Source organism: Rhodococcus sp. 21391 (assembly GCF_016772255.1).
In the GTDB taxonomy this organism is placed as follows: Bacteria; Actinomycetota; Actinomycetes; order Mycobacteriales; family Mycobacteriaceae; genus Rhodococcus_F; species Rhodococcus_F opacus.
On sequence record NZ_CP063782.1, the window covers coordinates 115,344 to 173,014 of the forward strand.

The window sequence follows — 57,671 nt, forward strand, 5'->3', positions numbered from 1 at the left end:
ATGTCGGCGCCCCGGGTGAGCAGCGCCTGTCCCCGGTTCTCCAACTCCAGGGCCGCCGCATACGACGTCACTTCCTGGTTCCGCTGCAGCGCACGCTTCGACATCCGGACACCGCCTGGCGAATTCGATGCGATCGCCTCGGCCACCGCGACAGCCTCGTCGAACAGGTCCTCGCTCGGCACCACCCGGTTCACCAATCCGATCCGCGCGGCTTCGTCGGCGCCGACGAAACGCGCCGTGTAGGCGATCTCCGCGGCCCGGCCCGGTCCGACGAGCCGGGTGAGCTGCCACGACGTGCCGAGCTCGCCGACAGACAGTCCGACCTTGACGAACGCCGCATTGAACTTCGCGGTGGGCGCCACGAGCCGGATGTCGGCGGCGAGCGCGAGCGCCAGCCCGCCCCCGGACGCGGCACCGTGAATCGCGGCGATCACCGGGAACGGCAGGTGGTGCAGAGCCGCCAGGCCCCCGGTCGCGGTCTCCTGGAACCTGAGGAACTCCCGCACACCCATTTCGGTGATCACGCTGATCTCGTCCAGGTCGAAGCCCGCGCAGAACACGCGATCGCCCGCACCGCGGATGATCAGCGCCCGCGCGTCCGTGTCGCGCAGCGCGTATGCGACGGTGTTGAACTCCTCGAACATCTTCACGACCATCGAGTTCATCCGGTCGGGCCGATTGATCGTGAGGACGACGATCTTGCCCTGCAGCACCTCGAGGGTGAGGGTCTCCAGCTGCGGCGGCACGTAATTGCTCAGCACCGCGGTATTCTCGCGCGTTTCGGTCTGCGTCATCTGGATCACCGTCCCGTGAACGTAGGGCTGCGCTTTTCCTTGAACGCGGCCAGGGCTTCGGGCATGTCGTCGCCGCGAGTGAGCAATGCCTGCCCGCGATTCTCGAGTTCGAGCGCGGCGGCGTACGACGACACTTCCATGTTCGCGTGGAGCGCACGCTTGGACAGCTGCACTCCGGCAGGGGAATTCGCACTGATGAGCCGCGCCATCGCGAGCGCCTCGTCGAGCAGCGACTCGGCGGGAACGACCGCGTTCAGCAGTCCGAGGGACTCGGCCTCCACAGCCTCGATGAAGCGGCCGGTGTAGGCGAATTCGGCTGCGCGTGCCGGGCCGACGAGACGGGGCAGGTGCCACGACGCGCCCAGATCGCCTGCGGACAGACCGATCCGCACAAACGCCGCGTTGAACCGTGCCGCCGGCGAACCGATCCGGATGTCGGCGGCGAGGGACAGGGACAGTCCACCGCCCGCGGCTGCGCCGTTGACCGCCGCGATCACCGGGACGCGGATGCTGCGGATCGCCGAGAGGGCGCGCGCCGCCAATTCCTGCTGGTCCAGCATGCCCATCGGTGTCAGCGACGACAAACCTTCGGCGTCGTCGAGGTCGAATCCGCCGCAGAACGCCTTGCCTGCGCCGGTGAGGATCACGACGCGGAGGTCGTGTTCGTGATCCAGTTGCAGCGCAACCCTCTCCAGTTCGATGAACATGGTGTTCGTCATCGAGTTCATTCGTTCGGGGCGATTCAACGTCACGACGGCGATGCCGGGTTCCGGCCGGTCGAGCGTGAACGTTTCCCATGTCGTGGGCTCGGTCACGAGGTCACTCCTTCTCAATTCGACGATCCCAGTGGTCGCCGCAAGTCTTTTCGTTGTGGTCCGGACACCCGTCCGGCCGGGTCAGGTCCCCGCGGCGGCCTCGCGCACCGCACCCGAGCGCAGCCAGTCTGCGGCGCGGCCAGGGTCGATCCCCCAGTCGGTCAGAATCTCGGTGGTGTGTTCGCCCGGCAACGGCGGACGGCGATCTACTGCGGCCGCAGTGCGGCTGAATCGCGGCGCCGGCGCGGGTTGGACGAGACCGTCGACATCGACGAACGCATCACGGGCGACATGGTGCGGGTGCGACGGCGCCTCGTCGACGTCGAGGACGGGCGATATGCAGGGTGTGAGTCCCTCTCCCGCCTCGAGCCAGTCTGCGAGCGTCCGGCCGCGCACGGCGTCCGCGAAGATCTTCTTCATCTGCGGCCACTGCGATCGGTCGTTCTGCTCCGGGAGGTCGTCCGGGAGATCCAGCAGCGCAACGAGGTCGGCGTAGAAATGCGGTTCCATCGCGCCGACGGCCAACCACTTCCCGTCCGCGGTCTCGTAGGCGTCGTAGTAGGGCGCACCGCTGTCGACGATGTTCGTGCCGCGTTCGGGGTTCCACGTTCCGGTCTGCGCAAACCCGAAGAAGGGCGTCGCGAGGAGTGCGGCCCCCTCGACCATCGAGGCGTCGACCACCTGCCCGAGTCCCGACCGCTGCCGTTCGAACAGCGCCGACAGCAACCCGAACGCGAGGAGCATTCCCCCGCCACCGAAGTCGCCGATCAGACTGAGCGGCGGTGTGGGCGGCTGGCCCTGCCGTCCGATCAACGACAGGGCACCACTGAGCGCGACGTAATTGATGTCGTGGCCGACGTGCTGAGCGAGCGGTCCGTCCTGACCGAAACCGGTCATACGTCCGTAGATCAGCCCGGGATTACGTGCGGCGCAGTCGTCCGGCCCGATGCCGAGTCGCTCAGCGACCCCGGGTCGGAAGCCCTCGATCAAGATGTCGGCGTCCGCTACGAGAGAGAGCACCACCGCGGCGCCGTCCGGATGCTTGAGGTCGACGGCGAGCGAGCGACGTCCGCGGTGCAGCAATTCCGTGCGGAAGTCGGCATTCGGCCCCACCAGTCCCGAACCCGTGGCGCGATCCACGCGAATCACGTCGGCGCCCAGATCGGCAAGGAGCATGGCGCAGAACGGACCCGGCCCGATCGAACCGATTTCGATCACCTTCAAGCCCGACAGCGGCCCGGTGAACGAGCGTTTCGAGTCGTCCCGCACCATCTACCCACCTCCTGTAGATCTTTGGTCTGATAATAATACCTTGGAATCGTTCAGGGAGGAATCCCCCCGCCGTCGCGGCCCGGCGTGTGCACTGACCACCATCACGACCGAGAGCAGTACGACCGTTCCGCCGATGACGAGGACGGGTGTGACTGGCTCGGACAGGACGACCGACCCGAGTGCCACGGCCACCACCGGATTCACATACGTATGGGTGGCCACCAGCGGCAGCGGTGCGTGGTGCAACAGCCACGCGTACGCGGTGAATCCGACGATCGAGCCGAAGACCACGAGGTAACCGAACGCGCCCCACGCGCGCAGTCCGATCTCGCCGTGCAGTCGTTCCCCTGTCGCAACCGACGCGAGCGTCATGGCCGCGCCGGCCGCCAGAAGCTGGTACGTCGCACTGACATACACGTCGTGAGGCAGCCAGATTCGGGGCTTGATCCACGACCCGACCGACCAGGACACACTGGACAATACGATGACCGCCACGCCGACGAGCGGGAGTCCCGCGTGCTCACCGCCGTGCGGCAGCACCAGGACTGCGAGACCGATCAGCCCCACACCGACGCCGGCCAATTCGAGAACCCGTGGACGGTCACCGGACAGCGTGCGGTAGATGCAGATCCACAGCGGCACCATGGCCACGAGGAGCGCCGTCACCCCGGAGGGCACGCCGTGCAGCTGGCCGACCGAGGTCAGGCCGTTCCCGCAGGCGAGCAGCAGCACACCCAGGAACGACGCGCCTGCCGTTTCCCGCCAGGTGAGGTGCAGCCGCCGCCAGCCGCCGCGAAAGGCCAGGAAGGCGGCCATCAACAGAGCGGCGAGGAGGAAGCGTGCACCCATCGAGCCGAGCGGAGGGACCTCGTCGATCACCAGACGGATCGCGAGATAGATCGATCCCCAGATCACATAGACGAGGAACAAGGCAAACGCGATCGCACCCCGCCCGGCACGCGCCGGCGTCATGACGCTCAGGAGAATCGCGGAGCGCGCTTCTCGAGGAAGGCGGTGATGCCCTCCTTCGCCTCTCCGTTCTCGAACAGGTCCTGCTCCTGCGCGACCTCGAACCGGAAGCCCTCCTCGAGCGGGGTGTCGAACGACGCGTCGACCGTGCGGATGACGGCGCGCTGCGCGGGCAGCGACATCGTGCACAGCTCGGCCGCGAGCGCCTGCGCGGCATCCGTGGCGGTGCCCGCGTCGACGAGCCGGTCGATCAGGCCGATCGCATGCGCCTCGGCGGCGAGGACCTGACGGGCGCTCAGCATGATGTCCAATGCGCGGCCACGGCCCACGAGACGCGGAAGGCGCTGCGTCCCACCGGCTCCGGGGATGAGGCCGAGCTTGACTTCGGGCAGCCCGAACTTCGCGTCCGCCCCGCCGACCCGGAGGGTGCAGGCCATGGCCAGTTCGAGGCCGCCGCCGAGCGCGAGGCCGTCCACCGCAGCGATCGAGATGCGGTCCGCAGACGCGAGTCGGTCGAGCGCCCCACGGAGTCGATCCCCGTATGCGGTGAACGACTCCGCGTCCACGGACGACATGTGCTTGATGTCCGCGCCGGCCGCGAAGAAGCCCGGAATGTCCGAGCGAACGACGACCACCTTCACCGACCCGTCGGCGTCGGCTGCGTCGAGCGCCGCATTCAGGCCGTCGATGATCGGCAACCCGAGCGCATTCGCCGGCCTGCGTTGCAGCGTGATCGTCATGACGCCGGCGTCGACGTCGCTCCACGCGACTGCGGGCGTTGCGGTTTCCGACATGCACACCATCCTTCTCGGTCCAGTCCCATGTGAGCGGCAATGTGCACGCGGGCACACCGTGCCACTCACCTGAGGTATTGCGCCAATCATACTAATTGTTGGACCGAAATGGAAGATCAGGGGCGACGCGGGAACTTCTCGAACTCGGGGCGCCGCTTCGCCTTGTACGCCTCGCGACCCTCCTTCGCCTCCTCCGTCGAGTAGAACAGCAGATTTGCGTCGTGAGCGAGCTGCTGAATGCCGGCCATCCCGTCCTCGGCGGCGTTGAAGCTCGCCTTCATGAGCCGCAGCGCGAACGGCGACAGCTGGAGCATCTCGCGGCACCACTGCACGGTTTCCCGCTCCAGGTCGGCGAGCGGGACAACGGTGTTGACCAGCCCCATCTCCCGCGCCTGCTGTGCGTCGTACTGACGGCACAGGAACCAGATCTCCTTGGCCTTCTTCACCCCGACGAGTTCGGCGAGCAGCCCCGCACCGTAGCCACCGTCGAACGACCCGACCTTCGGTCCGACCTGACCGAACCGGGCGTTGTCCGCGGCGATGGACAGGTCGCAGACCAGGTGCAGAATGTGGCCGCCGCCGATCGCGTAGCCGGCGACCATGGCCACCACCGGCTTCGGCAGGCGCCGGATCTGAATCTGCAGGTCGGTGACGTGGAAACGGCCGACACTGCCCGACTTCCCCGGTTCGGTGAGGTAGCCGGTATCCCCGCGCACCCGCTGATCGCCACCCGAGCAGAACGCGTCGGGGCCCTCGCCGGTCAGCACGATGACGCCGACCGAGGAGTCCTCGCGGGCATCGACCAGGGCCTCGGAGATTTCCATCAGCGTCTGCGGACGGAACGCGTTGTGCACCTCCGGCCGGCAGATCGTGATCTTCGCGATCCCGTCGCCGCTGTGCTCGTATCGGATGTCCTCGAACTCCCCCACTGCCGTCCAGGACACGAAATCCGTTGAATCACCGTTGTTCGTCATGATTCGATCATAGGCACATGTGCAAACGATCGTTATCAAGAGAGCCCGCGAAACAGCGAAAGGTGCGGCCCGGAATCCGGGCCGCACCTTCGGAATCGCCGCCGATCAGGACATCGTCAGGCCACCGCTGACGGACAGGGTCTGTCCGGTGACGAATTCTGCTGCATCGGACGCGAAGTACGCGACCGCGGCGCCGATGTCCTCGGCCTGCCCGAGCCGCTTCATCGGCACGGCACGGGTCATGCCGCCGATCACCTTGTCGGCGTCCTGGCCGGAGGTGTCCGCGAACTTGCGCAGCGCGGGGGTGTCGGTCGGGCCGGGGCACACCGTGTTCGCGGTGACACCCTTGGTCGCGACCTCACGGGCGAGGGTCTTGGTGAAGGCGATGATGCCGCCCTTGGCACCCGAGTAGACGGCCTCGAGCGACGAGCCGACGCGGCCGGCGTCCGAACCGATGTTGATGACCCGGCCGAAGCCGCGCTCGACCATGCCCGGGACGGTCGCCTGGATGACCCGCAGCTGGCCCTTGAAGTTGATGTCGAGGATCCGGTCCCAGAACGCCTCGTCGGTCTTCAGGAACGGCATGAAGTCGTCCCAGCCGGCGTTGTTGACGACGATCTCGACCGGGCCGAACTGCTCGGCGACCTGCTTCACCGCGGCCTGCACGGACGCGGTGTCGGTGACGTCGACGGGCACGGCGATCGCCTGGCCGCCGGCGTCGCGGATACCGGCGGCGGTCTCCTCGGCGACCTCTAGGTTGAGGTCGGCCACCGCGACGCGGAAGCCCGCTGCCCCGAGGGCGTCGGAGATGCCCTTGCCGATGCCCTGTGCACCGCCGGTTACGAATGCGACTCGATTACTCATGTTCTACTCCGTCTTGTGGTGTTCGTGGTGGAAAGCGGTCAGCGCGGGCTCGCGGCCCATTCGATGGGGCCCGCGACGATCGAGTGACTGGTGAGCTTGCGGCCGAGCACTGTCTGAGCTTCGCGCGCGGCCTCGATGACCCGGGGAAGGTCGAGACCCGTCTCGACGCCCATCTCGTGGAACATGCTCACCAGATCCTCGGTGGCGATATTGCCCGTCGAGCCCGCAGGAACGGGGCAGCCGCCCAGCTCACCGAAGCTCGATTCGAAGCTCGCGCAACCTGCTTCGAGTGCAGCGTACGCGTTGGCGAGGCCCTGACCACGCGTGTTGTGGAAGTGCGCGGTCACCTCGACGCCGGGCAGCCGGTCGAGCGCCGCCGCGAAGAATTCCGACGCGTACGCCGGATTGCACATGCCCGTGGTATCGCCGAATCCGATCTCGGTGACGCCGGCCTCGGCGAACCGTTCGGCCAGGTCGAGCACGCGTCCCAGGTCGACCTTGCCCTCGAACGGGCAACCGAACGACGTCGCGATCACCGCGGCGCAGTCGAGTCCCTCGGCGACGATTCGCTTGGCCATGACGTCGTTGTCGGCCATCGTCTCGTCGACCGTGCGGTTGACGTTCTTCTTGTTGTGGGTCTCCGACCCGCTGACGAAGATCGCGACCTCGTGGAACTTGTCGCGCACCTTCAGTGCGTTGTCCAGCCCCTTGCTGTTGGGGACGAGCACCATCAGTTTGGTGTCGTCGGGTACGTCGATGCGACCGAGTACCTCCACCCCGTCCGCCAGTTGGGGGATCACGTCCGGCCGCACGAAACTGGCGACCTCGATCCGGGTGAACCCCGCCCGTCCCAGAGCGTCGATCAACCGCACCTTGTCGTCGGTCGGGATGTGCTCCGGTTCGTTCTGGAAGCCGTCACGCGGTCCGACCTCCCGGATCTGGACCCGCTGCGGACGTGCCATGGCGTTGACTCCTTTCCCCTCACTCCGTTGCGGACGCAAGGTCGTACTCCTCGAGATCGAATTCCAGCCTTTCGCGGTGCTCGGGTGCCGCCACGGCGATCATGCGCCGCGCACGCTCCCCGAGGGAACATCCGCGCAGTGCCGCGGCACCGTGTTCGGTGACCACGAAATCCACGTCGGCGCGGGCGGTGGTGACCGCGCCGTATTCCAAAGCAGTCTTGATCGTCGACTCCCCACGCGAATCCGCGCGCATCGCGATGATCGAGCGGCCGCCGGTCATCGCCGCGGCCCGGGAGAAGTCCACCTGGCCCCCGACGGCACCGGCGTAGGTCGTGTTGCGCAGTTCCGCGCCGACCTGCCCGGTCAGATCCACCTCGATCGCCGAGTTGATCGACACGAACGACCGCAGCTGCGAGAGGACCTGCGGCGCATGGGTGTAGCTCGCCGGACGGAAGGCCACCGGAAGACCCGGAAGCCTGTCGTACAAGACCGCCGTTCCGAGCGCGGCGCCCGTCACGTGCAACCCAGGGTCGATCTCCTTGCGCGCCCCGGTCAGCACGCCCCGGTCGATCAATCGGAGCGCCCCGTCGGAGATCATGCCGGAATGCATCCCGAGGTCCTTGTGACCCTCGAGAGCGGTGAGGACGGCGGACGGCAGCGTCCCGACACCGATCTGGATCGTGTCTCCGTCCGCCACGAGTTCGGCGACGTTCCGCGCGATCGCCAATTCCACCGCGGCCGGCTCACGGTCCGGCGCGTCGAGCAACGGCCGGTCGGTTTCCATCACCGCAGCGAACCGCGACAACGGAATTCGTGGTGCGCCGAGTGTGACGGGCATGCGCCGGTTGATCTCGGCGATGAGAACCGGTGTGTGGTCGAGGGCGTCCGCGATGTAGTCGACACCGACCCCGAGCGAGCAGTTCCCGGCCGAGTCCGGCGGTGACACCTGCACGAACCCGACGTCGCACGGGAGCCGCCGTTCGGCGAACAGCCGCGGCAGCGCCCCATAGTGGCAGGGCACGACCTCGAGACGGGCGAGGCGGCGCAGTTCGCCGAGGCCACCGTAGGAGACGACGGAGAGTTCGTCGGGCAACTCGCTCGTCAACCGGCGATTCCAGGTCAGTCCCACGAACGCCCGGACCGGGCCGATCGACGACACCTGGTCGAGCAGGGCGTGGACGAGCGGAGTGGGTTCCGCACTCGTCTGGCTCCACCAGATTCCGTCCCCGGGCCGGATGTGCGGCGTCAGGTCGATCATCAGTCGATCCGCTGGATCAGGGTCGCCGTTCCCAGGCCGCCGCCGCAGCACATGGTCACCAGACCGATTTCGGCGTCACGTCGCTCGAGTTCCGCCACGATGGTGGCGATGAGCCGGGCACCGGTCGCACCGACGGGGTGACCGAGCGCGATCGCACCGCCGTTGACGTTGACCCGGTCCATGTCAGGCTTCAGTTCCCGATCCCAAGCCAGGACGACCGAGCTGAATGCTTCGTTGACCTCGAAGAGGTCGATGTCGTTCATGCTCATTCCGTTGCGGTCGAGCAACTTCCGGGTGGCCGGGATCGGACCCGTCAGCATGATGATCGGGTCCACCCCGACGGTGGTCTGATCGAGAATGCGGGCCCGGGCCTGCAGTCCGTGCGCGTCGACGGCCTCGCGGGAAGCGAGCAACACGCCGGCCGCCCCGTCCGAGATCGGCGACGAACTGCCCGCCGTGATCCGGCCGTTCTCCCGGAACGCCGTCTTCAGCCCGGCCAGGCTGTCGAGGCTCGTTCCGGGGCGGAGGGTCTGGTCGGTGGACCGGGTCTCGCCCGCGAGGTCGAGGGGGATCATCTCGGCGTCGAAACGGCCCGCCTCGATGGCCTCGGTCGCCAGACGATGGGAGCGGACGGCGAACTCGTCCATCTCCTGCCGGGAGATCTCCCACCGGTCCGCGATGAGTTCGGCACTCTCGCCCTGGTTCACGAAGTCGTACCGGTCGCGCAGCGCTTCCGGCCACGGGTCGCCGTACAGTTCGGAGATCTTGGCCGGTGAGTTCATCGGCACGTGACCCATGTGTTCGACACCGCCGGCCACGACGACGTCGTGGGTGCCGGAACCGACCAGGGCGGCGCCCATCTCGACGGCCGTCTGGGCGGATCCGCAGCGGCGGTCCAGGACGACGGCCGGGACCTCCGGCGGGTAGCCGGCCTGCAACCAGGCGTTGCGGCCGATGTTGCGGGACTGCTCGCCGAACGGTGCGGTGCACCCGATCACGAGGTCCTCGACCATCGCCGGAGCCAGTCCGCTGCGGCGGATCAGTTCCGTGTACACCGCGCCGAGCATGTCGTTGGGATGGGTGTCGCGGAACCAGCCGCGGTCGGGGTGCGACTTGCCCATGGGGGTGCGCGCTGCTTCCGCGATGATCACCTCGCGGGAGGAACGCCGGAAGGGGTTGCGCTTCTCAGCCATCAGATCACCGTCCCGCCGTCGACGGGCAGCACCTGGCCTGTGATGTACGCCGCACCGTCGGACGCGAAGAACACGAAGCTGGACGAGATCTCGTCCGGTTCCGCCCAGCGGCCCAGCGGGATCCGCGCCAGCGTCTTGGCGGCGAGCTTTTCGTTGCTTCGGATGTTCTCCGTCATCTTGGTGGCGGCGAGCGGCGCGAGCGCGTTGACCGTCACCTGCTTCTTGGCGAGTTCACGCGCCAGCGACTTCGTGAGACCGATGATGCCCGCCTTCGCGGCACCGTAGTTGGCCTGCCCGATGGTGCCCACCAGGCCGGCCGCGGAGGTCACGTTGATGATCCGCCCGCTGCCGTCGGTGGGCAGGTACGGGAGGACGGCCTTGCTGCAGACGAAACTGCCGACGAGGTGAATGTCGACGATGCGGCGGAAGTCGTCTTCTTCGAGGTTCGGGAACATTGCGGGCGCGATGGCACCGGCGTTGTTGACCAGGATGTTGAGCGTGCCGTCGTTCAGGGCGGCGGCCTGTTCCGCCGCCGCGGCCGCCGCCTCGCCGTCGCGGACGTCGAGAGCCGCGGATTTCGCCGAACCGCCGGCCGCGGTGATCCCCGCGGCCACGGCCGCAGCGGCGTCGCCGTCGACGTCGGTGACGAGCACGGCCGCACCTGCTCGCGCGTAGGCCTGCGCGACCGAGGCACCGATGCCGCTGCCGGCCCCGGTCACGAGGGCGGATTTGCCGGTGAGTTCGAACATCAGTAGCTCCTGGGAAGGCCGAGGACGTGCTCGCCGAGGTAATTGAGAACCATCTCCTGGCTGAGCGGAGCGATCTTGGTCAGGCGGGCTTCACGGAAGTACCGGGCCACGTGGTACTCCTCCGAGTAGCCCATGCCGCCGTGAGTCTGCAGGGCGCGGTCCGCGGCCTGGAAACCGGCGTCGGCGCAAAGATATTTGGCCATGTTGGCCTCGCGGGCGCAGGGCTTCCCGTTGTCGTAGAGCCACGTCGCCTTGCGCAGGATGAGTTCCGCGGCGTCGAGTCGGGCGAGCGAATCGGCGAGCGGGAACTGCAGTCCCTGATTCATGCCGATCGGGCGGCCGAATACCTCACGTTCGTTGGCGTACTGGACGCCGCGGCGCAGGGCGGCCCGGCCGATGCCGAGGGCCTCCGAGGCGACGAGCATGCGCTCCGGGTTGAGGCCGTCGAGGATGTACCGGAAGCCCTTGCCTTCCTCGCCGACGCGGTCCTCGACGGGGATCTCGAGGTTGTCGATGAACAGTTCGTTCGACGTGACCGCGTTACGCCCCATCTTCTTGATCGGGCGGATGTCGATCTTCGAGCGGTCCAGGTCGGTGAGGAAGAGTGTCAGACCGTCCGTCTTCTTCTTCGCGTCCTCGAACTTCGTGGTGCGGGTGAGAAGCAGGATCTTCTCCGACTCCATCGCCTTCGAGATCCAGACCTTACGGCCGTTGACGATGTACTTGTCGCCCTCGCGTCGCGCGAACGTGGTGATCTTGGTGGTGTCGAGGCCGGCGCCGGGCTCGGTGACACCGAAGCAGACGTGCAGGTCGCCATCCACGATCCGCGGGAGCGTGCGCTGCTTGAGTTCCTCAGAGCCGTGCACGATCACCGGGTGCATCCCGAAGATCGACAGGTGCATCGAACTCGCGCCGTTCATGCCCGCACCGGACGCGGCGACTTCCTCCAGCAGGATCGAGGCCTCGGTGATGCCCATACCGTGCCCGCCGTACGCCTCCGGCGTGGTGATTCCCAGCCAGCCGCCCTTGGCGAACGCGTCGTAGAACTCGGTGGGGAATTCGTGCGCGCCGTCCTTCTCCACCCAGTACTGCTCGTCGAACTTGCCCGCGAGCTCTCGCACCGCATCTCGGATCGTCGCCTGATCCTCGGTCAGATCAAAGTCCACAGCACGTCCCGTCGTCGTTGGTTCCGTTTGGACTTATGTTACAAAAGGACAGACCAAATAGTCAACGGCTGTCAGCCGGTGGCCGGCAGCAGGGGAAGATCGCGCGCAAGGCGCTCGTTCCACACACCCGGTCCGCCGAACAGCTTCTCGTCGAGCTTGGCGCGCTTGTAGTACAGGTGCAGGTCGTGTTCCCACGTGTAGCCGATGGCACCGTGCATCACGAGAGCACTGTCGGCCGCCTGCACCGCACTGCGCGGCACCTGCGCCTTGGCGACCGCGGCATGGATCGCACGGTCGTCGAGGCCGAGATCGACCGACGCCGCGGCGTAGTAGGCGATGGAACGTCCCGCCTCGACGGAGACGAGAATGCCTGCCGCAGCATGCTTCACGGCCTGGAACGACCCAATGGGGACGCCGAACTGGTGGCGCTGCTTGCTGTAATCCACCGCGAGTCGCAGCATGCGGTCCATCGCACCGAGCGAGTCGGCGGCCACGAGCACGGCCGCCCGCAGCCCCGCATCCTCGAGCGCGGCGGACGCGTCGACGTCGAGGCGCTGACCGGCAGCGTTGTCGAACCGGACGTCCGCGGCCGCGCGGGACGGGTCGAGGAGGCGCCGCGGTTCGACGGCGACGCCAGGGTCGTCGACGCGCACGAGATACAGAGCGGCGGTGCCGTCGGGGTCCGCGGCCGGAACGACCAGCAGTTTCGCCCGTTCGGCGCCGAGCACCGTCGCGACACGACCGGTCAGTGCCCCGGCCTCGCCGACGCGTACCGAGTCGGTGAAACCGAACGGACGGGTCGCGTCGACGGCGACCGCGGCGAACCCGCCCCCGGCCAGCACGTCGGTGGCGACGTCGACGGGCAGCAAGGGTGCCGCGAGAACCGACGCGGTCCAGGCACTCGACGGCGCGGCGTACCGGCCCAGCGTCTCGGCAGTCAATGCCAGTTCGAGCAGACCACCACCCTGACCACCAATTTTCTCGTCGAGACCGGCGGAGAACCAGCCCTCCTCGACAAATTTTTGCTCGAATTCGGCAGGATCTCCCGATTCACCCCACTTGCGGACATTCGCTGGAGCGGCGAACCGTCCAAGCCAGCCGTCGAGGGCTTCGGTGAACATTTCCTGCTCTTCTGACAGTTCCCAGCGCATTCAACTGGTCCTCTCGATGAGACGAAGAATAGGCTGCATGACAAGCGCAGCGAGAACCCAATGGTATATTAGGTCTGACCGTTAGACCAGAGAGGGCGGGGAGTCATGCCACCAGCCGTGCCGAACACCACCCGGAACGGACGTTCCTCCATTCAGTTGACACCGATGGAGGTACCGAAGGCGTCGGACGTCCTTGCCAACGAACTGCGCGAGCGCATCCTCAGCGGCGACTTCGTCGAGGGCACACCGCTGCCACCGGAGCGCGAACTCGTCGTCCAGACGAAGATGAGCCGCACCACGGTGCGCGAGGCCCTGCGCATCCTCGAAGTACAGGGACTCGTCCGCATCAAGGCGGGCCGGGCCGGTGGCGCCTTCGTTCAGCGACCGGGTGAACAGTCCATGGCCGACACGGTGGCACTGCTCATCCGTGGCCGTCAGATCCGCCTCGCCGCCCTGCTCGAGACCCGCGAGGCGATCGAACCGTTCTGCGCACAACTCGCCGCCCGCCACCGCACCGACGAGGATCTCGCGCGACTGGACGCCGCCAACGACGACATCGCCGGAGCAGGCGACGAACTCGACGACTTCCTTCAGGCGAACATCGACTGGCACGTCGCCGTCGCGAGCGCCAGCCACAACGAACTGTTGTCGGGTCTCATGATCTCGCTCTCGCGGGCCATCTACGCCGCGACCGAGAACGAAGGCTTCATCGACGACAAGGTCCGAGAGATCACCGTCAAGGCGCACCGCTCGGTGACCAGGGCAATTCGCGAAAAGGACGCCGAGGCCGCAGTACGACGCATGAGCAGGCACGTCCACTCGTACGCCGAGTCGATCAAGGACTTCGAGCAGCGCACCGACATCCCCCTCGACGAATAGCTTGTCCGTTTCCTGCTTCGACGACGAAGGCCCCACACCGTGCGGTGTGGGGCCTTCGTCGTACTCACGACGCTTCGGCGCTCGCTCCGGCCACCACTGCGCGGATCTCGTCGACGGCCTCCGGGTTCTCGGCACCCGACAGGTCCCCGGGATCGATGTCGAGCGCGGCGGCCCGCACGGCTCGGCGCAGGATCTTCGCCGACCGGGTCTTGGGCAGGCGCGACACCCGGTGAACAGCGCTCGGCGCGAACGGTTTCCCGAGTTCCGCGGCAACGCTGGCGACGAGTTCGGCCGAGATGTCGGTCGCGTCGGCGTCCGCGCGGGGAACCCAGAACGCCCAGACCGCCTCGCCCTTCTTCGGGTCGGGGACACCGACCGCCGCCGCCTCCGACACCGCCGGGTGCGCGGTCAATACGGCCTCGACCTCCGCCGGCGCGAGACGCTTTCCTGCCACGTTCATGACGTCGTCCGACCGGCCACGGATGTACCACTGGCCGTCGTCGTCGACGAGGGCGTAGTCGCCGTGCCGCCACATGCCGGGGAACGTGGACCAATACGCCTCCAGGTAGCGTTCCTCGTCCTTCCACACCCCGCGCGTCATCGACGGCCACGGCTGCCTGCACACGAGTTCGCCCTGTTCCCCGCGCAGGGAGCGTCCCGCGTCGTCGACGACGTCGACGTCCATACCCAGGGACGGACCGCCCAGCGAACAGCTGCGGATCGGCTCCACCGGATACGGGGCGAGGAACGAGCCGCCGACCTCGGTGCCGCCGGAGAAGTTGATGATCGGCACCCGGCCGCCGAACACGTCCCGCGCGAGCCATTCGTACGAGTCCGGGTCCCACGGCTCGCCGGTGGACCCGATCGTGTGCACCGAGGACAGGTCGTACCGTGCCGCGACGTCCGTGTCCCGTCCGCGCAGGGTACGGATCAGCGTCGGTGAGACACCGAGCATCGTCACCCGGTGACGCTGCGCGAGCTGCCACAACCTGTCGGTGTCCGGCACGTCCGGCGAACCTTCGTACAGCACGAGGGTTCCGCCGTTGGCGTGGGTGCCGATGATCGACAGCGGGCCCATGATCCAGCCCATGTCGGTGATCCAGCAGAACACGCCGCCGGGCTTCAGGTCGAACGAGTACGCGACCTCGCTGGCCGTCTTCACGAGGAACCCGGCGTGGGTGTGGACCGCACCCTTCGGCTTGCCGGTCGTACCGGACGTGTAGGCCAGCGCGAACGGCTCGCCCGCGTCCATCGCCTCCACCGGGCCCGGGTCGCCGCCGTTGCCGAGGAGCTTGCCCCAGGAGATGTCGCGGTCGGTGGAATCCACCGGGACGCCGACGTTCTCGACCACGACGACCGACTGCACCGTCGGGCACGAGGCCAGCGCCTCGTCGAGGGCCGGTTTCATCGTGACGGACTTGCGTCGGCGAACCGTTCCGTCCGCGACGATCACCACCTTGGCGTCCGCGTCCTGGATGCGGGACGCGATCGCGCTCGGCGCGAACCCGGAGAACAGCGGAACCAGCACCGCACCGAGCCGCGCGATGGCATACACCGACACGACCGCCTCGGGGATCATCGGCAGGTAGAGGGCGACGGCGTCACCCTTGCCGACGCCGAGTTCCCGCAGTCCGGCCGCGGCCCGCTCGACGTCCGTCGCGAGTTCTCGATACGAGAGGCTGCGGACCGTTCCGTCCTCGGCCTCGTGCGCGACCGCCGTCCGGTCGGCGACCGCGGGGTCGGCGAGCCATTGCTCCAGACAAGCGTCGACGACGTTGGACGTGCCTCCGACGAACCACTCCGGGTACTCGATTCCGCGCGAGGTGTCGAGCACCTCGCGATACGGCGACCGGAACGGCAGCCCGAGGTCACGGACCACGGCATCCCAGTACCACCGCACGTCGGCGACGGAGCGGGCGCGGAGTTCACCCAGGCCGGAGAGACCGTGGGCGCGGGCGAGCCGGGTGACGTTGGCGTTCTCGACGTACTCGTCGGTGGGGCGCCAGGTGTAGTCGGACACGGTCAGCTCCTCGGCATTTCGAGCATGCGCTCGGCGACGATGTTGCGCTGGATGAAGGTGGAACCGCCGGCGATAGCGGTGCCGCGGGCCTGATATGCGAGCCGTTGCCACCGCGCCGTCTTTTGCGGCTCGTCATCCAGCGCGAATTGCCCGCCCACCGGCTCCAGGGACAGCCGGAAGTCGGCGAGTTCCTCGACGAGGGGGCAGAAGAACAGCTTGCCGATGGACGTGACCGGCCCCGGTGGACCGTCGTTGGCCGCGAGGGTGATGACACGCTGACCGATGAGGTAGTGCACGAGGGCACGGCCGTAGAGATCGGCAACCTTCTGCCGGATCACCGGGTCCTCGCCGAGCGGGCGACCCGCGTCGTCGGTCATCCCGGCGATGTCGGAGACGATGTCGTCGACGGCACGCTTGGTATTGACGCGGCCCGTCGCGATCGCCACCCGCTCGTAGGCGAGCGTGCCCATCGCGACCTTCCAGCCTCCGTCGACCTCGCCGACGACGAGGTCGTCGGGGATGAACACGTCGTCGAGGAACACCTCGTTGAACTCCGCCTCGCCGAGCATGTGCGCGAGCGGCCGGACGGTGATTCCCTCGCTGTCCATCGGGACGAGGAAGTACGTGATGCCCTTGTGCCGCGGACCGCCACCGGTGCGGGCGAGCAGAATGGCGTGGGCGGCGATGTGCGCGCGGCTGGTCCAGATCTTCTGCCCGTTGACCTTCCAGCCCCCGTCCACCTTGGTGGCCTTGGTGCGGAGGGAGGCGAGGTCGGACCCGGCATCCGGCTCCGAGAACAGCTGGCACCAGATCTCTTCGCCGGTCAGGATCGGGCGAAGGAACCGTTCCTTCTGCGCGGGTGTCCCGAAGTCGATGATGGTCGGGCCGGCGAAATCCTCACCGATGGTGTTGAGGCGCTCGGGTGCGCCCACGCGGTCCATCTCCTCGGTGAAGATGGCCTTGCGGATCGGGTCGGCGGCCTGGCCGCCGTACTCTTTCGGCCACGACATCCCGCCGTAGCCGGCGTCGAAGAGCAGCCGCTGCCATTGCTGCCAGAACGGCACCTTGTCGACCAGATCGACGGGTTCCGGCCACGGCAGCGTCGGGACCTCTTTTTCGGCCCACTCCCGGACTTCTGCACGGAATGTGGCCTCGTCTGGGGAATCAGCGAGCTCCATTGCACCCTCCTCACGAATTTAGGCTCAATGATACTATAGGTCAGTCCAAAAAGGAGGCCCGGATGTCCGACCCACTCCCCGCCGGCGTCGTCGACCGCGTCGAATACGACGTCGAACGCGGCAAGATCCGCGAATTCACGCGCGCCACGTTCACCACCGATCCCGTCCACACGGATCCGGCCGTCGCGCGCGACGCCGGGTTCGCCGACGTGCCGGCCACTCTCACGCACACGGTCGTCGCCGGACACCAGCGCGACCAGCGCGCGTTCGTCGACTCGCTGGGCCTGGCCCTCGCTCGGGTGGTGGTCGGTTCGGTCACGTGGACGTACCTGCGACCGCTCACCGCCGGCGACCACGTGGTCGGCAGCCGCCGCATCGTGGCCGACGAGCAGCGAGAAGGCAAGCGCGGCGGGACGATGCGCGTCGTGACCCTCGAGACCGAGTACGTCGACTCCGACGGCGAACCCGTGGTCCGGCTCGAGGAAGTCCTGATCGAACGAGGAGAGCAGCGATGAGAACACCGGCCAAGGTACGCGTCGGCGACACTCCGGACGTCCGGGTGGTCGGCCCGGTGACCCAGACCGACATCGTCCGGTTCGCCGGGGCAGGAGGCGATTTCAATCCCCTGCACCACGACCCCGGCTTCGTGGCCACGTCGGGCTTTCCAGGCGTCATCGCGATGGGTCAGATGCAGGCCGGGATCCTGGCCGGATGGCTGTCCGACACGTTCGGTGTCGAGCATGTGCGCTCCTTCGGAGTCCGGTTCGTCGCTCCGGTCTTCATCGGCGACACGCTGACCCTGGGCGGCACGGTGGTGTCGATCGACGAGACCGATGGTGAGTCGCTCGCAACGCTCGATCTCGTCGCCTCGGGAGACAAGGGCCCGGTGGTCACCGGATCGGCGAAGGTCGCGGTGGCCTCGACCTGATCACCCTTCTCGAACAATACGGAAGGGGCGAAGCTGAACAGCTTCGCCCCCTTACCTATTCGATCAGCTGACGGCCTGCGCCCGTTCCCGGTCCGCCTCGATCTTCGCCGCAATCTGCGCACGCAGTACGTTCTTCTGGATCTTGCCCGTCGCCGTCGTCGGCAGCGCCTCGACGATCTCCAGCCGCTCCGGAACCTTCTGGATCGCCACCCCCTGCTCGAGCAGGTAGGTCTTGATCTTCTCGAGCGTGATGTCGTCGTACCCGGGCGCGGCGACGAGGTAGAGGCACACCGCCTCCCCGAGGCGCTCGTCCGGCATCGCGACCGCCGCCACAGCGCGGACCGCGGGATGAGCGGCCAGGAGGTCTTCGACCTGACGCACACTGATGTTCATGCCGCCGCGGATCACGATGTCCTTGGTGCGGCCGGTGACCCGTACGTAGCCGTCCTCGTCCATCCGGCCGAGATCCCCGGAGAGGGAGTAGCCGTCGGGAGTGAACAGCTTGGCCGTCTCCTCGGGATTGTGGAGATACCCGAGCATGTGCATCGCGCCCTTGTAGGCGACGTCGCCCTCCTCGCCGCGCGGAACCTCGTTACCGAGTTCGTCGACGATCTTGACCGACTGCAACGGCAGCGGACGGCCGTCCGAGGTGAGCGACCGCTCGGGCTCGTCGTCGACCGTGCACATGGTGGTCGTGACGTTCTCCGAGCGGCCGTACAGGCTGAGCACCTGCAGGCCGGGGAACAGCTCGGCCGCCTTCGTGACGAAGCTGGCGGGGATCGGCGCGCCGGCCGCCACCCACAACCGCATGCTGCCGATGTCGTGCACGGCGGGGTCGTAGGCGTCCATGACCATCTGCAGGAACGTCGTGGCACTCACCGCGACCGTGCAGCCGCGTTCCTTGATCTGCTCCATGCCCCGGACCGGCTCCCACACCTCGATGAGATGCGACGCCGCCCCGTGCATGAGCGGGAGGACGATGCTGGTGACCAGGCCGGTGGTGTGGGTGATCGGCGAGGGGCCGAACTGCACGTCGTCGGGCGTGTACGCGAACCCCTTGGCCAGCAGACGGGATCCGCAGGCGAACGTGTTGAACGTATGGATGCAGCCCTTGGGGCGGGACGTGGTGCCGCTGCTGTAGACGATGACGAACGGCTCGTCCGGACCGACACCGGGCCCGAGTTCGTCGATCGCCTCGTCGGGGCCGATGTCCGCGAACAGCGACTCGAACGACACCGCACGATTCGGGAGTTCGCCGCTCCCGCGGACGACGACGACATCCTCGAGCGATTCGACGGCATCCAGGACGTCGGTGTACATGCCGGCGTAGTCGAACTTCTTGAAATTCTGCGGCGTAATCGCCAGCCGCACACCGGCATTACCGAGGATGTACTCGACGTCGTCGCGGCGGTAGATCGGCATGATCGGCACCAGGACCGCGCCCAGTCGCGACAACGCGACGGCGATGATCGCGAATTCGATCCAGTTCGGAACCTGCACCGACACGCGGTCGCCGGCAGAAATGCCGTGGCGCCGAAGGCCCACCGCAAGACTGAGCGCCTTGTCGCGCAACTGCCGGAAGGTGAGGCCCCCGCTGGTGTCGTCGGTCAGGAAGACACGGTCACCCCGCTCGGCGACCTGAGCCTCGAGCATGTCGAAGAAGGTGTCGCGGTGCCACTGCCCGGTGGCATAGAACTCTCGGATCTGTTCGTCCGAATAGCGATCGGTGACCGATGCGAACGCCATGGGAAGCCTTCCTCTGTGCGCAGATATGGAGAGGGAAATAGAAACTCCGTGTTGGCCCTCACAATATAATGGTTAGACCGAAGTTGCAACGAGTTCCCCGGGCGGAGATCACCGCATGCTCCATACGGGAGAACGCTTTTCGCGAAACGCGGTAACGCCCTCGACGATGTCCTCGGTCGTGAACGCGAGAGCGAGCTGGGACTGCAGCGCCGTGAGGGCATCCGGCAGCGACATGTCTCGGGTGTTGTTGATCGCCTCCTTGCCCAGACGCATGAGCAGCGGCGATTTGCCCGCGAGCCGCCGCGCCCACGCGCGGACCTCTGTCTCGAAGTCGTCGTCCGGGATCACGCGGTTCACCAGCCCCAGTTCGAGCGCGTCCGTGGCCGTGATGAGCTCGCCGTACATCATCAGCTCGTTGGCCTTGAGTCGCCCGACGTTCCGATAGATGAGGGCGGAGATCATGAACGGGAAGACGCCGACGTTGATCTCCGGACACCCGAACCGGACCGACTCCTTGGCGAGCACGAAATCGCACGCCAGCGCGAGACCGAACGCGCCGGCCAGCACGTCGCCGCCCGCTGCACAGATCACCGGCTTCCCGAGACCGCCGATCAGCTGATACAGCCGCGGAAAGCGATCCAGACCGGCGTATTTGACGATCGTGGGTGTCTCGCTCGCGAACGCCTTGAGGTCGCCGCCCGCCGAGAAGATCTTCTCGTGTGAGGACGCGAGCACGACAACCCGTATGTCGTCGTCCCCGCGCGCACGTTCGAGTGCGGCGAGCAGCTCGTCGAGCACGTCGTCGGACAGCGCGTTGCGGGTTTCGGGGCGATCGAGAGTGAGCACGGCGATGTGCTCGTCGACGTCGTATCGCACGGGGTGCGCCATAGGGTCGATCCTTTCAATTTTGGTCTTACCATTCGACCCTAGTAGACGACGGGATCCGGGACAAGATCTTCCGCGGAACACGTGACGTATTTGGACTGACCATATACATTGGGGTGAGGTCGTGGACGGCACGGAAACGTCCCAGGTGACACCTCCTATACTGTGCGTTAGGTCACAGGAATGGGCGACGGTGTCGTCGTCATCCGTGCGGCGGCCGCGGCGCGAGGAGTGGTGAGTGGTCATTTCGACGAGTTCGTTCGAGCTTGCCGAGCAGGCGGTCGCAGAGTTGCGGGAGCTCCTCGGGAGCGAGCCGAACCTGGTCCGGCTGGCGGACGGCGAGCCCGACCTCACGGTGATCCGTGCGTTCGCGGCCCGGAAGCTACGTGAAGGCGTCGCCTCCCCCGAGCACACCCTGCGCCTCGCGGAACTCGTGACGCGACTCGACGCCGCGAGCCGCGACGACATCGCCCGCCGACTGCGCGTCCACACCGCCCAGTTCGAGGCATTGCAGCGGGTCGTGCGTGCGCTCGACACCGGCTCGGACCGCATCGCCGAAGTCGTGACGCAGGAATTGTGCACGAGCCTGGGATACGGCAAGGCCATGTTCTCCGTCGTCCGCGGTTCCACCTGGTCGCCCGTCGCGCTGGCCGTCAACCCCGCACTGACAGAGGACTTCCACGAACTCGCCACGGCAATCGACGGACGCGAGATCTCGCTGCGCGACGCCCCCCGCGAGGCCGAACTGGTCCGGCGCCGTCGGCCTTACGCCGTGGACGGTGTCGACACCTACCGGCATACATACCGCCCACTCATCGATCTGTCGCGGCCCGCGGGATACATCGCGGTTCCCATCGTCGTCGACGCCCGCGCGGTGGCGATGATCCACGTCGACCGCCAGAGCGACAGCCTGTCCGACACCGACGTCCACATCGTCGGAGTACTGGCGGGCGCCTGCGCCTCGTCGAAGGAACGCGCCGACCTGCGTCGGCAGATCCATACCCGCAACGAGCACGTCGACGCCGAGATCCAGCGGCTCACGCAGGCACTGCGGCACCTCGAGCAGCCCCTGACGATGCCGGAACTCGCCACGTGCGACCTCCCCCGCTCCGGCGCGCAGAGCGGGGAGGACACGTCGCAGGCGCCGGCCATTCCTCGCGCGCACACCTTGACCGCTCGCGAGCGCGAGGTGCTCACACTGATGGCGACGGGAGCGACCAACGCGGCCATCTCCCGTCGCCTGTGCATTTCCGACGGCACCGTCAAATCCCACGTCCAGCGGATCTTCAAGAAACTCGGCGTCTCGACGCGAGCCGAGGTGGCGGCGCTGTGCGCCAACGCCAAGACGGTGTCCGGTGGCTGACGCGCCCCACCCCGACGAGAACACCACGGACACCGAACTCGATCGCGCCATCGCGGAAGTCCTGACCGAGATGCGGGTGGCCGACCCGGCACAGTCGACCGAACTCGGGAGACGCCTCGTCGACCTCCTCGACCGCAGAAACGCCGCCGACGCGAACCGGACCGTCGAGATCGGCACGATCGCGGCCGCCATCGATCGCGCCGTCCAAGCACTGGACGACGCCGCCTCGAGTACGGAACTGATGCACCGCGCGTGCGAACGCGTCGCGGAATTGTGCTCTGCGAAAAGGGTTGTGCTGTCCCGCCTCGACGGGGACCGGATCATTCCCGTGGCCTGGTTCAGCGCCGACCCCGGCACCATGCCGTCAGCACCGGCCGAATTCGACATCGTGGACGGTTCGCCGGAAGAACAAGCGCTCGCGACGAACACGGTCAGCGTCGACACCGACGTCCCCGCCGCATTGCAAGAACTGCTGGGCACCAACGGTTTCACCACCGCTCCGGTCGTGGTCGGCGCCTCCGCCGCCGCGCTCGTGCACGTCGACACACCCCTGGACGACACTCGCCGCCGCGCACTGGGGGTGTTCGCCGAAGTGCTCGGCGGGTGCTTCGAACGAGTCGGCCTGGAATCGCGCCGTGAGCGCCAGAACGCGCTCCTGCACGACAGCGCCCGGCGATGGGCCGGCGACACCGACGTCGACACGGCGCCCCCCGGCGACGCGTCCGAACTCGCCCCGGCGCAGGCCGACCGCGACGCCGCCGAGCCGCGCCTGCTCGACCCTCTGACCGACCGCGAATCCGACGTCGTCCGATTGATTCTCACCGGGGCGTCGAACTCGACGATCGCCGAGGAACTGGTCATCACCGTCGACACGGTCAAGTCCCATGTGAAACGCATCCTCCGGAAACTCGGCGCCACCAACCGTGCCGAACTGATCGCGAAGTATCAGCCCGGCACCCGGTGACAGAGCCGGTGGATGCCCCTCAGGCGTCCATGGACGGCACTGTCACGGTGACGGTGTCGACGTCCGGCGTGAGCACGAGCTGGCAGGCGAGACGCGAGCACGGCTGTACACCGTCGAGGAATTCGAGGAGGTCCTGCTCCTCCAGCGTCGGTTCGCCGAACGCCGCGCTGGAATCGTCGTCCAGGTACACGTGGCAAGTGGCGCAGGAGCAGCTACCGCCACATTCGGCGACGATGCCGGGGAGGTTGTTGCGGACCGACCCGTCCATCACGCTCTGGCCGGCGGGAACGTCGACGGACGACGTCGAGCCGTCCGGAAGCTGGTACACGACGGTGGGCATGGTGATCTCCTTCAGGTTGACCGGTGAACATCTGCGCGGCCGTCGCGCCGAAGCGGGAAGGTCCGGCCGCGTTCTCGGTACGAAAATTGTGTCGCCGGTCACTGGCCGGGCACATCACCACTTCGGGTGATTACCCCCCTCCCGTGGGGTGAATCTTGCCTCGCCGACCGCGAGGTGCCCGGCACACATCCCCCGTTAGGTGGACAACTTTCGATCAATGGTGTGATGCCCCTCACTCCTGTGGCTGACAGGCTGGAGTCACTCCAGTCGGCGAGGGCGCCGCGACGTTCGGCGCCGCACCACACTGCACCACGAAGGGGAATCGATGAGCACTACAGAGCAGGTCACGGAACTTATTCCGGACGCTGTCGCCCGTCAGATCGTTCTGCCCGAAGGACACCGGGACAACGACGCGTTGTTCGAGGCCTACCGCTGGCTGCGGGAGAACAACCCGCTCGGGCGCGCCGAGGTGGAGGGGTACGACCCAATCTGGCTGGTGAGCAAGCACGCCGACATCATGGAGATCGAGCGTCAGCCCGACATCTTCACCAATGCAGGCGGGGAGGACAAGGGTTCCGTCAACCCGATCCTGGCGAACCAGGCCGGCGACGCGTTCACCAAGAGCATCAACAACGGCAGCCTCCGCGTCCTCGAGACTCTCACCTACCTCGACCCGCCGGAGCACACCGCGATCAAGGACATCGCGCTGGACTGGTTCCGGCCCACCAACCTCGCCCAGTGGGAAGCCACCATCCGCGACCTCGCGAAGGCTGCCGTCGCCCGGCTTCTGAAGACGGACGGCCGGATCGACTTCGTCAAGGACTTCGCCCTGCACTACCCCCTGCACGTCATCATGAGCCTGTTCGGGGTGCCGGAATCGGACGAGCCCCGCATGATGGCCCTCACGCAGGAGTTCTTCGGGACGGCCGATCCCGATGCCGCGCGGGAGGACGTCGAACCGCTCACCCCGGACGCCGCCGCGAAACAGTGGGTGGCCACGATTCAGGATTTCTACGCCTACTTCGAAAGGCTCCTGCAGGACCGGCGGGCCAACCCCCGCGAAGATCTCGCGACGATCATCTCGGTGGCACGCAACGAGAGTGGCGAGTACTACCCGAACGAGGTGGCCTACGGCTACTTCATCGCCATCGCTACCGCTGGTCACGACACCACCTCGAGTACCCTCGCCGGCGGCATGCTCGAACTCGGCCGGAACCCGGAACTGCTCGCGAAGGCGAAGGCCGATCCGGCGCTCGCGCCGCACATCGTCAACGAATCTCTGCGCTGGGCGTCGCCGGTGAAGCACTTCATGCGTCAGGCGACGCAGGACTACACGCTGCGCGGCCGGAACATCAAGAAGGGCGACCGCTTCATGCTGCTGTACCAGTCGGGCAACCGGGACGCGGACGTCATTCCCAACCCGGACACGTTCGACATCACTCGCCGACCCAACAAGCACATCGCCTTCGGTTACGGGCCTCACATGTGCATCGGGCAGCACTTGGCCAAGATCGAACTGCGCATCATGCTCGAGGAACTGCTCCCCCACATCGAGTCGCTCGAACTTGTGGACGACACGAAGATGATCCAGACCAATTTCGTCGGCGGGCTCAAGAACATGCCCGTCCAGATCGAGTTCACCCGATAGCACCATGGTCACACCACATGCGTCACCCACCGTGGTGATCGTCGGGGCCGGGCATGCCGGCGGCACTCTCGCCGGCATGCTGCGGCAGCAGAAGTTCGACGGTCGCATCGTCCTGTGCGGGGACGAAACCCATCCGCCCTATCACCGCCCGCCGCTGTCGAAGAAGTACGCCGACGACGAGTTCGTGCAGTGGCTCAAACCAGAATCGTTCTACGCCGACAACGAGATCGACACGCTGCTCGGTGATCCGGTCAGCCGCATCGACCGGGACGCGCGAACCGCGACGACCGTGTCCGGAACGGTGCTGGAGTACACGACACTCGTGCTCGCGACAGGCGCCGCGCCGCGGACGCTGTCGCTCCCGGGAAGCGATCTCGAGGGTGTGCTCAGCCTGCGCACCCTCGCCGACGCCACAATGCTCCGCGAGGCAGTGCACACCGGATCGGCGCTTGCGATCATCGGCGGTGGCTACGTGGGACTCGAGGTCGCGGCGTCGGCCCGCGCCCGCGGATGCGACGTCACGGTGATCGAACGGGAGGACCGGGTGCTGGCCCGAGTGGCGAGCCGGGAACTGTCGACGGCGCTCACCGACTTCCATCGGAAGCGGGGAACCCGCATTCTCACCGGGGCCGAGGTCCGGGGAATCAGCGGCTCCGACGGCCGCGTGGCCGGGGTCGAACTCGGTGACGGAACCGAGATCGCCTGCGACCTCGTCCTGGTCGGGGTCGGCGCCATCCCGAATGACGCGCTGGCACGCGAGTCCGGCCTCGAGTGCCTCGCCGGAATCGTCGTCGACGGCTCTGCCCACACGAGCGATCCGCATGTTCTCGCGATCGGGGACGTGACCTATCGACTGCACGACACGCTCGGGAAGATGGTACGGCTGGAGAGCATTCCGAGTGCGGTCGAGCAGGCGAAGCAGGCGGCGGCAGTCATCATGGGCGCCCCGCTCCCACCGCACGAGGTGCCGTGGTTCTGGTCGGATCAGTTCGACCTGAAGATGAAGATGGCGGGCATGATCGGACCGGACACGCAGGCGATCCTGCGCGGCGACGCCTCCGACACTTCGTTCGCACTGTTCCACCTCGACAGTGACGGGATACCGGTGGCCGTCGAGACCGTGAATGCCGCAGGCGAATTCATGGCCGGCAAGAAGTTCATCGGGAATCGCACCAAAGTCGACCGCACTGCCCTCGCCGATCCCGCGACACCGTTGCGGGAAGCCGCTCTCTGAGCATTCGATCCACGCCGGTCTTCCGGGGCCGGCCCCCACAGACACGGAGTCATTGACGATGGAAGCACTCGCAGCAGTCGCGAGAGAACCCCACACGGAGTTCTCGCTCGAAACGATCACCATCGACGGACCGAAGACCGACGAGGTCCTCGTCGAAATCGAGGCGGTCGGCATCTGCCACACCGACCTCGCTGCCCGCGACGGCGCCCTCCCCACCGCGCTGCCCGCGGTCCTCGGCCACGAAGGCTGCGGCTTCGTCCGCGCAGTCGGCGACGGCGTCACGAAGGTCGCCGCCGGCGACCGCGTCGCCATCACCTTCAACAGTTGCGGAACCTGCCCCTCGTGCACCACCGGGGCACCCTCCTACTGCCACCAGTTCATGCACCTCGCCTACGACGGAGTCCGCGAGGACGGCACCGGCCCGCTGTCGACCACCGACGGCGAATCCCTGACCGGCCTGTTCTTCGGGCAGTCCTCGTTCGCTACCTACAGCCTCGCGTTCGAACGGAACGTCGTGAAGGTTCCCGCCGACGTTCCCGCCGAACTCCTGGCTCCGCTCGGCTGCGGAATCCAGACCGGCGCCGGCGCCGTCATGCGCTCCCTCGACTGCAAGCCCGGATCCGCGATCCTCGTCGCCGGCGCCGGATCCGTCGGACTGGCCGCCGTCATGGGCGCCGTCGTCCAGGGCGCCACCACGATCATCGCCGCCGAACCGCACCAGTCGCGGCGCGACCTCGCCCTCGAACTCGGCGCCACCCATGTCATCGACCCCGGTGCCGGTCCGCTGGCCGAGCAGGTCCGCGCGATCATCCCCGCCGGAGTCGACTACGCGATCGACACCTCCGGCATCCCGGCCGTCATCGAATCACTCGTCGGCGCCATGACCTTCCACGGCAAGATCGGCCTCATCGGCGTGCCCGCCGACCCCGCAGCCTCGGTGCCGCTGAACATCATCAACTCCCTCGCCATGGGCCTGACGATCACCGGAATCATCGAGGGCGACAGCGTCCCCGACGAGTTCATTCCCGAACTGGTCGAGCTGTACAAGGCCGGGAAGTTCCCGCTCGACAAACTCGTCACCACCTTCCCCTTCGCGAAGATCAACGACGCGATCGACGCCCAGCACCGCGGCGAAGTCCTCAAACCCGTACTCCTGCACGACTGACGACCCCACCACCGAACCTTTCCGATAAGGACACCCCGATGACGATCGACTACCCCGATCTCTACATCCGCGGCGGATGGGCCCGGCCCGCCGGCGACTCGACGATCCCGGTCATCTCCCCCACCACCGAGCAGCGAATCGGATCGGTTCCCGAGGGCACCGAGATCGACGTCGACGACGCGGTCGACGCTGCCCGCGCCGCGCTTACCGACTGGGCGTCGTGGACCGCGGCTCAGCGCGCTGAAGTGCTGGGCCGCTTCGCCGACGAACTCGAATCCCGCGCCGAAGACACTGCCACCCGGGTGAGCAGCCAGAACGGCATGCCCATCACCCTCGCCCGGCAGTTCGAGGGCGGCTTCCCACCAATCCTGCTGCGCTACTACGCCGACATGGCTTCGAAGCAGGAAGACGAGATCCGGCCCGGCATGCTCGGCGGCTCCACCCTCGTCACCCGCTCCCCGATCGGTGTGGTCGGCGCCATCGTCCCCTGGAACGTGCCGCAGGCCATTACGTTCCTCAAAGTTGCCCCCGCACTCGCCGCCGGATGCACCGTCGTCCTCAAACCCTCCCCCGAGACCGTCCTCGACGCATTTCTGATGGCCGAGGCCGCCATCGCGGCCAGACTGCCCTCAGGCGTGCTGAACATCGTCCCCGGCGGACGCGAACTCGGCGCCTATCTCGTTGCCCACCGGGGCATCGACAAAGTCTCTTTCACCGGCTCCACCGGTGCCGGACGCGCCATCGGCCGCACCTGCGGCGAACTGCTCCGCCCCGTCACCCTCGAGCTCGGCGGAAAGTCCGCCGCCGTCGTCCTCGACGACGCCGACCTGACCGCGAACCTCGACTCCTTCTACGCAGCAACACTTCTCAACAACGGGCAGATCTGCTGGCTCGGCACCCGCGTCCTCGCACCCCGATCCCGTTACACCGAGATCGTCGACACCATCACCGACCTCGCCAGGGGTTTGTCCGTCGGCGACCCGCTGTCCGACACCACCCAGATGGGACCGCTGGTGTCCGCCCGGCAACGGCACCGCGTCGAAAGCTACATCGACAAGGGCCGCTCCGACGGCGGCCGCGTCACCACCGGTGGACGCAGGCCCGACAAACTCGACCACGGCTGGTTCGTCGAACCCACCGTCTTCGCCGACGTCGAAACCGGCCACACCATCGCCCAAGAAGAAATCTTCGGACCCGTTCTGTCGGTCATCCCCTACACCGACGAAGCCGAAGCCCTCACGATCGCCAACCACTCCGACTACGGACTCGGCGGCTCCATCTGGACCGCCGACCCCGAACGCGGCGCCCAGTTCGCCCGCAATATCGCCAGCGGGACCATCGGCATCAACGGCTACGCCAACGACCCCACCGCCCCCTTCGGTGGCATCAAGAACAGCGGCCTCGGCCGCGAACTCGGACCCGAGGGCCTCGCGAGCTATCAGCAGCTCAAGAGCATCTACCTCGACGTGCGATGACCCAGTGGATGCGGTCGTGCCATGCGTCGCACGACCGCATCCAGGCACACGGACAGAAAGAACGGTGACGTCGTGACGAAGGACGAACTCGCCATGCTCGACTTCGCGGTCAAGTGGGCGCCCTTCGGAGGCGGAGACGAACTCATCCTCCCCGAGTTCGGGATCTTCCCCACCATTTTCTACCGCCGGTTGCGGCGTCTCCTCACCCGCCAGACCGACATCAACGACAGCGTCCGGCGTCGATTGGACGATCTGTGCATGACGAAATTGGAAACTACTGCGCGGCCGCGCAAGACGTACTCGCGAGTTCGCAGCAGCACGCTTTGACGCCCTCGCGCCGTGGAGTCGCCCTACGACTTCTCGGCCCGCCACGGGTACATGTTCCACTCGACGTTCGCCACCGAGGATGGGTAGAAAGGAATGACAGCGCTCGTCAAGAAGCGCTCGCCCGACCTCGAGCACCGCTGGAAATTCATAATCGACTGTCGAATTCAGTACCGCAAGCATGCGATCTGAGGAGAGAGCTGACCGTGGGCTCAACGGTCTCCCCGCGCTGCAGCACACTGCCCGATACTGGTTGCCGCCTCCAGCGTGGCTGCCGCGATTTCAGAGGATCGGCCTTCGATTCGCCGACTTGGTCCTCCTACGGCCAAGCATGCGATGACGTCGTGGCCGACAACGATTCGTGCAGCGACGGCGCTGAGATCCGGAAAGGTATCGCCGTGATTGAAGGCGAGGCCGGTCCTTCGTGCCTCCACGATTTCAGCGCGCAACTTCTCGCGCTTGTCGGGCTTTATATGCTCCGCAATGTACTGGTCGAGCTGCTCCCGATCGAGTTGGGTGAGGTAGAGCTTCTCGATCGACGACGGGTGATCACTCGGGGGGCGGAACCGTGGCGGCGAGTATCGAACAGGTTGATGCGACTCCAGGCTGTGCAAGTATATGAGTGTCTCGCCAACCACACGGCCCAGCATCACGGTTTCGTCGAACTGCAGCAGGAGATTGTCCATGAAGGGCTGTGCGATCGGCACAACAGAGGGGTAGTCGACGCCCGCTAACGCGCCGACGGACGGGCCGGCTCGGTAGCGCATTCCTTCGTAAGTGAGGTAGCCGCGCGAGACCAGGGCCTTCAGCAGTGGGTGCACGGATGACTTGGCAGCCTCGAGCTGGTCGGCGATCTCTCCCAATGCCACGCCTTCCTCGGATGCTACTGCGATCTCCAACGCGTGCAGCGCACGTAAGACTGCGCGGTGCCCCTCACTCCCGGCCATACCAAAACTTTCTCGAGCTGTGTTTGCTGGTGGAGGAAAGTCTATCGTTCCTCACACGGAGCGTCCGGTTCCTGCGAGAGCTGTAGCGCCGGAGGTTTCCGCGACGATTCTCCGCTCGAGAAGATCCTCGATCATCGCCGCAGAGCGGCCGAGCTCGCCGAGTAGTTGCCGGGAGTGCTCACCTAGTGCGGGCACCGGGCGTACTGGGTAGTCCTTTCCGCGTTCGTTTATTACTTGGCGCAGTGTGCGCACCGGTCCTACGGGGGTGGGGGTCTCGACCCATCGGTCACGTTGGACGAGTTGCGGGTGTTCGGCGACGACTGGGAGAGTGTTGATACGGGCGCACGCGATCCCGATGTCGTCGAGCAACGTGGTGAGCTCGGCGGCGGTGAACTCCCGGCAGGCCGTCGCGACCAGAGTGTCGACTTCGTCGCGGCGCCGCGCGCGGGCCACATTGGTGGCGTACCTCGGGTCGGTAACCAGCTCTGGCCGGGCTATTACCTTCTCGGCGAGGCGTGCCCATTCGCGGTCGTTCTGGATGCCGATGACAACGGGTGTGTCTCGGGTGGCGTACTCACCGTAAGGCACGAGGGACGGGTGGCCGAGGCCGATCCGTTCAGCTGGGCTGCCGTGGTGCTGAGCGTAGTAGATGTGGTTAGCGATGAAGTCGGTCATTGCGTCGATCATCGCAACATCGATCACGGTTCCCCGTCCGGTGCGCTCGCGTTGGAACAGCGCCATCATCGCTGCCGAGGTCATGTACATCCCGCTGGCGACATCTGCGGCCGAGAAGCCCGGTTTGACCATCACCTCCTTGTTGCCGGTGACGGCCACTGCACCGGATTCTGCCTGCACCAGTGCGTCGTAGGCGCGTTTGCCGGCGTAGGGTCCTGGTGTTCCGTATCCGGAGTTGGAGATGACGATCAGGCGCGGGTTGCGCCGGGTCAGATGGTCGGCGCCCAGCCCGATTCGATCGACTGCCCCAGGACTCAGGTTCTGCATGAACACGTCGGCGGAATCAAGTAAATCGAGGACTATCTGCTGGCCCTCAGGAGTTTTGAGGTCGACGGCAAGTGATTCCTTACCGCGGCCGGTCCAGAGGAAGACGCTCGATAGCTCGCCCTCCACCGCGACGTCGTATCCTCGCGCGAAGTCGCCGCCGTCGATTCGCTCGATTTTGACCACTCGCGCTCCGAGGTCGGCGAGCTGCCGAGTAGCGATGGGGACGGCGACCGCGTGTTCGAGTGCGACGACAGTGATACCGGACAGGGGCAGGTCCTCATTCTGCGATTGGACGGCGGAAGTCGTTGTGGTGTGGTTGTTATCAATCATTGATGGGACTCCTCGCGCAGTCGTTCGGTGATCGGTCGGTGGCGGCGACTACGCACGGAGCGCAGGGCCATGATGGTCATGAACGCGGCGGCGAGGGTGAGAATGGTCCCGGAGATGGGACGGGTAACGAACACTGCGACGTTGCCACCGCTGATCAGCAGCGATTGTCGAAGGGCCGGTTCGAGCATCGATCCAAGCACGAATGCGAGGACGAGCGGCCCGGGCTCGAAACCGAATTTGCGCATCCCGTAGCCGATGACGCCGAAGGCAAGCACTACCCACAAATCGAAGATGCTGTTATTGATACTGAAGACACCGAGCATGGTGACCACGACAGCGAGGGCGGCGAGGATCGCGACCCGCACATCCAGGATCCGGATGAACACCCGGACCAACGGCAAGTTCAGGATCAGCAGAATGACGTTGCCGAGAAGCATCGAGGCAATCACGCCCCAGAAGATCTCGGGGTTCTCGTGCATCAGTTGGGGGCCGGGGGTAATGCCCTGAATAAGCAGTGCACCGAGGATGAGGGCAAGGACGGGATTGGGGGGCAAGCCGAGAGTGAGCAAGGGCAGGAACGACGACTGGGAGCCGGCGTTGTTCGCGGTTTCCGGGCCGGCGACGCCCTCGATGGCGCCGTAACCGAAGCGCTCCGGGTTCTTCGATCGCCGCTTCTCGGTCGCGTACGACGCGAGTGAGGCGACCATACCGCCGCCGCCCGGCAAGAGCCCGAGGAAGAACCCGATCATGCTGCCGCGCGCGATAGCTCCGCGGGACTGACGCAGTTCGGTCCGGGACGGGAGCACATGACCGACGCGCGCGACGTTGCCGTTGGATTGGCGAGATTGCTCGAGGGTGTGGAACAACTCTCCGAGGCCGAATAGTCCCATAGCGACAGCGACGAAATCGAAACCGTTGAGTAACTCGATGCTGCCGAACGTGAATCGGGCGCTACCCTCGATCGAGTCCTGCCCCACCGTAGCCAACAGGAGCCCGCAGGCAGCCATCAGTAGGGCCGCGGCGAATCGTCGCGATGCCAGATACGCCGCTAACACGATCCCCAGCAGGGCGACGACGGCGAATTCCGGCGGCCCGAACTTCAATGCGACCGAAGCCAGGACGGGTGCGAGCAGAACTAGACCGACAACGGCGACAAGACCGCCGACGAAGGACCCGATCGCCGCGATGCCGAGGGCAGGGCCAGCCCTGCCCTGGCGGGCCATCTGGTAGCCGTCGAAGGTTGTCACCACGGACGCCGCTTCACCGGGGAGGTGGAGCAGCACGGAGGTGATGGTGCCGCCGTACATGGATCCGTAATAGATTCCTGCCAAGAGGATGACAGCTGTTGCAGGTTCGAGGCCGTAGGTCAGGGGCAGCAGGAGTGCGATGGTTGCGGTGGGGCCCAAACCAGGGATCACACCGATGACCATTCCGACCAGTACACCGAGCAATACGAACAACAGATTTGTTGGGGTCAGCGTGGTCTCGACGCCGGTGAGAATACCGGAGAAATCCATGAGACTTCACCTTCCGGGGGCCAGCGGCCCGATCGGGAACGGTACGCCGAGAAATTCGACGAAGACAATTTGCAGCCCTACGACGCCGAGTGCCGCGGTGATCATGGCGAGTCGCCAGGACTCCCCGAAGAGACGGAGCCATACGACCAATAGAACGAAGGCAGGTACGGGCATACCCGCGAGAGGAAACATCGCTACGAAGAACGCGACTGCGGTGATAGCGACAGCCACCCGCGCAACGTCGCTGACCGCGGCGGGTTCACTGCGGTCAACCCCCGTGGCGAACAGCCAAACGCTCATGATCGTCACTGCGACGGAGGTAATGAGCGGCCAAGCTCCGGGCCCCGGCTCGGTGAGCTCGCCTAGCCCGAGACGCACCGACTCAGCTGCGGCCAGCACGCTGAGAATGATCAGTATTGCGGGAGCAATTCGATGGTTTTCGACGACAGTTGCGGTCGCCGCTCCTTCCTCGATTTCCAACTTATCGCTCATTTCTCGACCGCCTCGCGCCACTGGACTGCGGAAGAGCTGATCTCGGCGCGGACGGCTTCGGGACCAGCGTCGTCGTCACGCACGAACTCTGCTCCCAGCACTTCGGCAGTCTTCGGGTCCTTCAGGCACGAGTCCATGGCCTTCGCGAGGGTGTCCCGTACACCGCTATCGAGGCCGGCGGGAGCAAGCAGCGCGACGTTCACCGTGGAATCAGGCAAGTCGGGGTATCCCAGTTCCGTGAATGTCGGTATCTCGGGCAGAAAGTCGAGTCGTGCGTCTGCGCCGGTCGCCAGAGCTCGTAAAGCTCCCGACGTGATCTGCGCGAGCAGTGCCGGCGAGGTACTCAGGTAAGCGCTGTCAACGTTGCCCCCGAGCACCGCGGCCGCCGACTGGTCGTTACTGACAAACGGAACATTGGTGAAACCGGGCCCGCCCGCGTCGGTGATTCCGTTCATGGCGAGCGCAAAGACACCCTTCGACCCTGGCATTGCGACCGAGAATGAACCACCCTTCTGCCCGGCAGCATCCAACGCTTCCTGCCCGCTGCGATACGGGCTGTCACCCTTCACCACAAGAACAGACGGGGCGAGGGTGATCCCGGAGATCGGGTCGAAGCTGGATCCGTCGTACCGCGCGCCATCAGTAACCAGAGGGACGAGCGCCGCCGTCGAAAGGGAAACCACCGAGAGGGTGTAGCCGTCCGGCTCCGCGCTGGCGACTCTGGTCATACCAATCGCCCCGCCGCCACCGTCCTGGTTCTCGACGATGAACGTTCCACCAAGCTCATTTTCAATGCACTTCGCCGCTACCCGCGCGGTGGTGTCCGAAATACCGCCGGCAGCGAACGGCGTGATGATCCGCACGATCCCGGATGGGTAGTACTCAGTGCTTGACTTCGGCATCTCTGCACATCCGGCTGCCACAATTCCGGCGACGGCAAGCAGCACGGCAATTCGGGGAGTCCCGACCATCGACATCACATTCCTATATACGAATGATTCATCCTTATACCGGAATGAACGGTAGGACAGCCGGACGCGTGATGTCAATCACACCGCAGCACTGTTCGTTCAGGCGTACGACGGGTCGATAGCCGGGATCGGGGCCGTCAACCGCTGCCGTCGACCGCCGCTCCAAGCCCACAACCAGCACGTATGCGGTCAAGTCACCGCGGCACCACACCGCCGCAATTGCGGTGGACGTCGCGAGTTCTAGGCGGAAAAACAATGTCCCGCACGGGGAGGAGATCACCTAGCCCGGAGATACTCGCGAATGCAAGTGCTCTCAACGAGCCGGCGGTTTGCGGTGCGGGCGCCAGAGCGACCAGACGACGGATGCGCCACCTGTGTTCGACTTCCGGGAGTGTCCATTCCGTGGTGATCAGCACACTCCGGTCGTATTCTTCCGGTAGTGGTTCCCAATGAGTAGCGGCGCGTCAGTGGAGTCAGGCTTCGGAGATGGCGAATGTAGACCCGGCGGGACCTGAACGCAACGTCGTCTCCCCTGTCGCCTCCGAACTCGAGAACAGAACGATGGGTTTCATGACGCCCACGAGGTGGGACGCGGCGGCTTCGGCTCGGTGTACCGGTGCGTACAGACTGCGTTGGATCGCGTGGTCGCCATCAAGGTTCTCGACGGCCTCGACCGTGATGACCGCGAACGCTTCGTCCGAGGACAACGAGCGATGGGACGCCTGTCCGGGCATCCGAATATCGTCCAGATCTTGCAGGTGGGCGTGCTAGCCGGGGGGCATCCGTACATCGTGATGCCATATCACGGTCGGGACTCTCTCGAAATGGGGTTCGGCACCACGGGCCCTTGCCGTGGCCCGACGCCTTCCTGTTCGGAGTCAAGGGTGGAGGTTCCCCCTCGAGTGTGGACATCGTGGACACTGGGTCGTGAAGGTCCCAGAGGAAGAGATGTCACTGATGGCGATGAAGGCGTACTCGGCGGAGTTCAAGGCCGATGCCGTCGCGCTGTACCTGTCCGATCCGAACAACACGCTCGAGGGCATAGGCCGGGATCTGGGAGTCAGCCGCGAGACCCTGCGCAACTGGGTACGGGCCGAACTCAAACGCACCGGTACCTCCACGGCCGAACTCCGGGCTGGGTCGGCGCGGCCGGCATCGCCGGGCGCGGTATCGTCCGAGTCCGTGTTGGAGGAAGAGAACAGGCAGCTCAAGGCCCAGATCCGGAAGCTCGAGACCGAGCGGGAGATCCTGCGCAGGGCAGCAAAATATTTCGCGGGCGAGACGTGCGCCACGAGGCGCTGGGTTGGTCGAGAGGTGGTGAGAGACCGCCTCCCTCGGGTCGTCGCAGCGGCCTGAGTGAAGCTGGGGGCAGCCCTTGCCGGGGAACGACGGTCAAGGGTGGCAAGCGGCCCCGACGAAGGTGAGTCGTACTGGAACTACCAGACGGTGCGGGCTCGCTGAGCAAGGTCAGAAGGTACAGCGTGAGCGAACCAGTGGTGGACGCTCCGTAAACGCGAAGCCGGCTCAAACCTGGTGGATATCGGGCCGGTATGCAGCGCACGGAACCTGGGGGCTGTTCGGCCCGGGTTTCGACTCCGAATCTGTGTGTCTCGAGCGGTGAGGAGGCCGCGCCGAATGTCTGCGGCGTAGGCGCGGCGATGCTGCCGGAGTACAGCTGGGTGCCTCCCTGACCGATCGATCACCTGGTGAACGTGGGAACCGCCTTGTGTGTGCGGCCATCTCACCCGGCAGCCAGCCGGGCGTGGGTGGAAGGTTCGTGTCCGGCCGAGCACTGCGAGGTGGGGCGGAGGCCCCGTAGTAGTCGCGGGAGTGACGACCCGTCTGTGGAGGTCGCGAGAGGCGATCGCAGGGCGAAGGGGGCCAGCAAGACATGCAGTGGAAGGACTGGAAGGTCAGGAGGGAAGGTCGCCGGTGAACACCGACGAACTCGAGCACGCCCTGTATCAGGCGGAGCGACGGGTACTGAAGATCCAGACGAAGCTGCACCGTTGGGCTCGCGATGATCCTCATCGCAGGTTCGACGATCTGTTCAACCTCGTGTCCGATCCCGCGTTCTTGTTGGTGGCGTGGGATCGGGTGAGCGGGAACAAGGGTGCCGGAACCGCCGGGGTGGACGGGCGTACCGCCCGATCCATCGAGGCGGTCGACGGGGTCGAGGATTTCCTTGACGAGTTGCGGTGCAGCATCAAGGACCGCAGCTTCCGCCCGCTGCCGGTCCGCGAGCGGATGATTCCGAAGCCGGGGACGCATAAGCGTCGCCGACTGGGTATTCCGAGCGTGGCGGACAGGGTGGTCCAGGCATCGTTGAAGCTGGTGTTGGAGCCGATCTTCGAGGCGGATTTCCTGCCGTGTTCCTACGGTTTCCGCCCGAAGCGCCGGGCACACGATGCGGTGGCTGAGGTGCGCCATTTTACGACGAGACCACGATGCTATGACTGGATCGTCGAGGGTGACATCAAGGCCTGTTTCGATGAGATCGACCACACGGCCCTGCTGGGGCGGGTGCGTCGTCGAATCGGGGACAACCGTGTCCTGGCCCTGGTGAAGGCATTCCTCAAGGCGGGCATCCTCACCGAGGATCGCCGGTTGGAGGACACCGCCGCCGGAACCCCGCAGGGTGGATTATGCGCAGCTGAACATAATCCACCCTATGAGCAGTGCTGGGTTATGCGTAGCGCCCGGCGGTCGGCGCTGGCGGGGACGGTGTCGACGGTCGAACGCTGCGCATAATCCCGGGGATTCTGGTCACACGGCTCGGCACGGTGCCGGGCCTTCGTGATTGGAGGTCGCTGTCATGGTGACTGTGTCCGAACTGGTGTCCGCGTTGGATGCCGAGTTGGTGCGTCTGGGCGATAAGCCCTCGACGATGGTGTGGTACCGGGGCTGCTGGCGTCGCCTGGAGAGGTTCTTCGCATCCCGTGGGGTCCAGGAGTTCTCGGTGAATCTGGCGATGGAATGGGTCGACCAGGCCTGCGGCGGTTTCTTCGCCAAGGAGCAGGCCGGCACGCTCAAACCGACCGATGTGTATCTGTTCCGCGTCGCGCAGATGCTCGACGACTTCGCGGTTCATGGGGCGGTGCTGCGCCGCTACTCCCGCACCGTGGACAGGCTGACGACCGATCAGGCCGGCATCGTGGCCAGGTTCCGGGCGTGGCTGCGGGCCGCCGGCTGCGCCGCATCGACGGTGCGGACCTATGACACGGTGTCAGGTGCTCCGCCCCGGGTTTGATGGAGACATCCAAGACCCGGGAGGATGATCCACATGGTCGCACCACGGAAGTACCCCGACGAGCTGCGCGAACGCGCCACCCGGATGGCCATCGACGCCCGCAAAGACCCCGAGACCAGGGCCGGCGCCTACAAGCGCGTCGCTGACCAACTCGGCGTTCATCCCGAGGCGCTGCGGACGTGGGTCAAACGCGCCGAGATCGACGAGGGCCTGCGTCCGGGGACCACGAGTGACGATGCATCCCGCCTCGCTGAACTCGAACGCGAAGTCAAAGAGTTACGCCGAGCGAATACGATCCTCAAGCAGGCTTCGGCTTTCTTCGCGGCGGAGCTGGACCGCCCACACAGGTGAAGGTCGAGTTCATCGACCAGTTCAAAGGTGACCACGGCGTCCAGCCGATCTGCGACACGTTGAAAGATACCGATGCCGCGATCGCGCCGAGCACCTACTACGCCGCCAAGACGCGGCCGGAATCGGCCCGTTCGAACCGTGATCGGGAGTTGACCGAACAGATCACCACCATACACGACGACAATTACAGCGTCTACGGCGTCAGAAAGGTCTATGCCGAAATGCACCGCCAAGGCACACCGGTGGCCCGGTGCACGGTGGCACGACTGATGAAGGAAGCAGGTTTGAAAGGTATTGTGCGGAGCAAGAGTCCACGCACCACACGACCGGCAGCGGAGACCGAGCGTCCCGCCGATCTGGTCGAGCGCCGCTTCGTCGCCGACGCTCCGAACCAGCTGTGGGTTGCCGACATCACCTACTGTCGAACGTTCTCCGGCTGGGTCTACGCGGCGTTCGTGATCGACGTCTTCTCCCGGATGGTCGTTGGCTGGCAGGTCGCGACCTCGCTGTATACCGATCTCGCGCTCGACGCACTGGAAATGGCGATCTGGCGGCGAACCCGTGCGGGAGCTGACCTATCGGGTCTGATTCACCACTCCGACCGCGGAGTGCAATATCGAGCGATCCGCTACACCGACCGCCTCGACGAGGCAGATGCGGTGGCTTCCGTTGGGTCACGGGGTGATTCGTACGACAACGCCCTCGCCGAGGCGTACAACAGCCTGTTCAAAGCCGAGCTGATCCGGAACAAGGGCCCCTGGTACGGCATCAACGACGTCGAGATCGCCGTCGCCGAATACGTCGACTGGTTCAACGAGCGCAGGTTGCACGGCGAACTCGGGCAGGTCCCACCCGCCGAGTTCGAGATGATGCATGCCTCGAACCTTGAACAGATCCCACTACTGGAAACCAGATAACCGACTCTCCACAAAACCCGGAGCTTGACAGTTCCGCACGATCTACGCCTGCGGCCTGCGCTGTTCCGAGGCCCGCCTGCTCCGTGTCGGCGACGTCGACCTCGACACCGGTGTGCTGCAAATCCGCGACGCGAAAGACGGGAAAGACCGGCAGGTACCCGTCTCCGGGGCGCTGCACACCCGTCTCGCCGACTACCACGCCCAGGTCGCCGGGCGACCGGACCGGGGGGAATGGTTCTTCCCCGGCAGGCCCACCCAGCCCCTGACCCTCGGTAACGTCGAGCGCAACTTCCGCCGGTTCTTGTGGCAGGCCCGCATCTCCCACGGCGGACGCGGCCACGGCCCCAGGGTGCATGACCTACGACATACGTTCGCGGTCAACAACTTACGGCGGTGGTTCGCGCAGGGGCGCGACGTCGGCGCGTTGCTGCCGGTGCTGCAAACCTACATGGGTCATTCCTCCGTGGCCGACACCGACTACTACCTGCGCCTGACCGCCGAGTCCTATCCGGACATCACCGCCCGGGTGCAGCAGGCCATCGGCGATATCGTCCCTCCCGTGACGGCAGGGCCGCGTCATGGCCACTGACTTCGCGGTGTTCCTGCGCCGGTTCCTGACCGCCCACCTGGCCGGGCTGCGCGGCTGCTCGCCCCACACGATCGCCTCCTACCGAGACGCGTTCAAACTGCTGATCTGCTACTTCCGCGACGAGCGGTCCATCCCGCCGGACAAGCTCACCCTCGAACTGATCGACGCCGCCGCCATCGCCGAGTTCCTCACCTGGCTGCGCACCAGCCGACACAACACCGCCTCGACAAGCAACCAGCGCCTGGCTGCGATCGACTCGTTTTTCACCTGGATGCAATCGGAGGACCCGGCCCGCATGGCGTGCTGCCAGGACATCCTGGCGATTCCCGCCATGAAACACGAACGCCCGGGTTTGGCTCACCTGAGCGTCGAACAGACCCGCCAGCTGCTCGCCCTCCCCGACCGGTCCACCCGCACCGGCAGACGAGACGCGACCTTGCTGGCCACCCTGTATGACACCGCCGCCCGGGTCCAAGAACTCGCCGACCTCACCGTGCGCGACATCCGTGTCGATCACCCCGCCATGGCCGCCCTGACCGGAAAGGGCCGCAAAACCCGCCACGTCCCGCTGGACGCCAACACGACGGCGCTGCTGAGCGCCTACCTGACCGAGCGGCAGCTCGATCGCCCCGGCCGGGACGAGCATCCGGTGTTCTTCAACCAACACCGCCACAAACTCAGTCGCGGCGGAATCGCCTGGATCATCGGCAAATACCAAGCCCGGGCAACCGATGCGGCGCTCGCCAACGCCCACCTCAGTCCACACATCCTGCGCCACAGCCGAGCCATGCACCTCTACGACGCAGGTGTTCCGCTGCCCTACATCCGTGACATCCTCGGCCACGTCGACCTATCCATCACCGAGATCTACGCGCGCGCCTCCACCGAGGCCAAACGCAAAGCCCTCGAAGCCGTCTACCCCGACGTCGTCACCGCCGACCTGACCGAATGGAACCAAGACCCCGATCTGCTCCGTTGGCTCGCCAACCTATAACCGCCCAGGATTATGCGCAGCGTTCGACCGTCGACACCGTCCCCGCCAGCGCCGACCGCCGGGCGCTACGCATAACCAAGCACTGCTCATAGGGTGGAGTCCTCTCGCCGTTGCTGGCGAACGTGGCACTGTCGGTGCTGGACGAGTACATCGCCCAGGCTCCCGGCGGATGGCGCACCAGTAACTTGGAGCGGGCCAAACGGCGTCGTCGCGGCCTGCCGAACTTTCGGCTTGTCCGGTACGCGGACGACTGGTGCCTGATGGTCAAGGGCACCAGGGCCGACGCCGAGGCCCTCCGGGAGGAGGTCGCCGCCGTGCTGGCGACGATCGGGTTGCGTCTGTCACCGGACAAGACCCTGATCACCCACATCGACGAGGGGCTGGACTTCCTCGGGTGGCGCATCCAGCGGCACCGCAAACGCGGAACCAGCCAGCACTTCATCTACAACTATCCGTCGAAGAAGGCAGTGCTGGCCGTCAAACGGAAGGTGAAGATGCTGTGCCGACAGGTCGTAACCAATCAGCCGCTCGATGATCTGCTGCGTCGGGTGAATCCGTCGCTGCGGGGATGGTGCGGCTACTTCCGGGCGGGGGTGTCCTCCGCGGTCTTTTCCTACCTCAGTCACTATGTGTGGCAGACGGTGTGGCGATGGCTACGGCGAAAACACCCCCGGTCGACCTGGAAGACGCTCCGCCGCCGCTACTGCGGCGGCGGATGGTGGCCCGCCAGTGAGCATCGGGAGCTGATCGATCTCGAGAAGATCGGCACGACCCGCTACCGCTACCGCGGTACGGTCATCCCCTCACCCTGGCCGGACACCAACGAGGAACACACCGCGGCCTGAACGGGTCTTGTGGAGAGCCCGGTGCATTGAAAGGTGCACGCCGGGTTCGGGAAGCGGTCCGGGGAGACGGAGTCGCCGCGAGGCGGCCACCGCGCCCCGGGCCGACTTTCACGAATTGGTGAGCCGCTTCCAGTTCGTTGACCGCAAACTCCGTCGATGTGCGAGGCCTGCGCGAACGCCACCGCCCGGCCAAACGCGATCATCGACCATCCGCCCAGCGAGGAAATCCCGTGGGTTGGGTCGATCTGCCGGAGTCCACCCACCTCCTGGGCTGCGCGAGGCTCGTCGGTCACAAAACTGGGAGGCAAAGCGCTCACGTAAACCTTGCAGCGGTGCCAGACGATATCGCCGTGAGTACAGAGTCCGAATACACCAAGTCTGTACGTTCGGCGCATCGACTCGCTCTTTGAGTTCGGTAGCGTCGCACCGCCTCATCGAGGCGGTGACTGTAGTGCGCGGCTACGAGTCCGAAGGCCGCATGTATGTGCTGGGCTGATGGGCCGCCGATCGGCGCCCACAGTACGGCGAAGTCGAGGATGTCGTGATCGGCGGCGGCTCCGTCGGCAGCCCAGGGGCGCCCAGCCGTGCTCGCGTGGCGCGGTGGTTTCAGGAGTGCCTTGTTGTTGCTCATGCCAACGTGTCTCACTAGGTGGTTTGTTGTTGGTCGCTTTCCTGGACAGCCTCCATACGCCTACGCGACGCGATCGAAGATTCCCTTGATCCGACGTCGCATCATTATGGAAACGAGTTGGCTGACTAATTCTCTTTCATCAGGCGCCAATTCACGAGTTCGCCGCGCCGCGCCGATGATCTCGATGCAACGAACGTGGAGACGCTCGGACGACATCCCGAACTCCACCCACGTTCTGTCTGCCGGCGGCCACCCATATGGCGCCCACATGACGACGAACTGTGCGATTTGCCGATCAGTCCTGTCCATGACTTCTCCTCCACGGAATTGCCGCCACGATCCGTGACGGTAAACAGTTTCGGTGCAATCAGGGCGAATCACTTGTCTGATATTGGGACACGGGACTCACCGGTGGATGATGCACTGCTAGAGCCACCTGCGGGACATCCGGTTTGCCACCGTCATGTGTGGAAGCTCGAGCTGCGGACAGTACAACCGGGAAAGATTTCGGGCGTCAGCCCTGCAGGCGGTGGTGTCCGAATGCGCTACATCACAGTACGTCGATCGGCTGGATGCTGGTGACCACAGAGCAGAGTCCCGTCATACGGATACGTCGATCAGGAGAAATCATGGGCAACCCACGCGCAACCGTCGAATTCGGGGCATTCCTCGCTCCGTGGCACAAGATCGAGACGGATGCGAACACCGCGATCCACCAGGACCTGCAGCTCGTCGAGCACATGGACAAGCTCGGCTTCGCCGAGTTCTGGATCGGTGAGCATCACTCCGGCGGTGTGGAGATCGTGTCCTCACCGGAGATGTTCCTCGCTGCCGCCGCTCAGCGGACGTCACGGATCAAACTGGGCCTCGGGGTGGTCTCGCTGCCCTATCACCACCCCTTCATGATTGCTGACCGGCTGGTGTTGCTCGACCACCTCAGCCGCGGACGCGTGATCTTCGGCGCGGGCCCCGGTCAGCTCGCAGACGACGCCCACATGATCGGCATCGACCCGGTAGAGAGCCGGCGGAAGATGGAGCAGGCTTTCGACGTGATTCACCGTCTCCTCGACGGCGAGACGGTCACGGAGGAGACGGATTGGTACAAGATCCAGGACGCCTACCTGCACGTTGCGCCGTACTCGACCATCGAGAAGGCTGTCACCGCCACGGTGTCGCCGACCGGCCCGAAGCTCGCGGGAAAGTACGGGGCAGGAATCCTCTCGCTCGCGGCCACCAACCCGATGGGCGTCGAGTTGCTCGCAGGCCACTGGGACATCGCCGAGCAGATCGCAGCCGAGAACGGACGCACCGTGTCTCGTGACCAGTGGCGTCTCACCGGTCTGATGCATGTGGCGGAGACCGAGGAACAGGCGCGGGCGGACTGCCGGCACGGGCTGTTGGATTTGATGAACTATCTCTCGCACGTTACCCCGGGCTTCGATCCCGCTCCGGACGTCGACACGCTGATCGACGGTGTCAATGAGAGCGGCCTCGCTGTCATCGGTACTCCGGAGATGGCGATCGCACAGATCGAGCGGTTGCAGGAGAAGTCCGGCGGATTCGGAAAGTTCCTCGTTCTGCACGGTGAGTGGGCTCCGCAGCCGGCCGCGCTGCGGAGCTTCGAGCTGATCGCCGAGCGGGTCGCGCCGGAGTTCCGTGGCGCGCGCACTTCGCGTCAGCGGGGCTACAACCAGGTGGTCAACAGCAACCGTGCCGGTGCCGATGCCACCGCCGCCGGCCAGGCGGCCGCTCAGAAGCAGTTCGAGGCGGAGCGTGCCGTGAGCGTGGGCTGATTTGCATTGCAGCGGGGCGGGGTTCGGTGATCGATGCCGAACCCCGTCCCGCTGTTGTGTATGGGCGGGACGTTGGCTCGGCAGAGGTGTAGCGAAGTAGGACATCGTGTGACCCGCGGCACACCTACCGTTCGTAGCGATCAAGACGTCGGCATCGAAAGGATCGTGGATATGGGAACTCTCGAGGGGAAGGTCGCGCTGGTTACCGGCGGCGCACGCGGCCAGGGGCTGGCACACGCACACGCACTCGCGAACGAGGGCGCGGACATCGTCCTGCTCGATATTTGCGAGCAAATCGATTCGGTCCAGTACGGGCTGTCGACCGAGGAGGATCTCACGCTCGCGGCGAAGTCCGTTGGTTCGCTGGGTGTGCGGGTCGCCACGCACAGGACGGATGCGCGTTCGTCATCCGCACTCGATGTTGCGGTGGCGGAGACCGTTGCCGCGTTCGGGAGCATCGACATCGTGGTGATCAATCACGGCATCTGGACCCGCGGAGCGTTGTGGGATCTGACCGACGAGGACTGGCTCGATACCATCGACGTCAACCTCAATGGAGTGTGGCGGACCCTGAGAGCGGTAGCACCGCAATTGATCACGCAGCGATCGGGATCGGTGATCATCACCGCATCGGTCAACGGGGTGGAGGCGCAGGCCGGCGCCGCTCACTACACCGCGGCCAAGCACGGTGCGCTCGGTCTGATGAAAGCGGCCGCATTGGAGTTCGCTCCCTACGGCGTCAGGGTCAACGCGATCCTGCCCGGATTTGTCGACACTGCGATGACGAACTGGCAGGGCTGCTATGACATGACCGGCGGAAAGCCGGGCTCCACCCGCGCCGACCACGAGGCCGCGGCGCGCCATTGGCACGCGATCGGAGGTCTGATCGAGCCCGACGAGATCAGCGGAGCTGTGGTGTACCTCGCTTCCGACGCCGCGCGCCGAGTCACCGGAGTCGAGCTCCCAGTCGACGGCGGCCACCTGGTCCTGTCCACCTTCAACCCGAACCCGAGCTGATCACCATGGCTGCGGGCAAGAGCCTTCGGCGGTTGCTGGTCTCGGCTCTGAGCGCCAGCACGCTCGAATGGTATGACTTCTTCATCTACGGGACCGCGGCGGCGCTGGTCTTCAACAAGGTATTTTTCCCCGAGGTCAGCCCGATCGTCGGTACGATCGCGGCGTTTGCAACCTTTGGTGTCGGGTTCCTGTTCCGGCCCCTCGGTGGCATCATCTTCGGTCACTACGGCGACCGCCTCGGACGCAAGGCCATGCTGGTCGTCGCGATGCTGGTGATGGGCGTGGCCACTTTCCTGATCGGACTGATTCCGAGCTACGCGCAGATCGGAATCGCCGCTCCGGTGATTCTGCTGATGCTGCGCGCAGTGCAAGGGATCGCAGTCGGCGGACAGTACGGCGGGGCCATGCTGATCGTGACCGAGAACGCCCCACCGCATAGGCGTGGTTTCTTCGGCAGCTTCGCGCAGGTGGGTCCGTCGCTCGCGGTGATCCTATCCAATCTCGTGTTTCTGGTCGTCGTCGCATCGATGAGCACGGAGGCACTCCAATCCTGGGGCTGGCGCATCCCTTTCTTGCTGAGTGCGATTGTGGTTGCCCTTGGTCTCTACATCCAGATCACCATCGAGGACTCCGACGAGTTCAAGCAGTTGCAGGCGCGGGCGGCCGAGCAGAAGTCCGCCGATGTTCCGGTGCGGCCGCGGTCACCGATCGTCACTGCGCTGCGTGAGCACCCCCGCGAGGTCCTGCAGGCAGCGGGGATGATCCTGGTCGTTCAGGTGTACTACTACATCGTGACGGTTTTCCTCGTCTCGTTCGCCACAGCAGAGGGTGTGTCGAAGTCGACGGCACTGTGGGTGGTTCTCCTCTCCAGCGCAGTCACCGTCGCCTCGATTCCGCTGTTCGCCTTGGTGTCGGACAAGGTTGGGCGCAAACGAGTCCTGCTGATCGCGGCAGTCGCGACCACCGCGTCGGCGTTCCCGTTCGTGTTGCTCCTCGGCACCGGCAGCATTGTGTTGATGCTGTTCGCGGCACTGCTCCCTGGAATCACACTGGGCGCACTCTACGGCCCGATGGCCGCCTTCTACTACGAGATGTTCCCCGCCGAGGTGCGGTACTCGGGCGCGTCCCTCGGTTACCAACTCGGCGCAGTCCTGGGCGGCGGGTTCGCTCCACTGATCGCAACGAGCCTGTTCGCCTGGACCGGCACCGTGCTTTCGGTCGGCGCCTACGTGACCGTTGCCGGTGTCCTGAGTATCTGGGCGATCGCTTCCGCCCGCGAAACCTACCGGCCGGCAGCCACCAGCCGGTCGGAGGAGACGGTGGACGTGTCGTCGATCTGATCGTGATCCGGCCGCGGTCGATTCACGATTGCGCACGTCGCTGCCGGAGGGGAGCTTCGGGGTCACTGAGTGGTGTGGCCCCGAAGCTCCTCGTTCACCAGATCGAGCTGATGTCGGTCAGGACCACGGCGGCCTGGCCGGCTCTGTTGGGTGTTCGGGACAGGCGCGGTGCGGCACCGGGCTGCAGAACGCCGTCGCGAGGACCGATCGCCTGCCGGTGGGCCACCTGAGGCTGACCGGACACTTCGTCGAATGACAGCACCGGGGTCACGCAGGCGTCGATCGAGTCGAAGACTGTCTCCCACTCGGCGCGGCTCCGGGTCGCGAACGCTGTTGCGAACAGCTCACGCAGCTCCGGCCATCGGGACCGGTCGTCGCGATCGGGTGCTTCCTCGATGGCGAGACCGTCGAGGAGCGCCTGATAGAACTGCGGCTCGATCGCTCCCACAGCCATGTAGCCGCCGTCGGCTGTCCGGTAGCAGTCGTAATACGGTGCACCCCCGTCGAGCACGTTGGCACCTCGCTCATCGGTCCAGTCGCCGGCGGCTCGCATCGCCCAGACCGAGTGGGCCAGGGTCAGGGTTCCGTCGAGCATCGCCGCGTCGACCACCTGGCCTCGTCCGGACCGTGCCCGCTCGACGAGCGCGGCCAGCAGCCCCGCGATCAGGAACATCGAGCCGCCACCGAAATCGCCGATGAGATTCAGTGGCGGTAACGGAGGACCTTCAGCCGGTCCGATCGCGTTCAGTACGCCCGTGGCAGCGATGAAGTTGATGTCATGGCCGGGTTTTGCGGCCCACGGGCCGTCCTGACCCCACCCGGTCATTCGCCCGTAGATCAAGCCGGGATTGACGTTTGCAAAGGTGTCCGGGCCCAGGCCGAGCCGCTCTGCGACTCCCGGCCTGAATCCTTCGATCAGGATGTCGGCCTTCAGCGCGAGCGCCCGGACGTCGTCGAGGTCGTCCGGGTCCTTCAGGTTCGCGGTGATGATTCGACGTCCGCGCAGCGTGGGGTCCGGGGCCGGGGTACTGGAGGGGTCGGGGCGTTGAACCCGGACGACGTCGGCGCCGAGGTCGGCGAGCATGAGTGCTGCATGTGGGGCGGGCCCCACGCCGGCGAGTTCGAGGACTCGGATTCCGGCGAGGGGCCCATGGTGCGTGTCGGTCACTTGATCAGGCATCCCGCGTCGACGGGCAGGGTGGCGCCGGTGATGTACCGTGCCTCGTCCGAGACCAGGAACAACAGCGCATTGCTGACATCCCGCGGCTCCACCCACGGAATCGGCAGGGCGTTCGTCGACGCCGACGCGGGCTCGAAGTCCTCCCGGGTCGGAGCCTCGAGGTCCGGGCGGAAGATTCGGTACGTGCCCTCGTTCTGGATCATCGGGGTATCCACCTGAGTGGGGTGGATGGAGTTCACTCGGATGCCGTGCGGAGCGAGTTCGTTCGCGAGGCTGCGCATCAGCCCGACGACACCGTGCTTGGCGGAGACGTAGTGGGCAATGCGGGCGTAACCCTTCAGCCCCGCAGCCGAGCTGGTGAGGACGATCGCGCCGCCCCGGCCGCCTTCGATCAGATGCGGGATGCCTGCCTTGGCCGTATGCCAGACACCGGTGAGGTTGATGTCGAGCATCTGCTGCCACGTCGTTTCGGGAATCTCGTGCGCCAGGTGTGGGTTGCTCGCGATGCCCGCGTTGGCGGAGACGATGTCGAGTCGACCGAGTTCGGCGACAGCCCCGTTCACCCCGTTCGTCAGGGCCTCGGCGTCGCGGACGTCGACCTCGAACGTGATGACGCGGCGACCGAGTTTTTCGACGAAACGGGCGGTCTCGGCGAGTTCGTCGGCCGTGCCGGCTTCGTACCCGATGTCGATGATCTCCCGCGGGACATCGACCGCGATGATGTCCGCTCCTTCCTCGGCGAGGCGAATCGCGTGCTCTCGCCCCTGGCCTCGTGCCGCTCCCGTGATCAGGGCGACCTTGCCTTCAATTCGACCCACAACTACTCCTCTACTTGTACAGATGTTGTGTCGTACGACACATTCTCTGTGCTGAGATGGGGCCGGGGTTGTCGCGTTTCGCGACAGTGCCCGGCGGGTGTATTCGATTGCGACATCCTCGGGCCGCGAACGGGGGTGTACTTCTACACCACAGGCTGATTTCGGCGACTTGCGTGCCGGTCGGCTTCCGGACCTTTACTTCTGACGAAGGATGCACGTGAACCTTTCCAACGTCCTCGTCCGCGTCGCAGCGCGCCGACCCGACGCGGTCGCAGTCCGATTCGGTGGTGATGAGCTGACGTTCGAGCAGTTCGTCGCCGTCTCCCGGCAGTTCTCGGCGTTTCTCGACTCCGTCGGCGTGGTGCCTGGCGATCGTGTCGGGGTCTACGCCTCCAACCGGCTCGAGTCCTTCTGCTTTCTCCTCGGGACCTGGATGGCGGGCGCGATTGCGGTGCCGTACAACCTGTCCGTCCCGCGGGGACCCCTACGGCACGCTGTCGAAGACTCCGATCCCACACTGATCGTGGTTGCCGACAGCGAGGTCGAGCTGATCCAGGACGTGTGCGACGGGTTGGGCGGCGCGGAGCGGATCCTGGCGGTAGGGCCGAACGCCGCCACCGCCGGCGCGACCTGGACGTGGCACGACGTGACGACGCTACCCGAGCGGGACGAGATTGCGCCTCGGCTCGACGGAGACGAAGCACTCCTGATGTACACCAGCGGTTCGACCGGAATCCCGAAGGGTGTTCGGCAAACTCATCGGACTACAGGGGCCGCTGTCGACGCCACGATTGACATCTTCGACTTGAACGCCGATGACAGCGCACTCGTGTGCACTCCCCTGTTCCATGTCGGCGGTCTGCAACTGATTTCCCTTCCTGTCCTCGTCGCTGGCGGGTCGGTCACGCTGATGTCGAAATGGGATCCGATCGGGTGGGTCGATTTGGCGCGGAGTTGGTCACCAAGCTATGTGGCGCTGGTCCCGACCATGGCAATCGATGTTGCCAACCGTATGAGTGGCGCGGAACCGGTGCAGCTACCTAGTGTGCGAATCTGCGCGGTCGGTGGATCGGGGCTTCCGGAGGGCCCGCTGCGACGGTTCCGGGAGGCAACCGGGATCGGCTCGGTGATCAACATCTACGGCCAAACCGAGCAGAACGGGTTGGCGGCGTGCGAACGAATCGGGGAGAACCCGCTGCCGGTCTGTTTGGGCCGGCCACTCGAACAGGTCGTGCAGTGGCAGTTGGTCGACCCGACCACCCAGCAGCGCGTCGCCGAGAGCAGCGCCGAGATCGGGGAACTGCAGGTGCGTGGTGATGCGGTGACGCCGGGCTACTGGAAGCGACCCGACGCCGATGCGGAGCGGTTCACCGATGGCTGGTTCCGAACGGGTGACCTGATGAGGGTTCGGCCCGACGGACAGCTCGAATACGTCGAGCGGATCGACGACATGATCATCAGCGGCGGCGAGAACGTCTATCCGCAGATGGTGGAGAACTACCTGGCCTCCTCCCCGGACGTCGCTGAAGTTGCCGTAATCGGAACACCGCACGAGCGGTGGGTCGAACAGGTGACAGCGATCGTCGTCGCGTCCCGCGAGGGAGTGACGGTGGCCGATATCGCCGAGTTCTGTCAGCACCATCCCGACCTGAGAGGTCTCTCACGACCTCGACGGATCGAGATGGTCCCCGCGCTGCCGCGAACCGGGAACAACAAGATCAACAAACCGGAGCTCAAGCGGATGTTCCGCTGAACCCAGACGTTTTCACCAAGCCCTGAAGGAGGGTGGTGCACGGTGTGCACCACCCTCCTTCAGTTTGCGAATGCCGTTGCGGCGAATCACTCTTCGGGAATGGCGACCACGACTGTTCCGTCGATGACGCGTGTGCCGTCGCCTCGGTCGACCCAGACCTCGCACAGCGCGCGGCGGTTGTCGCCGCCACCGGTCAGTTCGAGCACCGTCCCGCCGGCGGTGACTGCATCACCGGCGCGGACGTTGTCGCGGAATCGGCACTTGATCCGCCGGAGGGCGGACCGGGTGCCTGCCCAGGAGGTGATCATGTCGATGATGTACGCCATCGTCGAACCGCCCTGATTGATTTCCCGGTCACCCATACCTGCGGCGGCGACCGCGTCCAGGTCGAAGTGGATGGGGTTGGGGTCGTCGAGGATCAGTGCGATCTGCCGGATGTGTTCACCGTCGACCGGGTCCACGACGAACGGCGGGATCGTGTAGCCGGGCGTAATCTCGCTGGTGGACATCAGTTCTGCCCTCTCTTGAACAGGTAGACACTTGTCACCACGCCGACGGGGTCGGTCGGTGCGGAGGTGTCGAACAGGGTCACCGTCACGGTAAGGCTGTCGAGGATCGATCCGTCCCTGGTGGTGCGCCGATCGATGCGGTCGATCGAGGCGGTCGTCCGATAGGTGTGACCCACCGCCAGCGGCTGGATCTGGTCGATACCGCAGGTCCCGAACAGCAGGGTGTCGGTGTCTCGCTTGTCTGCCAGTGCGCACAACTCGTCGACGCTGATGCCCATGCCACGCAACGCGATGATGAGGAACCAGATCGAGTGAGCGCTCTCGCCCGCGTCACGGTCAGCGGCCGCGTGGAGCGCGTGATCGGTGATCGCGGACTGATGCCGCGAGATGGTGGTGGTGTCTCCGGGCAGCTGCCGGCCGACCAGGCCGGGGTCCAGCTCCTTGACTGCAATAGTCATCGGGTGATGCCTTTCGTGAATCAGTAGGAGCGGGGCAAACCGAGGGTGTGCTGGGCGATGTGGTTGAGCACCATCTCCGAGGACACCGGCGCGATCTGCTGCAGACGCACGATCGACCACAGGTCGGCGAGTCCGTACTCGAGCGCCAAACCGTTGCCACCATGGACCTGGATGGCAGTGTCGAGGGCATGGTGCCCGACCTTGGATGCGAGGTACTTGGCCATGTTCGCCGCTTCCCCGGCGGGCAGGCCGGCGTCGTAGAGCGCGGCCGCCTTCCACGTCATGCCGCGGGCTGCCTCGAGCTCGATCTTGGCGGCCGCCAGGGGGTGCTGGACGGACTGATAGCTGCCGATCGGGGTCGTGCCCCACACGGTCCGTTCCTTGACGTAGCGGCACGCCTTGTCGATGGCGTAGCGGGCGATACCGGTACAGATCACTGCACTCAGTACCCGCTCGGGGTTCAGACCGTCGAACAGCGGCACCAAGCCCTTGTCGACTTCGCCGACCACCCGTTCGGCAGGGATACGCACGTTGTCGAAGAAAAGGGTGAACTGGCGTTCGGGCGCGGACAGGGCCGTCGGAATGAGCTCGCGGGTCAGCCCCTCGACATCCGGATCGACGACGAACAACGTCAGCCGGCCGCGGCCGGTCTTCTCGTCGGTCCCGGTACGGGCGACGAGGAGGAAGTGATCACAGTGGTCGACACCCGAGATGTAGTACTTGGTGCCCTTGACGATGTAATCGTCGCCGTCGCGGATCGCGGTGGTCGAGACGTTGTGCGAGTTCGATCCGGCGTCCGGCTCGGTCAGCGCGAAGACGAATTTCTTCTCGCCACTCGCGATCCCGGGAAGATACTGCCGCTTCTGTTCCTCGGTTCCGTGCCGTCCGAACACGCTGCCCGCGATGCCCTGGGAGAGCACCATGGCCAGCTCCGGGCAGCCGCCCGCCGCCAGCTCTTCGCTGACGATCGCCTGCTGGGTCAGGCCGGCGCCGCTGCCGCCGTACTCCTCTGCGATGTTGAGGCCGAGGTAGCCGTTGCGACCGAGCTCGTCCCAGAGGTCCTGCATCGGTTCCCCGGTGGCCGAACACTTCTGGAAATAGCCGTGACCGTACTTGGCGACGATGCGGGCGACCGTCTCCCGCAGGAGGGTTTCCTCTTCATCGGCGATGAGCGGTAGCGACGCGGCGGGTTGAGTTTCTGTGGAATGAGACACCATGGATCGATTGTGTGTCTCGAAGCCGGGTGGTGGATGTCGCAACCTGCGCCACCGCCCGGACCGTCCCGTCAGAAATTGGCGGAGTCGATGTCGATACCGAGTGATCGAACCTTCCGGTACAGCGTGGATCGCGCGATCCCGAGCCGATCCGAGGCGAGGCGCTTGTTCCCGCCTGCGTCGCGGAGCGCATTCATGATCGCCTTCGCCTCCATCTGTTCGAGACCCTGTAGCTGCCGGCGGGACGCCTGTACGCGGTGCTCGATCGGCAGGTCCTGCGCTCCGATGTACCGGCGGCTGCGGCCTGCGACGAGTTCACGCACGAGTGCATCAAGTCCGGCGACATTGCGATCCCAGTCGATGCGGCCGAGGGCTTGGACCGCGTCGGGCATCCAGTGGATCCTCTGGTTCGGCGGGCTGTAGCGCCTACTGACCGCTTCGAGCAGCAGCGGAAGATCGCCCGCACGGTCTGCGAGCGAGGGAACCTCGACGACTCGATCGAACCATTCCACCAGTTGCGGGAGCGCGGTGGTCGGGGCGCCCGTGGTTGCCACGACTCGGATCTGCCGGGCGCGGGCGCGGGCAACCGCGGTTGCGGTTTCGCGCAGGTCGTCGGGATCGAGGGCGTCGATGCGCCGGAGAATCAGCAGCGACGGAGTCCGATCGATGGCATCGGCGATTCGGGTGCCCCAGTCCACCACGCTCGTGGGCGACTGCGTCAGGGCATCGACCACGGCGGTGTCGGGCTCGTCGGCCAACGCACGCGCAACCGCAAACTTTCCGACGCCGGGCTGGCCGGTCAATAGCAGTGCACGGTTTCCGGCGTCGGTGACCGCGTGACACATCGCACGCCACGCAGGCGAGTTTCCGACGAGCTCACCGAGCACGGGCGCGGGTTCGGGCGCATTACCGCCGCGTGACGGGTGACTGGCGACCTTGAGTCGAAGCAGAGCACCGACGGTGGCGGGGCCGTCGGTCACCGGCACCACGTCGACGCCCACCGCGGCGCCGTCTGCGAGCGACACCGTCTTCTGGAGAGCCGCATCGGTATCGGTATCGGATCGCAGAGCCCGGGCAGCGTGTTCCCACAGGATCGCCTGATCGGATGGTCCGAGGATTCGGGCGGCCGCGGCGTTGCTGATGATGGTCTGCTCGTCGAGACAGATCACGGCGTGTCGGCTGTCGCGGTTATCAGCGAGGAATGCCTCGAACAGAAGCTGTTCGCGGCGGGTGGCCGAGGTGGCGAGCGCCTGCGTGATCTGGGTAGCGACCTCGCACACCCACGACAACATGATCGGGTTGGTGTCGCTGTACCGGCAGGTCAGATTCAGCGTTCCGATCAGTCGTTTGGTGACCGGATGGTGGATCGGTGCGCCGGCGCAGGTGAGCTGCAGCGACTCCTCGAAGAAGTGTTCGGGACCGGCGACGAGCGCGGGACGCCCGGTTTCGAGGACCATGCCGCCGCTGTTGGTACCCACCGTGGTCTCGGCGAAGGAGTACCCGGGAAGCACGTCGTGCCGGTCCAGGCGTCGGGAGAAGCGGCTGTCCTCGACCCACCGCGCGACAACCCAACCGCTCGCATCCGTCACTGTCAGGCTGCTCGACGAATCGACGAGGGCACCGCGCTTGGATTCGATCACCGGAACCGCCACGGACAGCAGTTGTTCCGAGGACTGCGAGTCCGGACGAAAGGTGGGTCGCGAACGCTCCGGTTCGAGGCCGTACATCAGGGAACGTTTCCAGGACTGTGCGATCTCCTTGCGGACGATACCCCGTTGGGTCGGGTCCGCACCTTCAAGGAAGAGCTCACGCTCGTGCAGCAAGGTACGGGTGCGGTCGTCGAGTGACAAGGCGGGTGTCCTTTCGTCATGGCCGGGGCCCGAGAGCACGCGGCACATGCATTTCCGGCGTCGCCCACCACAGACCTGCCCAGGCTGTGAGGTGCAACACGTCCATGATGACAAGCTACTGACATCGCGTCAACAGTGCTGCGGCAGATCCGCGCGGATTCGGATGTCGCGATGTGCACCGCCGCAGCCGGCATCGGTCGCCGCGCTGTCCCGATCTGCGACAACCCCGCCGCTCTGCGCTCCATACAGTGACCCCTGTCACCACCTGCACTACGAATCGAGGCCCACCATGACCGCCGACATCACGGCCGACGCCCCCAACTTCCGAGAGGCGATGGCGCGGTTTCCCAGCGGCGTCACCATCGTCACCACGGTCGATGAACAGGGTCACCAGCGGGGCTTCACCGCGAGCTCATTCTGCTCGGTGTCGATGGATCCGCAGTTGGTCCTCGTTTGCCTGGCCACCGGCGCGGAGTGTCACGAAAGCTTCGAACGCGCGGACACCTGGCTGGTCCACATCGCCGGGATGGAGCACGAATCGATCGCCCGGCGGTTCGCGACCCGAGGCGCCGACAAATTCGCCGGAGACGACTTCACCCCGCACACCTCAGGGCTCCCGCACCTCGCCGATGCCCCGGTGGTCCTCGAGTGCCGGGCACACGCGCGCTACCCAGGAGGCGACCACACGATCCTCGTCGGCGAGGTCGTGTCGGTCGGACTCGGCGACCCGGCCCCGGTCGTCTACTTCGACCGCACCTTCACCCCCGCCCCACGCTCCGGCCGGAACTGACCCGAGACCCTGTAACCCCATGCCCGAGAAGGAGATCACCGTGACCACATCGACGATCGAGACGGCACTGGCAGACCTTCGCGCCGGACGGCTGGTGGTCGTGGTCGACGACCCAGGCCGTGAGAACGAAGGTGATCTCATCGGCTGCGCGGCAACCATCACCGAAGACCAGGTCGCGTTCATGGTGCGCCACAGCACCGGCATCCTCTGCGCTCCGATGTCCACGGCGCGCGCCGACAGACTGCACCTGCCCCAGATGGTCGGAAACAACACCGATTGTCACAGCACAGCGTTCACGATCACCGTCGACCACGTCGGTACCACGACGGGTGTGTCGGCAGTCGACCGCGCCCGAACCCTCCGCGCCCTCGCCGACCCCGATTGCCACACCGCGGACCTGCGCCGACCCGGTCACGTGTTCCCACTCGTCGCCCGGGCCGGCGGCGTCCTCGAACGCGCCGGACACACCGAAGCGGCTGTCGACCTGCTGACCCTGGCGGGACTTCCGACGGTCGGTGTGATCGGCGAGATCGTCGAGGACTCCGGCGCCATGCGCGCCGGCCGGTCGCTCGACGACTTCGTCGACGAACACCAGCTCACCAAGATCACCATCACCGACCTGGTTCGCTACCGGCGTGAGCGGGAATCGTCCGTCATCGCGACCGGCAGTGCCGAACTGCCCACCGAGTTCGGTCACTTTCGGGCCCACGCGTACCGGGCCACCGCCGACGGAACCGAGCATCTCGCGCTGACGGTCGGTGATCTGACCGCATACACGAGCAACCCGGCCGGCGTACTCGTCCGGGTCCACAGCGAATGCCTCACCGGAGACCTCGCCGGATCGCTGCGCTGCGACTGCGGCGTCCAGTTCCGCGAGTCGCTGCGGCGCATCGCCGCGGAAGGAGTCGGCGTGCTGGTGTATCTCCGCGGGCACGAGGGCCGCGGGATCGGACTCGGTCACAAGCTCCGCGCCTACACCTTGCAGGAGAACGGCGCCGACACGGTCGAGGCCAACGAGGCTCTGGGTCTGCCCGTCGACAGCCGCGACTACCGCGTCGGCGCGGAGATTCTCGTCGACCTCGGTGTGCGCCGAATGCGTCTGATCACCAACAACCCCGAGAAGTACACCGGCCTCGACGGCTACGGCCTCGAGATCGCCGAACGGGTGCAACTGCCGGTGCACACCACACCGGAGAACGTGGCCTACCTGCGCACCAAGAGGGACCGGATGGGGCACCTGCTCGAGATCCCCCCAGCGGTCGGCGACTGACGGCAACCTCTCGCTCACAGCACGAATCGGGGTGGCAGGTGAGCATTACTGCTCCCCGCCACCCCGATTCGTGCTGTCGGCCCAGATCGGCTACATCGACACGCCACCGTCGACGGGCAGCACCACCCCGGTGATGTAGCTCGCTTCCTCCGATGCCAGGAACGCGACAGCGGCAGCCATCTCGGAGGGGTCTGCGAACCGCCCGAGCGGCACCGTCTCCGTCATCTCGGCGAGGCGCTCGGCCGGGATCGCCGCCACCATCGCCGTCGCGGCGTTCGGCGAGATCGCGTTCGCCGTGATGCCGAATCGTGCGGTCTCCTTGGCGACGGTCTTGGTGAAGGCGATGATGCCACCCTTGGCGGCCGCGTAGTTCGCCTGCCCGACGTTGCCGTGCATGCCCGTGTAGGACGTGACGTTGACGATCCGGCCGAAGCCGGACTTCCGCATGTGGGGCACCACCGCACGGGTGACGTTGAAGGTTCCGCCGAGGTGGACGTCGAGTACGGCCTTCCACTGATCGTCGGTCAGCTTCCACACCACCGAGTCGCGGGCGATTCCGGCGTTGTTGACCGCCACGTCCACCGACCCCCAGGTGTCGACGATGATGCCGACGCCTGACGCTACCGATGCCGGATCGGCCACGTCCATGGCCACCGGGAGCACGGTCTGCGACGGCGAGCCCCACGCCTTCTCCAGTTCGGTGGCGTCGCGGTCGGCGACCGCGACGCGTGCCCCGGCAGTACGGAAGAACTCGGCAATCGCCTTGCCGATGCCTTGGGCTGCTCCGGTGACGAGCACGGTCCTGGTTGAGAAGTCACAGGTCAGGTTCATTCGATGGGCTCCTTGCGCCGATGATCAGAAGATGGTGTATCCGCCGTCGACGACGACTTCGTTTCCGGTGTGGAATGTCAGGGTGGGGTCAGCGAGAAATGCTGCTACGGAATGGAATTCATCAGGAGTAGCCCACCGCCGGACGGGTGTCCTCTTCGTGGTCGCGTCCACGAACCGCTCGTTCTCCCGCAGGTACTCGTTCATCGGGGTCGCCACCCAGCCGGGAATGAGGATGTTGCAGCGAATCCTGTGCCGGGCGAACTCCACGGCGAGGGTGCGGCCGACAGCGCTCACCCCGGATTTGCTGGCCGCGTATGCGGCCTGGCCCGCCCCGCCGTAGCGGGTGATCGTCGACGACACGATGACCATCGCGCCGCCCTCGCCTCGATCGACAAGGTAGCGGCCCACTTCCCGGGTCGTGAGGAATGTGCCGTCGAGGTTGGTACGGATGACCCGCTGCCAGTCGTCCAACGAGGTCTCGAGGTACGGCTTGTCGTCGGCGATCCCCGCGTTGGCCATCAGGATGTCGATCCGGCCCATCGTCTCGACGGTGTCGGCGACGGCACGCCGCACGTCGTCTTCGCTGCCGATGTCACAGGCAATGGCATGCGCGCGGACGCCGCGCCCGCGCAGGGCATCGACGGCGGCGGCGCTACGTTCGACGTTGCGCGCCCAGATCGCGACGTCGGCACCGGCGGCCGCGAGGCCTTCGGCCAAGCCCAGCCCGATGCCCCCGTTTCCGCCTGTCACCACGGCAACGCGCCCGGTCAGATCGGTCATCAGATGTTCTCCAGCGTCGGAAGCGGAAGGTTGACCAGACCCGCGAGGTGGGTGCGGTGGATGTCCGGACCGCCGAACATCAGGGTCGAACTCTTGGCGCGCTTGAGGTAGAGGTGGGCGGG

The 57,671-nt window shown here is 66.0% G+C and carries 53 protein-coding genes, 3 pseudogenes and 1 other annotated feature (2 of these 57 cut by a window edge); of the genes and pseudogenes, 24 read left to right on the top strand and 32 right to left on the bottom strand.

Features of this window, described 5'->3' with window-relative positions; genetic code table 11:
• From GO592_RS35230 to GO592_RS35290, 13 genes are all read right to left on the bottom strand, one after another.
• On the bottom strand, positions 1–794 hold the 5' portion of the coding sequence (locus GO592_RS35230; protein ID WP_050998682.1) for an enoyl-CoA hydratase/isomerase family protein. The gene continues 58 nt to the left of window position 1, outside the view; the window shows 794 of its 852 coding nt (coding positions 1–794); its start codon is at positions 792–794; its stop codon lies off the left edge, out of view.
• A gap of 5 nt (positions 795–799) precedes the next feature.
• Positions 800–1,609, bottom strand: a complete 810-nt coding sequence (locus tag GO592_RS35235; RefSeq protein ID WP_007299658.1) for an enoyl-CoA hydratase/isomerase family protein — start codon at positions 1,607–1,609, stop codon at positions 800–802.
• A gap of 81 nt (positions 1,610–1,690) precedes the next feature.
• Positions 1,691–2,881 (bottom strand): CaiB/BaiF CoA transferase family protein, encoded by a 1,191-nt coding sequence (locus tag GO592_RS35240; protein WP_007299657.1) that lies wholly within the window; start codon positions 2,879–2,881, stop codon positions 1,691–1,693.
• Positions 2,882–3,853: an EamA family transporter gene (locus GO592_RS35245; protein WP_007299656.1), complete on the bottom strand. Its 972-nt coding sequence runs from the start codon at positions 3,851–3,853 to the stop codon at positions 2,882–2,884.
• A gap of 5 nt (positions 3,854–3,858) precedes the next feature.
• Positions 3,859–4,644: an enoyl-CoA hydratase-related protein gene (locus tag GO592_RS35250; protein ID WP_007299655.1), complete on the bottom strand. Its 786-nt coding sequence runs from the start codon at positions 4,642–4,644 to the stop codon at positions 3,859–3,861.
• Between the two features lie 116 nt (positions 4,645–4,760).
• Positions 4,761–5,618 (bottom strand): 1,4-dihydroxy-2-naphthoyl-CoA synthase, encoded by an 858-nt coding sequence (gene menB / locus GO592_RS35255; protein ID WP_007299654.1) that lies wholly within the window; start codon positions 5,616–5,618, stop codon positions 4,761–4,763.
• A 105-nt stretch (positions 5,619–5,723) separates the two neighbouring features.
• Positions 5,724–6,482, bottom strand: a complete 759-nt coding sequence (locus GO592_RS35260) for an SDR family NAD(P)-dependent oxidoreductase (protein WP_007299653.1) — start codon at positions 6,480–6,482, stop codon at positions 5,724–5,726.
• A gap of 38 nt (positions 6,483–6,520) precedes the next feature.
• A complete protein-coding gene (locus GO592_RS35265) occupies positions 6,521–7,444 on the bottom strand; it encodes a hydroxymethylglutaryl-CoA lyase (protein ID WP_007299652.1) in 924 nt (307 codons plus the stop codon).
• A 19-nt stretch (positions 7,445–7,463) separates the two neighbouring features.
• Positions 7,464–8,702 (bottom strand): acetyl-CoA hydrolase/transferase family protein, encoded by a 1,239-nt coding sequence (locus GO592_RS35270; RefSeq protein ID WP_007299651.1) that lies wholly within the window; start codon positions 8,700–8,702, stop codon positions 7,464–7,466.
• Positions 8,702–9,895: a thiolase family protein gene (locus tag GO592_RS35275; RefSeq protein WP_007299650.1), complete on the bottom strand. Its 1,194-nt coding sequence runs from the start codon at positions 9,893–9,895 to the stop codon at positions 8,702–8,704. Before GO592_RS35275 ends, GO592_RS35270 begins: the two co-directional genes overlap by 1 nt.
• Positions 9,895–10,644: an SDR family NAD(P)-dependent oxidoreductase gene (locus GO592_RS35280; RefSeq protein WP_007299649.1), complete on the bottom strand. Its 750-nt coding sequence runs from the start codon at positions 10,642–10,644 to the stop codon at positions 9,895–9,897. The genes GO592_RS35275 and GO592_RS35280 overlap by 1 nt, the downstream gene beginning before the upstream one ends.
• Positions 10,644–11,810, bottom strand: a complete 1,167-nt coding sequence (locus GO592_RS35285; RefSeq protein ID WP_007299648.1) for an acyl-CoA dehydrogenase family protein — start codon at positions 11,808–11,810, stop codon at positions 10,644–10,646. The genes GO592_RS35280 and GO592_RS35285 overlap by 1 nt, the downstream gene beginning before the upstream one ends.
• Before the next feature lie 71 nt (positions 11,811–11,881).
• Complete coding sequence (locus GO592_RS35290) at positions 11,882–12,961, bottom strand: acyl-CoA dehydrogenase family protein (protein ID WP_007299647.1); 1,080 nt, start codon at positions 12,959–12,961, stop codon at positions 11,882–11,884.
• 117 nt (positions 12,962–13,078) lie between these two features.
• On the opposite strand from GO592_RS35290, the gene GO592_RS35295 reads away from it, so the two are divergent.
• Positions 13,079–13,840 carry a FadR/GntR family transcriptional regulator gene (locus tag GO592_RS35295; protein WP_007299646.1) on the top strand — a complete coding sequence of 254 codons (762 nt, stop codon included), beginning with the start codon at positions 13,079–13,081 and terminating at the stop codon, positions 13,838–13,840.
• A 64-nt stretch (positions 13,841–13,904) separates the two neighbouring features.
• Here GO592_RS35295 and GO592_RS35300 read toward each other — a convergent pair whose 3' ends face one another.
• Positions 13,905–15,860 (bottom strand): AMP-binding protein, encoded by a 1,956-nt coding sequence (locus tag GO592_RS35300; RefSeq protein WP_007299645.1) that lies wholly within the window; start codon positions 15,858–15,860, stop codon positions 13,905–13,907.
• Positions 15,861–15,862: 2 nt separating this feature from the next.
• The gene (locus tag GO592_RS35305; protein ID WP_007299644.1) at positions 15,863–17,038 is read right to left on the bottom strand and encodes an acyl-CoA dehydrogenase family protein; all 1,176 of its coding nucleotides are present in this window, start codon (positions 17,036–17,038) and stop codon (positions 15,863–15,865) included.
• A 62-nt stretch (positions 17,039–17,100) separates the two neighbouring features.
• Between GO592_RS35305 and GO592_RS35310 the strand changes: the two genes are divergently transcribed.
• Both GO592_RS35310 and GO592_RS35315 read left to right on the top strand, forming a co-directional pair.
• Entirely contained in the window at positions 17,101–17,553 is a 453-nt protein-coding gene (locus GO592_RS35310) for an FAS1-like dehydratase domain-containing protein (protein WP_007299643.1), read from the top strand.
• Positions 17,550–17,966 carry a MaoC family dehydratase gene (locus tag GO592_RS35315; protein WP_007299642.1) on the top strand — a complete coding sequence of 139 codons (417 nt, stop codon included), beginning with the start codon at positions 17,550–17,552 and terminating at the stop codon, positions 17,964–17,966. The genes GO592_RS35310 and GO592_RS35315 overlap by 4 nt, the downstream gene beginning before the upstream one ends.
• A 63-nt stretch (positions 17,967–18,029) precedes the next feature.
• Here the strand turns inward: GO592_RS35315 and GO592_RS35320 are convergent, their stop codons facing one another.
• Complete coding sequence (locus GO592_RS35320; protein ID WP_007299641.1) at positions 18,030–19,712, bottom strand: AMP-binding protein; 1,683 nt, start codon at positions 19,710–19,712, stop codon at positions 18,030–18,032.
• Positions 19,713–19,820: 108 nt separating this feature from the next.
• A complete protein-coding gene (locus GO592_RS35325; RefSeq protein WP_007299640.1) occupies positions 19,821–20,600 on the bottom strand; it encodes an enoyl-CoA hydratase/isomerase family protein in 780 nt (259 codons plus the stop codon).
• Positions 20,601–20,835: 235 nt separating this feature from the next.
• On the opposite strand from GO592_RS35325, the gene GO592_RS35330 reads away from it, so the two are divergent.
• Together GO592_RS35330 and GO592_RS35335 are read left to right on the top strand one after the other, a co-directional pair.
• Positions 20,836–21,960, top strand: a complete 1,125-nt coding sequence (locus GO592_RS35330) for a helix-turn-helix domain-containing protein (RefSeq protein WP_007299639.1) — start codon at positions 20,836–20,838, stop codon at positions 21,958–21,960.
• Entirely contained in the window at positions 21,953–22,924 is a 972-nt protein-coding gene (locus GO592_RS35335) for a helix-turn-helix transcriptional regulator (protein WP_007299638.1), read from the top strand. The genes GO592_RS35330 and GO592_RS35335 overlap by 8 nt, the downstream gene beginning before the upstream one ends.
• Before the next feature lie 19 nt (positions 22,925–22,943).
• Here the strand turns inward: GO592_RS35335 and GO592_RS35340 are convergent, their stop codons facing one another.
• Positions 22,944–23,264 (bottom strand): 2Fe-2S iron-sulfur cluster-binding protein, encoded by a 321-nt coding sequence (locus tag GO592_RS35340; RefSeq protein ID WP_007299637.1) that lies wholly within the window; start codon positions 23,262–23,264, stop codon positions 22,944–22,946.
• 325 nt (positions 23,265–23,589) lie between these two features.
• On the opposite strand from GO592_RS35340, the gene GO592_RS35345 reads away from it, so the two are divergent.
• The 5 genes from GO592_RS35345 (at position 23,590) to GO592_RS35365 (ending at position 29,113) form a co-directional block, all read left to right on the top strand.
• Entirely contained in the window at positions 23,590–24,912 is a 1,323-nt protein-coding gene (locus tag GO592_RS35345) for a cytochrome P450 (RefSeq protein ID WP_007299636.1), read from the top strand.
• A 4-nt stretch (positions 24,913–24,916) separates the two neighbouring features.
• Complete coding sequence (locus GO592_RS35350; protein ID WP_007299635.1) at positions 24,917–26,146, top strand: NAD(P)/FAD-dependent oxidoreductase; 1,230 nt, start codon at positions 24,917–24,919, stop codon at positions 26,144–26,146.
• Positions 26,147–26,204: 58 nt separating this feature from the next.
• Positions 26,205–27,311 (top strand): NAD(P)-dependent alcohol dehydrogenase, encoded by a 1,107-nt coding sequence (locus GO592_RS35355; RefSeq protein WP_007299634.1) that lies wholly within the window; start codon positions 26,205–26,207, stop codon positions 27,309–27,311.
• Between the two features lie 38 nt (positions 27,312–27,349).
• On the top strand, positions 27,350–28,786 hold the full coding sequence (locus GO592_RS35360) for an aldehyde dehydrogenase (protein ID WP_007299633.1): 1,437 nt from the start codon (positions 27,350–27,352) through the stop codon (positions 28,784–28,786).
• A gap of 72 nt (positions 28,787–28,858) precedes the next feature.
• Positions 28,859–29,113, top strand: a complete 255-nt coding sequence (locus tag GO592_RS35365) for a hypothetical protein (RefSeq protein ID WP_039952490.1) — start codon at positions 28,859–28,861, stop codon at positions 29,111–29,113.
• A gap of 209 nt (positions 29,114–29,322) precedes the next feature.
• On the opposite strand, the gene GO592_RS35370 is transcribed toward GO592_RS35365, so the two are convergent.
• The 5 genes from GO592_RS35370 to GO592_RS35390 are packed head-to-tail and all read right to left on the bottom strand — an operon-like array spanning position 29,323 to position 34,375.
• Complete coding sequence (locus tag GO592_RS35370; protein WP_007299631.1) at positions 29,323–30,057, bottom strand: IclR family transcriptional regulator; 735 nt, start codon at positions 30,055–30,057, stop codon at positions 29,323–29,325.
• Between the two features lie 51 nt (positions 30,058–30,108).
• On the bottom strand, positions 30,109–31,389 hold the full coding sequence (locus tag GO592_RS35375; protein WP_007299630.1) for a CaiB/BaiF CoA transferase family protein: 1,281 nt from the start codon (positions 31,387–31,389) through the stop codon (positions 30,109–30,111).
• Entirely contained in the window at positions 31,386–32,906 is a 1,521-nt protein-coding gene (locus tag GO592_RS35380) for a tripartite tricarboxylate transporter permease (protein ID WP_007299629.1), read from the bottom strand. Before GO592_RS35380 ends, GO592_RS35375 begins: the two co-directional genes overlap by 4 nt.
• A gap of 6 nt (positions 32,907–32,912) precedes the next feature.
• The gene (locus tag GO592_RS35385; protein ID WP_007299628.1) at positions 32,913–33,398 is read right to left on the bottom strand and encodes a tripartite tricarboxylate transporter TctB family protein; all 486 of its coding nucleotides are present in this window, start codon (positions 33,396–33,398) and stop codon (positions 32,913–32,915) included.
• Positions 33,395–34,375 (bottom strand): tripartite tricarboxylate transporter substrate binding protein, encoded by a 981-nt coding sequence (locus GO592_RS35390; RefSeq protein ID WP_007299627.1) that lies wholly within the window; start codon positions 34,373–34,375, stop codon positions 33,395–33,397. Before GO592_RS35390 ends, GO592_RS35385 begins: the two co-directional genes overlap by 4 nt.
• Positions 34,376–34,977: 602 nt before the next feature.
• Between GO592_RS35390 and GO592_RS46720 the strand changes: the two are divergent.
• The 11 genes and pseudogenes from GO592_RS46720 to GO592_RS35445 all read left to right on the top strand — a co-directional run.
• Positions 34,978–35,133: pseudogene (locus GO592_RS46720) on the top strand (hypothetical protein); the annotation flags it as partial.
• 193 nt (positions 35,134–35,326) lie between these two features.
• Positions 35,327–35,647 (top strand): annotated as a pseudogene (locus GO592_RS35400) (transposase); the annotation flags it as partial.
• Between the two features lie 654 nt (positions 35,648–36,301).
• Positions 36,302–37,015 (top strand): annotated as a pseudogene (locus tag GO592_RS35405) (reverse transcriptase domain-containing protein); the annotation flags it as partial.
• Positions 37,016–37,184: 169 nt separating this feature from the next.
• Positions 37,185–37,619, top strand: a complete 435-nt coding sequence (locus GO592_RS35410; protein ID WP_007299623.1) for a hypothetical protein — start codon at positions 37,185–37,187, stop codon at positions 37,617–37,619.
• A gap of 33 nt (positions 37,620–37,652) precedes the next feature.
• A protein-coding gene (locus GO592_RS35415; RefSeq protein ID WP_237720557.1) for an IS3 family transposase occupies positions 37,653–38,887 on the top strand; the annotation gives its coding sequence in 2 pieces (ribosomal slippage) (positions 37,653–37,932 and positions 37,932–38,887; 1,236 coding nt in all).
• Positions 37,931–38,059 (top strand) — a sequence feature (AL1L pseudoknot). Its footprint overlaps the gene before it by 129 nt.
• Positions 38,888–38,927: 40 nt before the next feature.
• A complete protein-coding gene (locus GO592_RS35420; protein WP_082325000.1) occupies positions 38,928–39,476 on the top strand; it encodes a tyrosine-type recombinase/integrase in 549 nt (182 codons plus the stop codon).
• Complete coding sequence (locus GO592_RS35425; protein ID WP_007299619.1) at positions 39,466–40,470, top strand: tyrosine-type recombinase/integrase; 1,005 nt, start codon at positions 39,466–39,468, stop codon at positions 40,468–40,470. Before GO592_RS35420 ends, GO592_RS35425 begins: the two co-directional genes overlap by 11 nt.
• Before the next feature lie 110 nt (positions 40,471–40,580).
• Positions 40,581–41,315, top strand: coding sequence for a group II intron maturase-specific domain-containing protein (locus GO592_RS35430; protein WP_007299618.1), 735 nt, complete (start codon positions 40,581–40,583; stop codon positions 41,313–41,315).
• 1,260 nt (positions 41,316–42,575) lie between these two features.
• Complete coding sequence (locus tag GO592_RS35435) at positions 42,576–43,739, top strand: LLM class flavin-dependent oxidoreductase (RefSeq protein ID WP_007299616.1); 1,164 nt, start codon at positions 42,576–42,578, stop codon at positions 43,737–43,739.
• Positions 43,740–43,910: 171 nt separating this feature from the next.
• Complete coding sequence (locus tag GO592_RS35440; protein WP_007299615.1) at positions 43,911–44,756, top strand: mycofactocin-coupled SDR family oxidoreductase; 846 nt, start codon at positions 43,911–43,913, stop codon at positions 44,754–44,756.
• 5 nt (positions 44,757–44,761) lie between these two features.
• The gene (locus GO592_RS35445) at positions 44,762–46,096 is read left to right on the top strand and encodes an MFS transporter (RefSeq protein WP_007299614.1); all 1,335 of its coding nucleotides are present in this window, start codon (positions 44,762–44,764) and stop codon (positions 46,094–46,096) included.
• A 94-nt stretch (positions 46,097–46,190) separates the two neighbouring features.
• On the opposite strand, the gene GO592_RS35450 is transcribed toward GO592_RS35445, so the two are convergent.
• Together GO592_RS35450 and GO592_RS35455 are read right to left on the bottom strand one after the other, a co-directional pair.
• Positions 46,191–47,264: a CaiB/BaiF CoA transferase family protein gene (locus tag GO592_RS35450; RefSeq protein WP_007299613.1), complete on the bottom strand. Its 1,074-nt coding sequence runs from the start codon at positions 47,262–47,264 to the stop codon at positions 46,191–46,193.
• Positions 47,261–48,094 carry a mycofactocin-coupled SDR family oxidoreductase gene (locus GO592_RS35455; protein ID WP_007299612.1) on the bottom strand — a complete coding sequence of 278 codons (834 nt, stop codon included), beginning with the start codon at positions 48,092–48,094 and terminating at the stop codon, positions 47,261–47,263. Before GO592_RS35455 ends, GO592_RS35450 begins: the two co-directional genes overlap by 4 nt.
• Positions 48,095–48,311: 217 nt before the next feature.
• Here GO592_RS35455 and GO592_RS35460 point away from each other — a divergent pair, with 217 nt between their 5' ends.
• Positions 48,312–49,847: a class I adenylate-forming enzyme family protein gene (locus tag GO592_RS35460; RefSeq protein WP_007299611.1), complete on the top strand. Its 1,536-nt coding sequence runs from the start codon at positions 48,312–48,314 to the stop codon at positions 49,845–49,847.
• An 86-nt stretch (positions 49,848–49,933) separates the two neighbouring features.
• Here GO592_RS35460 and GO592_RS35465 read toward each other — a convergent pair whose 3' ends face one another.
• The 4 genes from GO592_RS35465 to GO592_RS35480 form a co-directional block, all read right to left on the bottom strand.
• Positions 49,934–50,356, bottom strand: coding sequence for a MaoC family dehydratase (locus GO592_RS35465; protein WP_007299610.1), 423 nt, complete (start codon positions 50,354–50,356; stop codon positions 49,934–49,936).
• Positions 50,356–50,814: a hypothetical protein gene (locus tag GO592_RS35470; protein ID WP_007299609.1), complete on the bottom strand. Its 459-nt coding sequence runs from the start codon at positions 50,812–50,814 to the stop codon at positions 50,356–50,358. Before GO592_RS35470 ends, GO592_RS35465 begins: the two co-directional genes overlap by 1 nt.
• Before the next feature lie 20 nt (positions 50,815–50,834).
• Positions 50,835–52,031, bottom strand: coding sequence for an acyl-CoA dehydrogenase family protein (locus GO592_RS35475; protein WP_007299608.1), 1,197 nt, complete (start codon positions 52,029–52,031; stop codon positions 50,835–50,837).
• Positions 52,032–52,099: 68 nt separating this feature from the next.
• Positions 52,100–53,878: a sigma-54-dependent Fis family transcriptional regulator gene (locus GO592_RS35480; RefSeq protein ID WP_007299607.1), complete on the bottom strand. Its 1,779-nt coding sequence runs from the start codon at positions 53,876–53,878 to the stop codon at positions 52,100–52,102.
• Between the two features lie 289 nt (positions 53,879–54,167).
• Here GO592_RS35480 and GO592_RS35485 point away from each other — a divergent pair, with 289 nt between their 5' ends.
• Both GO592_RS35485 and GO592_RS35490 read left to right on the top strand, forming a co-directional pair.
• A complete protein-coding gene (locus GO592_RS35485; protein WP_007299606.1) occupies positions 54,168–54,668 on the top strand; it encodes a flavin reductase family protein in 501 nt (166 codons plus the stop codon).
• A gap of 19 nt (positions 54,669–54,687) precedes the next feature.
• Complete coding sequence (locus GO592_RS35490; protein ID WP_007299605.1) at positions 54,688–55,938, top strand: bifunctional 3,4-dihydroxy-2-butanone-4-phosphate synthase/GTP cyclohydrolase II; 1,251 nt, start codon at positions 54,688–54,690, stop codon at positions 55,936–55,938.
• A 90-nt stretch (positions 55,939–56,028) separates the two neighbouring features.
• Here the strand turns inward: GO592_RS35490 and fabG are convergent, their stop codons facing one another.
• The 3 genes in view from fabG to GO592_RS35505 are tightly spaced (at most 24 nt apart) and all read right to left on the bottom strand, a layout consistent with a single transcriptional unit that may run on beyond the window.
• The gene (gene fabG, locus GO592_RS35495) at positions 56,029–56,769 is read right to left on the bottom strand and encodes a 3-oxoacyl-ACP reductase FabG (RefSeq protein WP_007299604.1); all 741 of its coding nucleotides are present in this window, start codon (positions 56,767–56,769) and stop codon (positions 56,029–56,031) included.
• A gap of 24 nt (positions 56,770–56,793) precedes the next feature.
• Positions 56,794–57,549, bottom strand: a complete 756-nt coding sequence (locus GO592_RS35500) for an SDR family NAD(P)-dependent oxidoreductase (protein ID WP_007299603.1) — start codon at positions 57,547–57,549, stop codon at positions 56,794–56,796.
• Positions 57,549–57,671, bottom strand: the final stretch of a protein-coding gene (locus GO592_RS35505) for an acyl-CoA dehydrogenase family protein (RefSeq protein WP_007299602.1). Its footprint extends 1,008 nt past the window's final position; 123 of the gene's 1,131 nt are visible here — the last part of the coding sequence; the start codon falls outside the window, past its right edge; it ends in the stop codon at positions 57,549–57,551. The genes GO592_RS35500 and GO592_RS35505 overlap by 1 nt, the downstream gene beginning before the upstream one ends.

Bases quoted from the DNA above. Each gene is read 5' to 3' on its own strand.
- GO592_RS35240 (WP_007299657.1), bottom strand. From the start codon at position 2,881: ATGGTGCGGGACGACTCGAAACGCTCGTTCACCGGGCCGCTGTCGGGC.
- GO592_RS35245 (WP_007299656.1), bottom strand. From the start codon at position 3,853: ATGACGCCGGCGCGTGCCGGGCGGGGTGCGATCGCGTTTGCCTTGTTC.
- GO592_RS35250 (WP_007299655.1), bottom strand. From the start codon at position 4,644: ATGTCGGAAACCGCAACGCCCGCAGTCGCGTGGAGCGACGTCGACGCC.
- menB (WP_007299654.1), bottom strand. From the start codon at position 5,618: ATGACGAACAACGGTGATTCAACGGATTTCGTGTCCTGGACGGCAGTG.
- GO592_RS35260 (WP_007299653.1), bottom strand. From the start codon at position 6,482: ATGAGTAATCGAGTCGCATTCGTAACCGGCGGTGCACAGGGCATCGGC.
- GO592_RS35265 (WP_007299652.1), bottom strand. From the start codon at position 7,444: ATGGCACGTCCGCAGCGGGTCCAGATCCGGGAGGTCGGACCGCGTGAC.
- GO592_RS35270 (WP_007299651.1), bottom strand. From the start codon at position 8,702: ATGATCGACCTGACGCCGCACATCCGGCCCGGGGACGGAATCTGGTGG.
- GO592_RS35275 (WP_007299650.1), bottom strand. From the start codon at position 9,895: ATGGCTGAGAAGCGCAACCCCTTCCGGCGTTCCTCCCGCGAGGTGATC.
- GO592_RS35280 (WP_007299649.1), bottom strand. From the start codon at position 10,644: ATGTTCGAACTCACCGGCAAATCCGCCCTCGTGACCGGGGCCGGCAGC.
- GO592_RS35290 (WP_007299647.1), bottom strand. From the start codon at position 12,961: ATGCGCTGGGAACTGTCAGAAGAGCAGGAAATGTTCACCGAAGCCCTC.
- GO592_RS35305 (WP_007299644.1), bottom strand. From the start codon at position 17,038: ATGGAGCTCGCTGATTCCCCAGACGAGGCCACATTCCGTGCAGAAGTC.
- GO592_RS35310 (WP_007299643.1), top strand. From the start codon at position 17,101: ATGTCCGACCCACTCCCCGCCGGCGTCGTCGACCGCGTCGAATACGAC.
- GO592_RS35315 (WP_007299642.1), top strand. From the start codon at position 17,550: ATGAGAACACCGGCCAAGGTACGCGTCGGCGACACTCCGGACGTCCGG.
- GO592_RS35320 (WP_007299641.1), bottom strand. From the start codon at position 19,712: ATGGCGTTCGCATCGGTCACCGATCGCTATTCGGACGAACAGATCCGA.
- GO592_RS35325 (WP_007299640.1), bottom strand. From the start codon at position 20,600: ATGGCGCACCCCGTGCGATACGACGTCGACGAGCACATCGCCGTGCTC.
- GO592_RS35340 (WP_007299637.1), bottom strand. From the start codon at position 23,264: ATGCCCACCGTCGTGTACCAGCTTCCGGACGGCTCGACGTCGTCCGTC.
- GO592_RS35345 (WP_007299636.1), top strand. From the start codon at position 23,590: ATGAGCACTACAGAGCAGGTCACGGAACTTATTCCGGACGCTGTCGCC.
- GO592_RS35350 (WP_007299635.1), top strand. From the start codon at position 24,917: ATGGTCACACCACATGCGTCACCCACCGTGGTGATCGTCGGGGCCGGG.
- GO592_RS35355 (WP_007299634.1), top strand. From the start codon at position 26,205: ATGGAAGCACTCGCAGCAGTCGCGAGAGAACCCCACACGGAGTTCTCG.
- GO592_RS35360 (WP_007299633.1), top strand. From the start codon at position 27,350: ATGACGATCGACTACCCCGATCTCTACATCCGCGGCGGATGGGCCCGG.
- GO592_RS35370 (WP_007299631.1), bottom strand. From the start codon at position 30,057: ATGGCCGGGAGTGAGGGGCACCGCGCAGTCTTACGTGCGCTGCACGCG.
- GO592_RS35375 (WP_007299630.1), bottom strand. From the start codon at position 31,389: ATGATTGATAACAACCACACCACAACGACTTCCGCCGTCCAATCGCAG.
- GO592_RS35380 (WP_007299629.1), bottom strand. From the start codon at position 32,906: ATGGATTTCTCCGGTATTCTCACCGGCGTCGAGACCACGCTGACCCCA.
- GO592_RS35385 (WP_007299628.1), bottom strand. From the start codon at position 33,398: ATGAGCGATAAGTTGGAAATCGAGGAAGGAGCGGCGACCGCAACTGTC.
- GO592_RS35390 (WP_007299627.1), bottom strand. From the start codon at position 34,375: ATGTCGATGGTCGGGACTCCCCGAATTGCCGTGCTGCTTGCCGTCGCC.
- GO592_RS35410 (WP_007299623.1), top strand. From the start codon at position 37,185: ATGGTGACTGTGTCCGAACTGGTGTCCGCGTTGGATGCCGAGTTGGTG.
- GO592_RS35425 (WP_007299619.1), top strand. From the start codon at position 39,466: ATGGCCACTGACTTCGCGGTGTTCCTGCGCCGGTTCCTGACCGCCCAC.
- GO592_RS35435 (WP_007299616.1), top strand. From the start codon at position 42,576: ATGGGCAACCCACGCGCAACCGTCGAATTCGGGGCATTCCTCGCTCCG.
- GO592_RS35440 (WP_007299615.1), top strand. From the start codon at position 43,911: ATGGGAACTCTCGAGGGGAAGGTCGCGCTGGTTACCGGCGGCGCACGC.
- GO592_RS35445 (WP_007299614.1), top strand. From the start codon at position 44,762: ATGGCTGCGGGCAAGAGCCTTCGGCGGTTGCTGGTCTCGGCTCTGAGC.
- GO592_RS35465 (WP_007299610.1), bottom strand. From the start codon at position 50,356: ATGTCCACCAGCGAGATTACGCCCGGCTACACGATCCCGCCGTTCGTC.
- GO592_RS35470 (WP_007299609.1), bottom strand. From the start codon at position 50,814: ATGACTATTGCAGTCAAGGAGCTGGACCCCGGCCTGGTCGGCCGGCAG.
- GO592_RS35475 (WP_007299608.1), bottom strand. From the start codon at position 52,031: ATGGTGTCTCATTCCACAGAAACTCAACCCGCCGCGTCGCTACCGCTC.
- GO592_RS35485 (WP_007299606.1), top strand. From the start codon at position 54,168: ATGACCGCCGACATCACGGCCGACGCCCCCAACTTCCGAGAGGCGATG.
- GO592_RS35490 (WP_007299605.1), top strand. From the start codon at position 54,688: ATGCCCGAGAAGGAGATCACCGTGACCACATCGACGATCGAGACGGCA.
- fabG (WP_007299604.1), bottom strand. From the start codon at position 56,769: ATGAACCTGACCTGTGACTTCTCAACCAGGACCGTGCTCGTCACCGGA.
- GO592_RS35500 (WP_007299603.1), bottom strand. From the start codon at position 57,549: ATGACCGATCTGACCGGGCGCGTTGCCGTGGTGACAGGCGGAAACGGG.